Source organism: uncultured Ruegeria sp. (assembly GCF_947504215.1).
In the GTDB taxonomy this organism is placed as follows: domain Bacteria; phylum Pseudomonadota; class Alphaproteobacteria; order Rhodobacterales; family Rhodobacteraceae; genus Ruegeria.
Genome location: NZ_CANNGO010000004.1, coordinates 55564 through 111883 on the forward strand (window position 1 = coordinate 55564; position 56320 = coordinate 111883).

At 57.1% G+C, this 56320-nt stretch carries 55 protein-coding genes (2 of these 55 running past the window's edge); 34 read left to right on the forward strand and 21 right to left on the reverse strand.

Going from position 1 to position 56320, the window contains the following annotated elements; all coding sequences use genetic code 11:
• Window positions 1-523, forward strand: partial view of a L,D-transpeptidase gene (locus Q1B21_RS09220; RefSeq protein ID WP_299888669.1) — the 3' portion only. Its footprint begins 35 nt before the window's first position; the window shows 523 of its 558 coding nt (coding positions 36-558); its start codon lies beyond the left edge, outside the window; the stop codon is at window positions 521-523.
• 8 nt (window positions 524-531) lie between these two features.
• Here Q1B21_RS09220 and Q1B21_RS09225 read toward each other — a convergent pair whose 3' ends face one another.
• Both Q1B21_RS09225 and Q1B21_RS09230 read right to left on the reverse strand, forming a co-directional pair.
• The gene (locus Q1B21_RS09225; protein WP_299888672.1) at window positions 532-1146 is read right to left on the reverse strand and encodes an SOS response-associated peptidase; all 615 of its coding nucleotides are present in this window, start codon (window positions 1144-1146) and stop codon (window positions 532-534) included.
• Between the two features lie 3 nt (window positions 1147-1149).
• Window positions 1150-1776, reverse strand: a complete 627-nt coding sequence (locus Q1B21_RS09230) for an arylesterase (protein WP_299888675.1) — start codon at window positions 1774-1776, stop codon at window positions 1150-1152.
• Between the two features lie 65 nt (window positions 1777-1841).
• Here Q1B21_RS09230 and Q1B21_RS09235 point away from each other — a divergent pair, with 65 nt between their 5' ends.
• Window positions 1842-2537: an ABC transporter ATP-binding protein gene (locus tag Q1B21_RS09235; RefSeq protein ID WP_299888678.1), complete on the forward strand. Its 696-nt coding sequence runs from the start codon at window positions 1842-1844 to the stop codon at window positions 2535-2537.
• Entirely contained in the window at window positions 2534-5062 is a 2529-nt protein-coding gene (locus tag Q1B21_RS09240; protein ID WP_299888681.1) for an FtsX-like permease family protein, read from the forward strand. The genes Q1B21_RS09235 and Q1B21_RS09240 overlap by 4 nt, the downstream gene beginning before the upstream one ends.
• Before the next feature lie 2 nt (window positions 5063-5064).
• Here the strand turns inward: Q1B21_RS09240 and Q1B21_RS09245 are convergent, their stop codons facing one another.
• Window positions 5065-5511 carry an Rrf2 family transcriptional regulator gene (locus Q1B21_RS09245; protein ID WP_299888684.1) on the reverse strand — a complete coding sequence of 149 codons (447 nt, stop codon included), beginning with the start codon at window positions 5509-5511 and terminating at the stop codon, window positions 5065-5067.
• 93 nt (window positions 5512-5604) lie between these two features.
• On the opposite strand from Q1B21_RS09245, the gene Q1B21_RS09250 reads away from it, so the two are divergent.
• Entirely contained in the window at window positions 5605-6174 is a 570-nt protein-coding gene (locus Q1B21_RS09250) for a gamma-glutamylcyclotransferase family protein (protein WP_299888687.1), read from the forward strand.
• A 61-nt stretch (window positions 6175-6235) separates the two neighbouring features.
• Here Q1B21_RS09250 and gltX read toward each other — a convergent pair whose 3' ends face one another.
• A complete protein-coding gene (gltX, locus tag Q1B21_RS09255; RefSeq protein WP_299888690.1) occupies window positions 6236-7561 on the reverse strand; it encodes a glutamate--tRNA ligase in 1326 nt (441 codons plus the stop codon).
• A gap of 60 nt (window positions 7562-7621) precedes the next feature.
• Window positions 7622-8032, reverse strand: a complete 411-nt coding sequence (locus Q1B21_RS09260; protein WP_299888692.1) for a DUF1801 domain-containing protein — start codon at window positions 8030-8032, stop codon at window positions 7622-7624.
• Between the two features lie 141 nt (window positions 8033-8173).
• Between Q1B21_RS09260 and Q1B21_RS09265 the strand changes: the two genes are divergently transcribed.
• The gene (locus Q1B21_RS09265) at window positions 8174-9106 is read left to right on the forward strand and encodes an MBL fold metallo-hydrolase (RefSeq protein ID WP_299888695.1); all 933 of its coding nucleotides are present in this window, start codon (window positions 8174-8176) and stop codon (window positions 9104-9106) included.
• Between the two features lie 195 nt (window positions 9107-9301).
• On the opposite strand, the gene Q1B21_RS09270 is transcribed toward Q1B21_RS09265, so the two are convergent.
• Entirely contained in the window at window positions 9302-9526 is a 225-nt protein-coding gene (locus Q1B21_RS09270) for a hypothetical protein (protein ID WP_298935255.1), read from the reverse strand.
• Between the two features lie 323 nt (window positions 9527-9849).
• The gene (locus Q1B21_RS09275) at window positions 9850-11508 is read right to left on the reverse strand and encodes an NAD+ synthase (RefSeq protein ID WP_299888698.1); all 1659 of its coding nucleotides are present in this window, start codon (window positions 11506-11508) and stop codon (window positions 9850-9852) included.
• Between the two features lie 155 nt (window positions 11509-11663).
• Here Q1B21_RS09275 and Q1B21_RS09280 point away from each other — a divergent pair, with 155 nt between their 5' ends.
• Window positions 11664-13142: a 2-isopropylmalate synthase gene (locus Q1B21_RS09280; RefSeq protein ID WP_299888701.1), complete on the forward strand. Its 1479-nt coding sequence runs from the start codon at window positions 11664-11666 to the stop codon at window positions 13140-13142.
• 4 nt (window positions 13143-13146) lie between these two features.
• Here the strand turns inward: Q1B21_RS09280 and Q1B21_RS09285 are convergent, their stop codons facing one another.
• Window positions 13147-13812 (reverse strand): SDR family NAD(P)-dependent oxidoreductase, encoded by a 666-nt coding sequence (locus Q1B21_RS09285; RefSeq protein ID WP_299888704.1) that lies wholly within the window; start codon window positions 13810-13812, stop codon window positions 13147-13149.
• Window positions 13813-14099: 287 nt separating this feature from the next.
• Here Q1B21_RS09285 and Q1B21_RS09290 point away from each other — a divergent pair, with 287 nt between their 5' ends.
• Entirely contained in the window at window positions 14100-15668 is a 1569-nt protein-coding gene (locus Q1B21_RS09290; RefSeq protein WP_299888706.1) for a 2-isopropylmalate synthase, read from the forward strand.
• A gap of 168 nt (window positions 15669-15836) precedes the next feature.
• Here Q1B21_RS09290 and Q1B21_RS09295 read toward each other — a convergent pair whose 3' ends face one another.
• Complete coding sequence (locus Q1B21_RS09295) at window positions 15837-16622, reverse strand: 23S rRNA (adenine(2030)-N(6))-methyltransferase RlmJ (protein WP_299888709.1); 786 nt, start codon at window positions 16620-16622, stop codon at window positions 15837-15839.
• A gap of 157 nt (window positions 16623-16779) precedes the next feature.
• On the opposite strand from Q1B21_RS09295, the gene Q1B21_RS09300 reads away from it, so the two are divergent.
• The 6 genes from Q1B21_RS09300 to Q1B21_RS09325 all read left to right on the forward strand — a co-directional run bounded on the left by Q1B21_RS09300 (window position 16780) and on the right by Q1B21_RS09325 (window position 23349).
• Window positions 16780-17826, forward strand: a complete 1047-nt coding sequence (locus Q1B21_RS09300; RefSeq protein ID WP_005978801.1) for a rod shape-determining protein — start codon at window positions 16780-16782, stop codon at window positions 17824-17826.
• A gap of 61 nt (window positions 17827-17887) precedes the next feature.
• Window positions 17888-18790, forward strand: a complete 903-nt coding sequence (gene mreC / locus Q1B21_RS09305) for a rod shape-determining protein MreC (protein ID WP_299888712.1) — start codon at window positions 17888-17890, stop codon at window positions 18788-18790.
• A complete protein-coding gene (locus Q1B21_RS09310; protein ID WP_299888715.1) occupies window positions 18783-19319 on the forward strand; it encodes a rod shape-determining protein MreD in 537 nt (178 codons plus the stop codon). The genes mreC and Q1B21_RS09310 overlap by 8 nt, the downstream gene beginning before the upstream one ends.
• Window positions 19316-21265 (forward strand): penicillin-binding protein 2, encoded by a 1950-nt coding sequence (gene mrdA / locus Q1B21_RS09315; protein ID WP_298935264.1) that lies wholly within the window; start codon window positions 19316-19318, stop codon window positions 21263-21265. Before Q1B21_RS09310 ends, mrdA begins: the two co-directional genes overlap by 4 nt.
• Complete coding sequence (rodA, locus tag Q1B21_RS09320) at window positions 21262-22401, forward strand: rod shape-determining protein RodA (RefSeq protein ID WP_298935265.1); 1140 nt, start codon at window positions 21262-21264, stop codon at window positions 22399-22401. The genes mrdA and rodA overlap by 4 nt, the downstream gene beginning before the upstream one ends.
• 15 nt (window positions 22402-22416) lie before the next feature.
• Window positions 22417-23349 (forward strand): glyoxylate/hydroxypyruvate reductase A, encoded by a 933-nt coding sequence (locus tag Q1B21_RS09325; RefSeq protein ID WP_299888719.1) that lies wholly within the window; start codon window positions 22417-22419, stop codon window positions 23347-23349.
• Window positions 23350-23362: 13 nt separating this feature from the next.
• Here the strand turns inward: Q1B21_RS09325 and Q1B21_RS09330 are convergent, their stop codons facing one another.
• From Q1B21_RS09330 to Q1B21_RS09355, 6 genes are all read right to left on the reverse strand, one after another.
• The gene (locus Q1B21_RS09330) at window positions 23363-25378 is read right to left on the reverse strand and encodes a M3 family metallopeptidase (protein WP_299888722.1); all 2016 of its coding nucleotides are present in this window, start codon (window positions 25376-25378) and stop codon (window positions 23363-23365) included.
• A gap of 62 nt (window positions 25379-25440) precedes the next feature.
• On the reverse strand, window positions 25441-26490 hold the full coding sequence (locus Q1B21_RS09335) for a molybdopterin-synthase adenylyltransferase MoeB (protein ID WP_299888725.1): 1050 nt from the start codon (window positions 26488-26490) through the stop codon (window positions 25441-25443).
• Complete coding sequence (gene dut, locus Q1B21_RS09340) at window positions 26490-26945, reverse strand: dUTP diphosphatase (RefSeq protein ID WP_299888728.1); 456 nt, start codon at window positions 26943-26945, stop codon at window positions 26490-26492. Before dut ends, Q1B21_RS09335 begins: the two co-directional genes overlap by 1 nt.
• 31 nt (window positions 26946-26976) lie before the next feature.
• Window positions 26977-28173, reverse strand: a complete 1197-nt coding sequence (gene coaBC, locus Q1B21_RS09345; protein WP_299888730.1) for a bifunctional phosphopantothenoylcysteine decarboxylase/phosphopantothenate--cysteine ligase CoaBC — start codon at window positions 28171-28173, stop codon at window positions 26977-26979.
• 63 nt (window positions 28174-28236) lie between these two features.
• Window positions 28237-29061, reverse strand: a complete 825-nt coding sequence (locus Q1B21_RS09350; RefSeq protein WP_299888733.1) for a ChaN family lipoprotein — start codon at window positions 29059-29061, stop codon at window positions 28237-28239.
• Window positions 29058-29936: an RNA polymerase factor sigma-32 gene (locus Q1B21_RS09355; RefSeq protein WP_298935273.1), complete on the reverse strand. Its 879-nt coding sequence runs from the start codon at window positions 29934-29936 to the stop codon at window positions 29058-29060. Before Q1B21_RS09355 ends, Q1B21_RS09350 begins: the two co-directional genes overlap by 4 nt.
• Before the next feature lie 100 nt (window positions 29937-30036).
• Between Q1B21_RS09355 and cobU the strand changes: the two genes are divergently transcribed.
• From cobU to Q1B21_RS09375, 4 genes are read left to right on the forward strand one after another with little or no spacing between them, the layout of a single operon-like run.
• The gene (gene cobU / locus Q1B21_RS09360; protein WP_299080810.1) at window positions 30037-30558 is read left to right on the forward strand and encodes a bifunctional adenosylcobinamide kinase/adenosylcobinamide-phosphate guanylyltransferase; all 522 of its coding nucleotides are present in this window, start codon (window positions 30037-30039) and stop codon (window positions 30556-30558) included.
• Complete coding sequence (locus Q1B21_RS09365) at window positions 30555-31133, forward strand: histidine phosphatase family protein (RefSeq protein ID WP_299888737.1); 579 nt, start codon at window positions 30555-30557, stop codon at window positions 31131-31133. Before cobU ends, Q1B21_RS09365 begins: the two co-directional genes overlap by 4 nt.
• A 58-nt stretch (window positions 31134-31191) precedes the next feature.
• Entirely contained in the window at window positions 31192-32076 is an 885-nt protein-coding gene (locus tag Q1B21_RS09370) for a glutathione S-transferase (protein WP_299888740.1), read from the forward strand.
• A 47-nt stretch (window positions 32077-32123) separates the two neighbouring features.
• Entirely contained in the window at window positions 32124-33638 is a 1515-nt protein-coding gene (locus Q1B21_RS09375; RefSeq protein WP_299888743.1) for a YifB family Mg chelatase-like AAA ATPase, read from the forward strand.
• On the opposite strand, the gene gshB is transcribed toward Q1B21_RS09375, so the two are convergent.
• The 3 genes from gshB to rsmI all read right to left on the reverse strand — a co-directional run bounded on the left by gshB (window position 33635) and on the right by rsmI (window position 35859).
• Window positions 33635-34567, reverse strand: a complete 933-nt coding sequence (gene gshB, locus Q1B21_RS09380; protein WP_299888746.1) for a glutathione synthase — start codon at window positions 34565-34567, stop codon at window positions 33635-33637. The genes Q1B21_RS09375 and gshB overlap by 4 nt on opposite strands.
• A gap of 61 nt (window positions 34568-34628) precedes the next feature.
• Entirely contained in the window at window positions 34629-35000 is a 372-nt protein-coding gene (locus Q1B21_RS09385) for a YraN family protein (RefSeq protein WP_299888749.1), read from the reverse strand.
• A 1-nt stretch (window position 35001) separates the two neighbouring features.
• Window positions 35002-35859, reverse strand: a complete 858-nt coding sequence (rsmI, locus tag Q1B21_RS09390) for a 16S rRNA (cytidine(1402)-2'-O)-methyltransferase (RefSeq protein WP_299888752.1) — start codon at window positions 35857-35859, stop codon at window positions 35002-35004.
• Between the two features lie 88 nt (window positions 35860-35947).
• Here rsmI and Q1B21_RS09395 point away from each other — a divergent pair, with 88 nt between their 5' ends.
• The 3 genes from Q1B21_RS09395 to murJ are packed head-to-tail and all read left to right on the forward strand — an operon-like array spanning window position 35948 to window position 41425.
• The gene (locus Q1B21_RS09395) at window positions 35948-37108 is read left to right on the forward strand and encodes a penicillin-binding protein activator (protein ID WP_299888755.1); all 1161 of its coding nucleotides are present in this window, start codon (window positions 35948-35950) and stop codon (window positions 37106-37108) included.
• A 13-nt stretch (window positions 37109-37121) separates the two neighbouring features.
• Window positions 37122-39887: a [protein-PII] uridylyltransferase gene (locus tag Q1B21_RS09400; RefSeq protein ID WP_299888758.1), complete on the forward strand. Its 2766-nt coding sequence runs from the start codon at window positions 37122-37124 to the stop codon at window positions 39885-39887.
• The gene (gene murJ, locus Q1B21_RS09405) at window positions 39884-41425 is read left to right on the forward strand and encodes a murein biosynthesis integral membrane protein MurJ (RefSeq protein WP_299888761.1); all 1542 of its coding nucleotides are present in this window, start codon (window positions 39884-39886) and stop codon (window positions 41423-41425) included. Before Q1B21_RS09400 ends, murJ begins: the two co-directional genes overlap by 4 nt.
• Window positions 41426-41429: 4 nt before the next feature.
• On the opposite strand, the gene Q1B21_RS09410 is transcribed toward murJ, so the two are convergent.
• On the reverse strand, window positions 41430-42116 hold the full coding sequence (locus Q1B21_RS09410) for a rhomboid family intramembrane serine protease (protein WP_299888764.1): 687 nt from the start codon (window positions 42114-42116) through the stop codon (window positions 41430-41432).
• Between the two features lie 86 nt (window positions 42117-42202).
• Here Q1B21_RS09410 and trpS point away from each other — a divergent pair, with 86 nt between their 5' ends.
• The 14 genes from trpS (at window position 42203) to Q1B21_RS09480 (ending at window position 54177) form a co-directional block, all read left to right on the forward strand.
• On the forward strand, window positions 42203-43231 hold the full coding sequence (gene trpS / locus Q1B21_RS09415) for a tryptophan--tRNA ligase (protein WP_299888767.1): 1029 nt from the start codon (window positions 42203-42205) through the stop codon (window positions 43229-43231).
• Window positions 43232-43301: 70 nt separating this feature from the next.
• On the forward strand, window positions 43302-44165 hold the full coding sequence (locus Q1B21_RS09420; RefSeq protein ID WP_299888770.1) for a branched-chain amino acid aminotransferase: 864 nt from the start codon (window positions 43302-43304) through the stop codon (window positions 44163-44165).
• Window positions 44166-44241: 76 nt separating this feature from the next.
• On the forward strand, window positions 44242-44697 hold the full coding sequence (locus tag Q1B21_RS09425; protein WP_299888773.1) for a universal stress protein: 456 nt from the start codon (window positions 44242-44244) through the stop codon (window positions 44695-44697).
• Window positions 44698-44706: 9 nt separating this feature from the next.
• Entirely contained in the window at window positions 44707-45300 is a 594-nt protein-coding gene (locus Q1B21_RS09430) for a 2-hydroxychromene-2-carboxylate isomerase (protein WP_299888776.1), read from the forward strand.
• Between the two features lie 69 nt (window positions 45301-45369).
• Complete coding sequence (locus Q1B21_RS09435; RefSeq protein WP_298935288.1) at window positions 45370-45933, forward strand: NifU family protein; 564 nt, start codon at window positions 45370-45372, stop codon at window positions 45931-45933.
• Between the two features lie 46 nt (window positions 45934-45979).
• On the forward strand, window positions 45980-46360 hold the full coding sequence (locus Q1B21_RS09440) for a GFA family protein (RefSeq protein ID WP_299888780.1): 381 nt from the start codon (window positions 45980-45982) through the stop codon (window positions 46358-46360).
• A gap of 2 nt (window positions 46361-46362) precedes the next feature.
• Entirely contained in the window at window positions 46363-46965 is a 603-nt protein-coding gene (tsaB, locus tag Q1B21_RS09445) for a tRNA (adenosine(37)-N6)-threonylcarbamoyltransferase complex dimerization subunit type 1 TsaB (RefSeq protein ID WP_299888785.1), read from the forward strand.
• Window positions 46962-47381: an N-acetyltransferase gene (locus Q1B21_RS09450; protein ID WP_299888788.1), complete on the forward strand. Its 420-nt coding sequence runs from the start codon at window positions 46962-46964 to the stop codon at window positions 47379-47381. The genes tsaB and Q1B21_RS09450 overlap by 4 nt, the downstream gene beginning before the upstream one ends.
• Before the next feature lie 150 nt (window positions 47382-47531).
• Window positions 47532-48530, forward strand: a complete 999-nt coding sequence (locus Q1B21_RS09455) for a BMP family ABC transporter substrate-binding protein (RefSeq protein ID WP_299080771.1) — start codon at window positions 47532-47534, stop codon at window positions 48528-48530.
• Window positions 48531-48635: 105 nt separating this feature from the next.
• Window positions 48636-50165, forward strand: coding sequence for an ABC transporter ATP-binding protein (locus tag Q1B21_RS09460; RefSeq protein WP_298935294.1), 1530 nt, complete (start codon window positions 48636-48638; stop codon window positions 50163-50165).
• A gap of 1 nt (window position 50166) precedes the next feature.
• Window positions 50167-51261: an ABC transporter permease gene (locus Q1B21_RS09465; RefSeq protein ID WP_299080768.1), complete on the forward strand. Its 1095-nt coding sequence runs from the start codon at window positions 50167-50169 to the stop codon at window positions 51259-51261.
• Window positions 51261-52229, forward strand: a complete 969-nt coding sequence (locus Q1B21_RS09470; protein WP_299080765.1) for an ABC transporter permease — start codon at window positions 51261-51263, stop codon at window positions 52227-52229. The genes Q1B21_RS09465 and Q1B21_RS09470 overlap by 1 nt, the downstream gene beginning before the upstream one ends.
• Before the next feature lie 257 nt (window positions 52230-52486).
• The gene (locus Q1B21_RS09475; protein WP_299080762.1) at window positions 52487-53407 is read left to right on the forward strand and encodes a sulfite exporter TauE/SafE family protein; all 921 of its coding nucleotides are present in this window, start codon (window positions 52487-52489) and stop codon (window positions 53405-53407) included.
• A 2-nt stretch (window positions 53408-53409) separates the two neighbouring features.
• The gene (locus Q1B21_RS09480; protein WP_299889182.1) at window positions 53410-54177 is read left to right on the forward strand and encodes a TIGR02186 family protein; all 768 of its coding nucleotides are present in this window, start codon (window positions 53410-53412) and stop codon (window positions 54175-54177) included.
• 3 nt (window positions 54178-54180) lie between these two features.
• On the opposite strand, the gene Q1B21_RS09485 is transcribed toward Q1B21_RS09480, so the two are convergent.
• Window positions 54181-54909 carry an SDR family oxidoreductase gene (locus Q1B21_RS09485; protein WP_299888794.1) on the reverse strand — a complete coding sequence of 243 codons (729 nt, stop codon included), beginning with the start codon at window positions 54907-54909 and terminating at the stop codon, window positions 54181-54183.
• A protein-coding gene (locus tag Q1B21_RS09490) for an ATP-dependent RecD-like DNA helicase (protein WP_299888797.1) crosses the window boundary here: on the reverse strand, window positions 54906-56320 show its 3' portion. 118 nt of this gene lie beyond the right edge of the window; 1415 of the gene's 1533 nt are visible here — the last part of the coding sequence; the start codon falls outside the window, past its right edge; the stop codon is at window positions 54906-54908. Before Q1B21_RS09490 ends, Q1B21_RS09485 begins: the two co-directional genes overlap by 4 nt.

The window sequence follows — 56320 nt, forward strand, 5'->3', positions numbered from 1 at the left end:
CGCCGCCAGCTTAATACCTGGCCTCGCTGCGGCGAAAAAAGCGGTGGAATATGACCCGGCACCGCAATTTGTCCGGGTCAAAAAGCAGTTCCTGCCAGGTCAGCTACTGGTCGTTCCGCGCTCGTTTTATCTTTATTTCGTTACAGAACCCCGTAAGGCGATCCGTTATGGGTGCGGCGTCGGCAAAGCCGGGCTGGAATTCACCGGCACAGCGACAATCGATGTAAAAAAAGAATGGCCGACCTGGCGACCTACGAATGAAATGATCGAACGCGACCCGGTCGCTTACGCGAAATTCAAGGACAACGACTATGTTCAGCCCGGAGGCAATGGCAACCCTTTGGGCGCCCGGGCATTGTATTTGTTCCAAAACGGGGTCGATACCTATTTTCGCATTCACGGAACAACTCAGCCGCAGACAATCGGACGGGCTGCGTCCAACGGATGCATTCGGATGCTGAACGAGCATGTCGTCGATCTATACAACAGGGTTCCCATCGGAACGGTTGTCACTGTCGTCTGACCGCATCGTCAGGGTGCGGTCCAATCCACATCTGTTGCCTGCTCGATGTGCAGCAATCCATTTGGCCAGGGTTGCGCCAATTCCTTAGCTTGCTCTTCGGGCGCGGTGAGCCATAGCTGCACCCCTGCCAAATCCAGTAACACGCCCATTCGGTGGTGGATCGGCTCTAAATCGGCATTTGGTTCGCATGTCACCGCCGCGAACTGGTCAACATGCAGGCCACCGGGCGCCTGCCACCGATCAGTGATCGCGGCAAAAAACAACGGTGCCCCATCCTTTGAAGCAATGCGCCACGCCGTTTTTCGGCGCTTTTCTCCGGTCCACTCATACCAGCCATCCACCGGGACAACTGCCCGACCGACCCCTTCGAACGCGGCTTTGTCAAATACAGTTTCTGACCGCGCGTTGATGATGGTTTCCATGACTGGTCGTCCGCGAGCATTGACACGCCCCACCGGGATCATGCCCCACCGCATGGACACCAACCCGCGGGTGGTCAGCACAACCATTTCCTGCCCCGGCTGAATGTTACTACGGGCTGACTGGCCCGGGGCTGTATTCGAAACACCCAGAACCGTCGCGATCTCGGTCATTGGCCGTGTCAGAAAATACCGCCCGGGCATTGCTCACTCCTGTTCGGCAACCTCGTTGGCAAGATCCAATACGAAGGGCCCAAGCGTTTCGACAATCTGAGAGACCCCTTTGGCATTGGGGTGAATGCCGTCCGCCTGCATGAACTGACCAACCGCGCTCGGATCTCCGTCCGCGGCCAAGCCGTCAAAAAAGCTGTTCGCGTATTGGGTTTGATATGCCTGCGCCAACTCCGGATACATGGCATCAAAACTTTGCTTGTACTCGGCACCGTAGTTTCCTGGCGCCTGCATCCCAACCAGCAAAACTCCAACATCCTCAGCCTGCGCCACCTTCAGAATGGTTTCGAGATTGCCTCGTGACACCTCTGGGTCGATGCCCCGCAACAGATCATTGCCACCCAGCGCGACGATCATCCCGTCCACATCGGGTGTCAGTGTCCATTCAACACGCGACGCGCCCCCCGCCGTCGTGTCGCCCGATACGCCAGCGTTGATCACACGGATCTCTGCGCCCTGCTCTTGCAGCCAACGTTCGAGTTGAGGGACAAATCCATCCTCCTCAATCAGCCCATAGCCTTGCGTCAGGGAATCTCCTAAAGCGGCGATCACAACAGGCTCGGCTGTGGCCATAAAACCGCAGCACATAAACAGCCCGGACATCAAAGCCTTGCGCAATTCTATAACTGCTCCATATCCCAAATAATTGCTCCCCTTTGGAAAGACCCATGGCAACATCAGCTCTTGAACTCCAAAATGCCGCATTGTCGCTGGAAGGCAATGCCGGTCGCGTGAATATTCTGCATGACGTTAGCTTGTCTGTTGTACAGGGCGAAACACTTGGATTAGTCGGACCATCCGGTTCCGGCAAATCCTCGTTGCTGATGCTGATGGGCGGATTAGAACAAGCCACCGGCGGCAGCGTGATTGCTTTGGGTAAAGATCTGACTGGCATGGACGAAGATACATTGGCCCGGTTTCGGCGCGACTCCATGGGTGTTGTGTTCCAAAACTTCCACCTGATCCCTACGATGACGGCTCTGGAAAATGTGGCTACCCCGCTGGAACTGGCGGGCCACAGCGATGCATTCGCCCGCGCCGAGGCCGAGTTGGAAGCCGTAGGACTGTCGCATCGGCGCGATCACTACCCCGCCCAACTTTCGGGTGGCGAGCAGCAGCGCGTTGCATTGGCGCGGGCATCCGCCCCGCGTCCACAAATCCTTTTGGCCGATGAACCCACTGGAAACCTAGACGAAACAAATGGTGCTGCCATCGTCGATCTCCTGTTCGGGCTGCGCGACAAACATGGGGCCACCTTGGTGCTGGTTACACATAGCCATACGCTTGCCGAAAGATGTGACCGCGTTGTTCGATTGAGAGACGGCAGAGTCGAAGAGAAGGCCAAGCAAGAGGCAGCAGAATGAGCATGCGGCTGGCCGGGCGACTAGCCCGACGCGAGCTACGAGGCGGCCTGCGTGGTTTTCGCATCTTTCTGGCCTGTCTGGCCCTCGGTGTTGCTGCGATTGCGGCCGTCGGTTCGGTTCGACACGCAATTCAGGCGGGTCTGACGCAAGAAGGGGCGGCACTGCTCGGCGGCGATGCCCAGCTGGAATTCACCTACCGTTTTGCCAACGACGAAGAACGCGCCTGGATGGACCAGTCTGCACAAGAGGTTTCCGAGGTTGTCGATTTCCGTTCCATGGCGGTGGCACCACGCGATGCAGGACCTGAGCGAGCGCTGACACAGGTAAAATCCGTAGATGATGCCTATCCTTTGCTGGGATCTGTGTTGTTAAAGCCTGACATCCCGTTGGCAACAGCATTGGATGGCTCCGCTAAGCTACCGGGCGCAGTCATGGATCCGGCACTGATAGATCGCCTCGGCCTTTCGGTCGGGGACCTTTTCGCGTTGGGCACGCAGGATTTTGTGCTCATGGCCTCGTTAGAGACGGAACCGGACGGTGCAGCAGATGGCTTTGGATTGGGTCCAAGAACATTGGTGCGCACTGAAGACCTGCGTACCTCGGGCCTGCTAGAGCCCGGCACTTTGTTTTCGACAAAATACCGACTGGATCTGCCGTCTGATATCGCCTTGGCGGATCTCTCAATCGAAGCTGACCAGACCTTTGACGGCACTGGTATGCGATGGACCGATGCGCGCAACGGTGCGCCGGGCATTTCCGAATTCGTCGCGCGGCTCAGTTCGTTTCTGGTGTTGGTCGGATTGTCAGGGCTGGCCGTTGGCGGCATCGGCGTTTCTGCAGCTGTCCGGGCCTATCTGTCCCAGAAGACCGAAACAATCGCCACTTTGCGCACATTGGGGGCCGACCGGGCAACTATTTTCCAAACCTACATGATCCAGATCGGTTTGTTGTCTGGGATCGGCATCGTGATTGGTGTGTCTCTGGGCGGGTTGGTACCCATGTTGATGGCGCCTGTTATCGAAAGCCGCCTGCCCATTCCCGCCGTCTTTTCACTTTATCCGCAACCCCTGGCCGAAGCTGCCTTGTATGGGTTCTTAACGGCATTTTTGTTCACACTCTGGCCCCTCGCCCGCACCGAAGAAGTGCGAGCCGCCACGCTGTTTCGCGATGCTTTGACATCCGCCAACCGTGTTCCGCGGGCGATCTACGTGCTGGCAACTGCGCTGGGTCTCGCCTTGCTGATCGCCTCTGCGTCCTGGTTTAGCGGGTCCACATGGCTCACACTTTGGACCAGCGGCGGTCTGGTAGGCGCTCTGCTGTTACTGTCTCTGTCCGCGTTCGCGATCCGCTGGATAGCGCGCACCGGGGCGCCCTTGGCGCGTGGTCGGCCGGCCCTTCGCTGGGCGTTGTCCGCGATTTCCGACCCGCGAGAAGGCGCAGGTTCCGTTGTTCTGTCGCTGGGTCTCGGGCTATCAGTTCTCGCTGCGGTGGGGCAAATCGATGGCACCTTACGCAATGCCATTTCGGGAAACCTCCCGGATGTCGCGCCCTCGTATTTCTTCGTCGACATCCAAAAGGATCAAATGCCAGGATTTAACGAGCGCCTTGAAAACGACCCGGATGTTAGCCGGATCGAAAGTGCGCCAATGCTGCGCGGCATCCTTTCACAGATCAACGGACGCCCTGCACGAGAAGTGGCCGGAGATCACTGGGTGGTAGAGGGCGATCGTGGTCTCACCTATTCCATTCAACCACCCGAGAACGCACGGATCACCGCCGGCGAATGGTGGTCCGAAGACTATTCCGGCACGCCGCAAGTCAGCTTTGCCGCTGAAGAAGGTGAAGAAATGGGATTGAAGCTTGGGGACGAACTGACAATCAACATTCTGGGGCGCGATATCGTAGCCGAATTGACCTCGTTCCGCGAGGTTGATTTTTCGACCGCAGGTATGGGGTTCATCATGTCGATGAATCCGTCCGCACTGGCAGGCGCACCCCACAGCTTCATTGCGACGGTGTATGCCGAGGAACAGGCTGAAGCCGCAATATTGCGAGACCTGGCGGACCAATACCCCAACATCACAGCCATTCGGGTCCGGGATGCGATTGATCGCGTGTCCGGTCTGTTGGCCGGGCTGGCCGCTGCGACCTCGTACGGAGCTGGTGTTTCATTGCTTACAGGTTTCCTGGTTCTGATCGGAGCCGCAGCAGCAGGGGAGCCCGCGCGAAGATATGAAGCCGCTGTTCTGAAAACGCTTGGTGCTGACCGGCCCAGGATTCTGTTTAGCTTTGCCCTGCGCGCCATCCTCCTAGGGGCTGCGGCCGGCTGCGTCGCCTTACTCACTGGCATCCTAGGTGGCTGGGCCGTTGCCACTTACATTTTCGACACAAGTTTCTCGATCATTTGGTCATCGGCTTTGGGCATCGTGTTCGCGGGGATTATCGTCACTCTGGGCGCAGGTCTTGCGTTTGCGCTGCGTCCCCTCTCCGTGCGGCCCGCTCGCATCCTACGTGCCAGCGATTGATGTCAGCGTCCGCAAGCAACGGGCTGCAGAATTCTCAGCAAGGGGTCATTGTTACACACCAACGCGTCCAACGTGATATCATCTAACGAAGCATAAAACACCTCTGCAGCATCCTGCAGCGCCACGCGCAGACGACAAGCCTCGGTCAATGGGCAGGAGTTGTCCGCATCGGCAAAGCACTCGACAATCGGCAAAGATCCTTCAACGTCCCGAAAAACCGCACCGATACGGATCTCGTCCGCTGGGCGCGCCAGTGACATTCCGCCTTTGCGACCGCGTTGCGTGCTCAGATAGTCCAGTTGGCTCAATTGATTGATCACCTGTGCCAGATGATTTTCCGAGATGTTGCACGCTTCGGCAATCTCAGCTTTCGTCACCAGCCGGTCCAGATGCGCTGCACAATACATCAGCAGACGTACAGCTATATTCGTCCGTTTGGTAATCCGCATATTGGCCTCCCTACATTCTTGATGCAGCAACATTGCATGTTCGGTCAAAAAGCGGTTTGACATACATCAATCTTGTAAAAGGACACCGCCCAAATGGCTGACCCCTATTTCTTTGGCTATGGCAGCCTCGTGAACCTGGCCACGCATGATTTTCCGGATCCCCGGCCTGCAACACTGAAGGGTTGGCGTCGTGTATGGCGCCACACTGACATGCGTCCAGTGGCTTTCCTGACCGCGATCCCGGATGCGGCTTCCGAGATCGAGGGCATGATTGCCCATGTCCCGGACGATGACTGGGCGGCTTTGGATGAACGCGAATGGGCTTATAACCGTGTTCCGGCAACGCAGTCCATATCGCACCCGCTGACACGCGATGTTGACATCGCTGTCTACGCGGTACCAAAAGATCGTGAAAACGATGCACCAAACCATCATCCGCTGTTGCTGAGCTATATTGACGTCGTCGTACAAGGATATTTGCGCGCTTTTGGTTCGGACGGCGCTGACCGGTTCTTTGCCACGACGGACGGATGGGAAGCCCCGGTCTTGAACGACCGTGCCGAGCCACGCTACCCGCGCCATCAACAGCTGAAACGCGTCGAAACCGATTTTGTAGACAGCCGACTACAGCGCGTTTCCGCAAAGATTGTGCAACCCGCATAAACCGAAAAAGACCGGGCTTTGCAGCCCGGCTTAATGTTCAATTCTACGGTTTAATCTAAGCTTACCCGCGCGCCCGGATCACCTGCAGCAACGGTAACAAAGTCGCCATCTCTGGGCCTCGTTCCATGCCGGTCAACGCTTTGCGCAGCGGCATGAACAAGCCCTTGCCTTTGCGCCCAGTCGCTTCTTTCACCGCTTGGGTCCAAACAGCCCAGGTGTCACCATCGAAAGGCCCTTCGGGCAAAAGCGCTATGGCTTCGGCGATAAAGTCGCTGTCCTCATCAGCGATCATAGGTTCTGCACCGTCCCGGCACAATTCCCACCAGCCCTTGAGGTCGCTCAGAGTGGTGATATTCTCGCGTGCCATTGCCCAAAACGGCTCGGCCAGATCCGCAGGAACACCAGCGCCGGCAACTGCGTCCTTGACGTCAGACAACGGTAGCGACTGCAGGTGCTTTGCGGTCAGCGGGAAAAGGTCTTGAACGTCGAATTTGGTTGGTGCCGATCCAAATCGTGCGACGTCGAACCCGTCGATCAATTCAGCCATATCGGACCGCAGCTCGACTGGATCGGACGAGCCCAGACGCGCCATCAGACTCAACAAAGCCATCGGCTGCACACCTTGTTCGCGCAGGTCACGCAAAGCCAGCGTGCCTAGCCGTTTCGACAACGCCTCACCCTGCGGACCGGTCAGCAGCGAGTGGTGGGCAAAGCGCGGGCAATGTCCGCCAAGTGCCTTGATGATCTGAATCTGTGTCGCGGTGTTGGTCACATGGTCCGAGCCGCGCACCACATCCGTCACGCCCATTTCGGTATCATCCACCACCGAAGCAATCGTATAGAGAACCTGACCGTCCCCGCGGATCAGAACCGGATCGGACACCGACGCGGCATCGATCGAGATGTCGCCCAGAATGCCGTCATTCCATTCAATCCGTTCGTGATCCAGTTTGAAGCGCCACACGCCGTTGCCCCGCTCGGCCCGCAGCGACTCTTTTTGGGCATCCGACAGGTTCAGAGCGGCGCGATCATAAACCGGCGGCTTACCCATGTTCAGCTGCTTCTTGCGCTTCAGGTCCAGTTCGGTGGGCGTCTCAAACGCCTCGTAGAAGCGACCCATCTGGCGCAGCTTGTCAGCGGCTTCTGCATAACGGTCCAGACGTTCCGACTGACGCTCGACCCGATCCCAGTGCAAGCCCAACCATTCCATGTCCTGCTTGATGGCATCGACATATTCTTCTTTCGACCGCTCTGGATCGGTGTCGTCGATGCGCAGGATGAATGTACCACCTGCCTTTCGGGCGATCAGGTAATTCATCAGGGCGGTGCGCAGGTTGCCCACATGGATGTAACCGGTGGGTGACGGGGCAAAACGGGTGGTGGTCATCGGAGTCTCCTGTTGGCGCGGCTCTTGTCACATGGACATGGTTTTGTCCAGCCGAAGCCGTCAGGTCGGCTCAACCGACCACTTCTGCGCCAAATCCTCCAACCCGGCCCGGATCAGCTCGGACAGGACGTCAAGATCGATATCTGCCAGTTTGTTTACATACAGGCATGACTTGCCGTGTTTGTGCTTTCCCAACCTCGACAGGATATGACTGAAGTCGGCATAGCCCGGCATGATATAGATGGAATGCGCAGCCTTGCGCGGAGAGAACCCAGTGGCGAGATGCACCCCCTCGCGCCCGGATTTGTATCTATAGTGATATCGGCCATACCCAACGATTGACGGGCCCCACAAGACCGGCTCAAACCCGGTCGTTTTGCGGAACAGCGCATCCAGTACTTGCGCATCCTCGGCTTTGGCTTGTGGTTGAACGGCCGACAGAAAGCTGTCGACACTTTGATCCGTTGGCATTGTCTTGTTCGGAGATTGTACCATGAACAAAATTTAACACGTAATGTTCATCCAGACAGCCCATGTAATGCGGGTATAATGTGGTCAGGGTCTTACGCTGACCTAATTCTTTCCATGGTGCTCAGACAGGGAGAAGTAGAAATGACTATAAATTTGACACGCCGAGCGGCGTTGGGAGCCGCAGCAGCCTTACCATTTGCATCAGCAGCGGCACCTGTTTTCGCCGCAGGATCCGACAACAAAGCAAACTCAACAATCGCAAAGTCCTTCCAAATGGGCGATTTCACCGTCACGACACTTTTGGATGGTAGCCTCCCACGCGACGGTGCCCAGGAGATTTTCGGTGGTGGCGCGTCGGATGAAGACTTTGCCAAAGTGTCGGCGGACAATTTCATCTCGCCTGACGTGGCTCAGTTCTTCTTTACACCGACACTGGTCAACACCGGCGCCGAGATGGTTTTGTTCGACACCGGACTTGGACAGGGTGGCATACAAGCTGCGCTGGCGGATGCAGGTGTCACCCCGGATCAGATCGACATTGTAGTCCTGACACATATGCATCCCGACCATATCGGCGGCATGACCACTGATGACGCGCCGACCTTCCCAAACGCTCGTTACATCACCGCAGCATCCGAATATGATTTCTGGGCCGCTCAGGAGGCAGGCAACCGTGTAGGCGATCTGGTTGCAGCAAAGGTGACTCCGCTGGCTGAAAAGATGACGTTCATCGAAGATGGCGGCGATGTGGTTTCTGGTGTCACCGCAATGGCCGCGTTTGGACACACACCGGGTCACATGGTGTATCATCTGGAAAGCAACGGTCAGCGCCTTATCCTGACCGCGGATTTGGCCAACCACTACGTCTGGTCTTTTGCCCATCCGGAGTGGGAGGTCCGTTTTGATATGGACAAAGCGGCAGCCACAGGGTCACGGCGCAATGTTCTAGGCCTGCTGGCAGCCGACAAGGTGCCAATGATCGGCTATCACATGCCATTCCCAGCTGCTGGTTATGTAGAAAGCCGCGGCAACGGGTTCCGCTTCGTGCCCGTCAGTTATCAGATGATGGGCTAATGCCCGCTGAAACGCTAGGCCAGACCCGGTTCTAAAGTCGTGATCGGTCGGATTTCAGTCAAATGGATCCCTGCGCAAATAAGCGCAGGGATATTTCTCCTCGGTCAAACGGCCAGAACCAAACAATGCTTATGGTGATTGAAACTCTTTGATCGCCGCAATACGGCGACTGGTACCAGTATCAGTCAGCGCTTTTTACGCAGCGCCAGACAGCTCAGCCCACTTCTGACGTAGCGTCCCAGACAACCCGGTTGCCTTCTCGGCGTCGTGCGCCGCTACATCTTCCTGCGGTATGAGAGAGGGAAATTCCGGACGAACCAGGGTTTCAGACTTCTCTTCGTCGGACATTTGCGCGCCAATAAGGTCAGCGATGTCCGCGTCCAGCTTGTCCTCATCCAGCTCTTGAGCCGGAGATTCCATCGTCCGCCATCTCAAAGGCGAGTGAAGAGACTGATCATATTCCTCGTACATTTTACCACCAAACCATTAACTCAGACAACCAACACCGGATGCGTCACACTCGAACAAAAACCGTTTGTCAGAACCCTGAGAACTCAACAGGAATGCGTCGCATCCGCCCTACATTGGGCAAATTTCAAGCACAAATGTGGCAGAAACGTGTCGGCAAAACAAGCCTTACGAGTCCTCGGACCCTGTTTATCGGCATAATTTCAGGCACTTATCGATACAGTTGGATGATTGATCGGTGAACTGTCTTCAAATTCGAAACAAACAAAAGTGCCTCAATTGCGATCACGCCAGCGATTCACGATCGGATAGCGTCGGTCCAACCAAAACGCGCGACTGGTCAGTCGCGTGCCGGGTGCTGACTGAAACCGCTTGTACTCACTGATGTAGATCAGATGTTCAACGCGACGGGCATCGGTTTTGTCAAAACCTGCGGCAACGCAATCGGCGATCGAGCCATCTTGATCAACAAGGATTTCGAGAATTCCATCAAGAACCGGATAGTCCGGCAGGCTGTCGCTGTCTTTTTGGTCTTCACGCAGCTCCGCACTTGGCGGCTTGTCGATAACCGACGGACGAATGACCTCACCCTCGGGTCCCCTCATCCAGTTACGGTGATGGGCGTTGCGCCAGCGACAGGTTTCGAACACACGGGTCTTGTACAGGTCCTTGATCGGATTGTAGCCACCATTCATATCGCCATAGATTGTGGCATACCCAACCGCAACCTCGGATTTATTCCCGGTGGTCAGCAACATTTCGCCAAACTTGTTCGAGATCGCCATCAACGTCAAACCGCGCAAGCGCGACTGGATGTTTTCCTCAGTAATATCTGCGTCATGGCCGGCGAACAAAGGCGCCAGAGTTTCGGTCACAGCTGCGCGACTGTTCGAGATCGGCACAAAGTCATACTGCACGCCCAGCGCCTTGGCGACGGCCTCGGCATCGTCCAGCGACGCCTGGCTTGTGTACTCGGATGGCAACATCACACAGCGAACGTTTTCAGCCCCGATAGCATCCACTGCAATTGCAGCGACCAAGGCGGAATCGACACCACCCGAAAGGCCCAGCAATGCCTTTTTGAACCCGGTCTTACCCATGTAGTCCCGCAGCGACTGCACCATCGCGCGGTAGTCTTGCTCCCACGCGTCCGGTTGCGGCACAATATCGGACGGCACGATCCGCCAGCCCTCTTCACTGCGTTCAAGATCTACTTCTGTTATGGCTTCGTCAAAGACCGGCATCCGGAAGGCAAGCGCACCACCCGGGTTTATCCCAAATGTCGCCCCATCAAAGACCTGATCGTCCTGCCCACCCACCATATTCAGGTAGATAACCGGCAATCCCGTCTCGACCACACGCGCAACCATATGATTTAGCCGCACATCATACTTGTCCCGAAAATAGGGCGAACCATTGGGAATCAACAGAAACTCGGCCCCGGTCTCTTCCAAGGTTTCTGCTACATCTGGATGCCAACCATCTTCGCAGATTGGGCTGCCAATTCGGGAATTCCCCACAGAATATGGCCCACCAAGTGGACCGGCATCATAGAGCCGCACCTCGTCGAACACAGTTTCATTCGGCAGATGATGCTTCAACACCTTGCTGGCAATCCGCCCGCCCTTGAGGATCAGATAGGCATTGTACAGGCTGTCATCTTCAACCCACGGCCCACCAATCGCCATCGCCGGCCCATCGGCACAGCGCTTGGCCAACGCTTCAATCGCGTCCATCGCCGCCCGGTGAAACACCGGCTTCATAATCAGATCCTGGGTGTTGTACCCGGTGACGAACATCTCGGGCAGCGCCACAAGATCGGCACCCGCCGCGCGCGCCTGTTCCCATGCCAAGAATGCCTTGGCCGCGTTGCCCTCAATATCCCCTACAACAGGGTTGAGCTGCGCCAGAGTGATGCGGAAACGGTCGGCCATCCTGCCCTCTTGTCCTCGTCAGTCCTATTGCCATTTAGCAGATCGCACCGCGAGTGAAAGGCCAATGCGGCAAAAGCCGTTGCTCTGCCCTCGGAGGTACCCTAGTTTTGCGCAAAAGGAAGCACACAGTGATGACTGGGCAGGCAGGAACAAAAATGAAACTGATCCGCAACTCGATTGCCGCTGGGATTTTGACTTTGGCGGCGACCACTGCTGTCGCTCAAGACGGCACAGTCATCGTTAAGGATGACGAGGTCGGCGGCGTCTATGAAGGTACATTCCAGAATGGCCTGCGCCACGGAACCGGAACCTATCGCCTGCCCAGCGGATTCGAATACACCGGCCAGTGGGTCGAGGGCGAAATTCAGGGGCAAGGTGTCACGCGCTATCCGGATGGCTCGGTCTACGAAGGAACGTTCGCCAAGGGACAGCCCGAAGGGCAAGGCAAGATCATCTATGCCGATGGCAGCACTTATGAGGGCGAATGGGCCAACGGTGCCATCAATGGCTCTGGCGTTGCCCAATATGCGAACGGGATGCGGTATGAAGGCGGCTTTCAAAATGCGCGCCATCATGGACAGGGGGTGCTGACCAGTTCCGATGGTCACGCCTATGACGGTGATTGGGTCGACGGTATCAAACAGGGCAAGGGCAAGATCACTTACCCCGAAGGCGGCGTTTACGAAGGCGACGTCGCGGCAGGGCAACGTGTCGGTCAGGGTACGCTGACGATGCCTGATGGCATGGCGTATACCGGCGCCTGGCAGCAGGACAGGATCAACGGCACCGGACGCCTGACCCAGCCAAATGGTGACGTATACGAAGGCGAATTGGTCAACGGCCGGAGGCAAGGCAAAGGCAAGACAACCTATTCCGACGGGGATGTGTATGAAGGCGATTTCGAAGACGACCTGCGCCACGGCAAAGGAACCTTCACCGGAACGGACGGCTTCATCTACACTGGTGACTGGAACCAGGGCCAGATCGAAGGCCTGGGAGAGGTCAGCTATCCTGACGGGTCTGTCTATGTCGGTGATTTCAGGGCAGATCTGGCCGAAGGAAACGGTCGTATAACCTATCCCGATGGATCAACCTATGATGGCGACTGGATCGCCGGGGTTATTGAAGGCCAAGGCACAGCGACCTATTCCAATGGTGTGATCTACAAAGGCCAGTTCAAAAATGCCCAAAGCCACGGCAAGGGGATTATGACCCGAGCGAATGGGTCGACCTATGACGGGGATTGGATCGAAGGCACGCGTCAGGGCAAAGGTAAGGCGACCTATTCTGACGGCACAGTCTATACCGGGGACTTCTTGAACGGTCAGAGACACGGTCAGGGCGAAATTGTTACCCCTGACGGTTTCAAATATACCGGCGACTGGTCCGAAGGTAAAATAACCGGTGCCGGAACAGCCACCTATTCGAACGGCGACGTGTACGAAGGCAACTTTGTCGACAACAAGCGACAGGGTAGCGGAACGATGCGTTACGCCAATGGGCAAGAAGAAACCGGCGTTTGGGAAAACGGAGTCCTCCCGACCCAATCTTCAGCAGAACCCAACACCCCTGCAACCGAGCCGGAAGCTGCGTCAGAAGACGATCGTGACGCGGCAACCCCTTCTGACGGTTAGATCATCACCAGGGAACGCGTTTCCCGGCCCAATCGAAGAAGCCGCCAGTATCCGCAGGCGTCAGTGTGTCGATCACGCCCAAAAGGTTTCGCGCAGCGTCTTCCGCTTCGACCGCCGGATGTCGTCCAAGATATTTCTGCGTAAAGACCGTTTTCACAGTCCCGGGATGCAACGCCACACAGATAGCTTGCTGATGTGTCCGCGCCAGCTCAATAGCAGCGGTGTGGACGATTTGGTTCACAGCAGCTTTGGCTGCCCGATAGCTGACCCATCCCCCGATTTGATTGTCGCCAATCGATCCGACCCGGGCTGAAAGCACTGCAAAGACCGAGCGCTCATCGCGTGGCAGCAAACGCTGCGCCCGGCTGAGCACCAAGGCAGGCCCAACTGCGTTCAGTGCGAATTGATCCATCATTGCCTGCGCCGAAACCGCCCGCATGGATTTCTCAGGCACAGCGCCGTTGATCTCCAGCGCTCCCGACGCAACCAGGACCAAATCGAAAGGTCCTGTCAGCTGATCCAACATCTTCACCGCCGTGTCTGGATTTGTCAGGTCAAACCCGTCGCAAGACCGCGACAAGCGGGTCACCGCAGTGCCTTGCGCCTCAAGCTGGTGACAAATGGCCGTGCCAATGCCGCCGGACGCGCCGATGATAAGTGCAGATTTCATACCAGCCCAATTAGCAGTCAACACCGGCCAATCAATGCCATTGCAAAAGAAAGCACTTCCAAAGTGTTCAGTTGTAATTTGGTTCTTTTCATTCTCGGCGGGCTCTGTATACATTCTGCCCCATGATCAACCGCGCAGATATCCCTTTTGCCGACGCCGCGTTTTGCGGTGCCGACCTGCGTGGCCTACTGATCCTAATCCGCCTCTGAGCGTGCCATCCGGCGCGCCCGCTCAGAGGAGGACGCCCGCGCGCCATAGGCATTAGGACAGAATAGAAAGTGACCCCCATGACAAACGTGACCGACCAAGACCGCGTCTTGATCTTTGACACCACTTTGCGCGACGGCGAGCAAAGCCCGGGCGCAACGATGACCCATGACGAAAAGCTTGAGATTGCCGAGCTGCTGGATGAAATGGGCGTCGACATTATCGAAGCTGGGTTTCCCATCGCCTCCGAAGGTGACTTCAAGGCCGTTTCAGAGATTGCCGAGCGGTCGAAGAACAGCCGCATCTGCGGCCTTGCCCGCGCCAACTTCGCCGATATCGAACGTTGCTGGGACGCGGTAAAACACGCCGAGAAGAACCGTATTCATACGTTCATCGGAACCTCTCCGCTGCACCGCGCCATTCCGAATCTGACACAGGACGAAATGGCCCAGAAGATCCACGACACGGTCAGCCACGCCCGCAACCTGTGCGAAAACGTGCAGTGGTCGCCAATGGACGCGACACGAACCGAGTGGGATTACCTGTGCCGAGTCATCGAGATCGCGATCAAAGCAGGTGCCACAACGATCAATATTCCTGACACAGTGGGCTATACAGCCCCGATGGAGTCGGCCGATTTGATCAAGCGCCTGATCGAAACGGTTCCTGGCGCTGATGAGGTTGTGTTTGCCACTCATTGCCACAATGACCTTGGCATGGCGACTGCCAACTCGCTGGCAGCAGTGGCCGGTGGCGCGCGCCAGATCGAATGCACGATCAACGGTCTGGGCGAACGTGCCGGCAACACTGCGTTGGAGGAGGTGGTAATGGCACTGCGCACCCGCAACGACATCATGCCGTGGAACACCGGCATCGATACCACCAAGATCATGCACATCTCGCGCCGCGTGGCGACCGTGTCGGGCTTCAACGTGCAGTTCAACAAAGCGATCGTGGGCAAGAACGCCTTTGCCCATGAAAGCGGCATTCATCAGGACGGGATGCTTAAGAACCGCGAGAATTTTGAGATCATGCGCCCTGAAGATATCGGCCTGTCAGGCACATCTCTGCCTTTGGGCAAGCACTCGGGTCGGGCCGCATTACGCGACAAGCTGAATACGCTGGGCTTTGATCTTGGGGATAACCAGCTCAAGGATATCTTTGTCCGGTTTAAGGATCTGGCCGACCGCAAGAAAGAAGTGTTCGACGACGATCTGATCGCGTTGATGACCCTTGACGAGGCTGATGACTACCTTCAGCTGGTGTCGATGAAAGTCACTTGTGGCACCGGTGGACAGGCTGAATCCACCGTCGAGTTAGAGATGGTCGGCAAGGATGTCATCGCGACCGAGCATGGCGACGGCCCGGTGGATGCGACCTTCAAAGCCATTCAGGCAATCTATCCGAACGAGGCTCATCTGCAGCTCTATCAAGTGCATGCGGTGACCGAAGGAACGGATGCGCAGGCGACTGTTTCGGTGCGTTTGGAAGAAGATGGCATGATCGCCACCGGCCAATCTGCTGACACGGATACCGTTGTGGCCTCGGCCAAAGCGTATATACATGCGTTGAACCGCCTCATCATGCGGCGTGAGAAGTCGGGCCCAGGCACTGACGCGCGCGAAATCAGCTACAAAGACCTGACCTGACAAAACGGCGGGCAACGCTCCCGCACCCGCAGTAGTTCGGCTGCGCCGAACCGCTTATCGGCTTTAGGCCCGGCACCGCGCAATAGCGCGGTGCCGGGCCTAACTCGGTTAACGGCATGTGTGATGCGGGCGATCGAGGAGGGAGGTCCTTGGAAACCCGCGTTTGGTTCAGAGGTTCTCAAACAGTTGTGACAAACGGGTCGCTTCTTCGTCCAACCCGAACGGAGCATTGACCACAAACATCCCGGACCCGATCATACCGTGCCCCTGCCGCGCTGCTGAGAACATTACTTCGTGCTGCAAAATTCTGGGCAAGTGCATTTTTTTCAGTTCAGCACTCATTTGCAAATGCCGGTTGTCGGTCAAAATCGGATACCACAGAGCAATTACGCCAACATTCCATTTACGGTGAAGCTTACTGATGATGCCTGGCAATTGGGCATACTCCGACTTCATCTCATAGCTGGGGTCAATTAAAACCATCCCTCGACGGGGCGTAGGTGGCAGCAGGGACTGGGCGAGTTCATACCCGTCTTGTTTGTAAACCTTCGCATTTCCTGATGTCAGAGCCCGCGCCAGGGCCGCATGCTCTTGCGGATGCAACTCTGCAACGTGCAAACTGTCTTGCGGCCTCAGCAGATTGGCCGCGATCACAGGAGAGCCTGGATAATAGGCCTCGCCAAATCGGGCCTGCGTGGTAGAGATGGCGCGGGCTAGCGGATGGTTCGCTTCGAACCAGTCTTCGCGCTGAACCCTTTCGATACCCGCCGCAGCCTCGCCGGTCTTCAGCGCCTCGTCAGAATCCAAACGATACAGGCCGCGCCCGGCATGTGTTTCAACATAGCTCAGCGGTTTGTCCTTTTGCGTCAGGTAGGACAGTGCCCATGCCAGTAATGTGTGCTTTTGGACATCGGCCAGATTTCCAGCGTGGTAAATGTGTTGATATGAGAGCATGTTGCCTTCTAAAGTCCCTACCAATGAGGCGAAAAGGTGCTGATTACCGCAGAATCAGCCCTTTTACCGGGCGAGTTGGCACCCTATAAGTCATCCGTCCCGGAACCGTCGAGTCGCGGGCAGTAGAAAACATCTGACAGACAGGATCAGGGGAAACATGGGGATCTTTGACAATCTGGGCGGCCTGTTTACAGCGGACATGGCAATCGACCTCGGCACGGCCAACACTCTGGTATATGTCAAAGGGCGCGGTGTGATCCTTTCTGAACCTTCTGTAGTTGCATATCATGTCAAGGATGGTGTGAAGAAAGTTCTGGCCGTAGGCGAAGACGCCAAGTTGATGCTGGGCCGCACACCTGGCTCGATCGAGGCCATCCGCCCGATGCGTGAAGGGGTCATTGCCGACTTTGACACCGCCGAGGAAATGATCAAGCACTTCATCCGCAAAGTGCACAAGCGGTCTACATTCTCGAAACCCAAGATCATTGTTTGCGTCCCCCATGGCGCAACGCCTGTTGAAAAACGCGCAATCCGTCAGTCGGTTCTGTCCGCTGGTGCCCGCCGCGCGGGATTGATCGCTGAGCCCATCGCTGCTGCGATTGGCGCAGGCATGCCCATCACAGATCCGACCGGGAACATGGTCGTCGATATCGGTGGCGGTACAACCGAAGTTGCGGTCCTGTCGCTGGGCGATATCGTGTACGCCCGCTCGGTTCGCGTTGGGGGCGACCGGATGGACGAGGCCATCATCTCGTATCTGCGTCGCCAGCAGAACCTACTGGTGGGTGAATCCACCGCAGAACGGATCAAAACCACCATCGGAACCGCCCGCATGCCCGACGATGGGCGCGGTCAGTCCATGCACATTCGTGGCCGTGACTTATTGAACGGCGTGCCGAAGGAAATCGAGATCAGCCAGGCTCAGGTCGCAGAAGCGCTATCCGAACCTGTCCAGCAGATTTGCGAAGCCGTGATGACCGCCTTGGAGACTACGCCGCCCGATCTGGCCGCAGATATCGTGGACCGTGGCGTCATGCTAACAGGCGGCGGTGCCTTGCTGGGCGATTTGGATCTGGCTCTGCGCGAGCAGACCGGTCTGGCGGTTTCGATTGCCGATGAAAGCCTGAATTGTGTGGCTTTGGGCACCGGTAAGGCACTAGAATACGAAAAACAGCTGCGCCACGCGATTGACTACGAAAGCTAAGGCGCGCACCCTCTGAGACGAGGGTAGAATATCGGGCGCGAGCAACACGGGAAGGAGTCGTGTGGCAAAAGACCGATCACAGCGCGATGACTACACGACCCCCTTGCGCCGCTTGTTCCTGGGGATCGTTGTGCTGTGCCTGCTGGGAATCTTTGTCGTTTGGCGTATCGACAGCCCGCGTGTCGAACGCTTCCGCGCGCAAGTGGTGGATACCGTTGTCCCTTCGATGGAATGGGCAATGGTGCCGGTCACAGCCACCGTCAATCTGGTACGCGACTTCCAAAGCTATCAGCGTTTAAGCGAGCAGAACCAGGAATTGCGCAGCGAGCTGCGCCTGATGCGCGCATGGAAAGAGGCCGCGCTGCAGTTGGAGCAAGAGAATGCCAGACTGCTGGATCTGAACAACGTGCGTCTGGATCCACGCCTGACCTATATCACCGGTGTTGTGATGGCAGACAGCGGATCGCCCTTCCGGCAATCTGTAGTGCTCAATGTAGGTGAGCGGGACGGGATCGTAGATGGATGGGCCACGATGGACGGAATCGGGCTGGTAGGTCGCATTTCAGGAGTCGGTTCGGATACCTCTCGGGTCATTTTAGTGACGGATGCGTCCAGCGCCATTCCCGCCACTATTCAACCTTCGGGACAAACGGCACTGATAGCAGGGGACAACACGCCTGCTCCGGCCGTTGAGTTTCTGGAGAACCGCGAACTTGTCCGCCCCGGCGACCGTGTGATCACGTCGGGCGATGGCGGTGTTTTTCCGGCAGGTTTGCTAATTGGTCAGATTTCTGTCGACCCCGGCGGACGGTTGCGCGTGCGCCTTTCGGCTGATTTTGAACGGTTAGAGTTTTTACGCGTGCTACGATACCATGCGGCGCCTTTAATCCGTGACCCCGGGGGCATAGTCGGGCCGGAACGTCCCGAAGCAGCCCTCGCCCCAGAGGAGGCAGGCGATGGATAAAGCCGTCTCACATCTTTGGAGCATGCGCGCACTTTACGTGCTACTTGCGGTTTTCATCCTGTTTTTGCACCTACTACCTCTAGATACGCAGCCGGATCGTTGGCCGTTCCCCGATGTTCTGATTGCGATCACCTTTGCCTGGGTAGTGCGGCGCCCCGATTATGTTCCGACCCTTCTGGTAGCGGCAGTCATGCTTTTGGCGGATTTGTTGTTACAGCGCCCACCAGGTTTATTGGCCGCGCTGGTTGTGCTTGGCCTGTCTTATATGCGTTCAGCAGCACCCGGCATGCGGGACGCGGGCTTCGTCGGGGAATGGATATCGGTTGGTGTGGTAATCACTGCGGTATTCCTTGCGAACCGGATTACTCTGTCTCTCTTCTCGGTTGAACAATCTGCTGTGGGACCTGTCGCCATCCAATTGGTGCTTACGGTTATTGCATACCCAGCGATTGTATTACTCAGCCAAAGCATGTTTGGTGTGCGGCGCGTTTCCGCAGCCGATGCCAGTACGGTAGGATCCCGGGCATGAAGAACCGTCAAACCAAACCCAAGGGCCTCGCCCACAAGCGTCTGCCGCGTCGCGCGCTGATATTAGGCGGGTTGCAAGCTGCTTTCATTGGTGGGTTGGCCGCGCGCATGCGGTTCATGCAGGTGGATCAGGCCGACCAATATCGTCTTCTGGCAGAAGAAAACCGTATCAACATTCGTCTGATCCCTCCAACGCGCGGACGGATTTATGACCGGAACGGGCAGGTCATAGGTCAAAACACGCCATCCTATCGCATCGTTATCGTGCGCGAAGATGCCGGCGACTTGGATAAAGTGATTGCAAAGCTATCTGAGTTGATACCTTTGAATGACGATGAGATCGACCGTGCGCGGACCGAGATGCGCCGATCAGCCCCCTTCCTGCCGGTCACTCTGGCTGATCAGGTGACCTGGGAAGATATCTCAAAGGTCGCCGTCAATACACCAGCCTTGCCGGGTGTCACACCCGAGGTCGGCCTGACGCGACAATACCCCAGCTACGAAGATTTCGCCCACATCGTAGGGTACGTCGGCCCAGTCAGCGATTATGATCTGAGCCAGATCAACGACCCCGAGCCGGTGCTTCATATTCCCCGTTTCCAAATTGGCAAGGTCGGACTGGAAGCCAAACAGGAAACCGCATTGCGTGGTAAAGCCGGTGCAAAACGGGTGGAGGTCAACGCCACGGGCCGCGTGATGCGCGAACTGGACCGACAAGAAGGTCAACCGGGTGCTGACCTCCAATTGTCGATTGATGCCGACCTTCAGGAATACGCACAGGCCAGGCTGGCTGGCGAAAGCGCAGCGGCTGTTGTTCTGGATTGCGAAACAGGTGATATCCGGGCCATCAGTTCGGCCCCCAGCTTTGATCCGAACCTTTTTGTTCGGGGGATCTCGGTCGCAGATTATCAGACGCTGACGCAAGACAAGTACCGCCCGCTGGCCAACAAAACCGTGCAGGGCACCTACCCGCCAGGATCGACCTTCAAGATGGTCACCGCGTTGGCCGCACTTGAGGCAGGTGTGGTTGGTCCCAGCAACACGGTCTATTGCCCCGGTTATCTGAAAGTCGGTAGCCGACGGTTCCACTGTTGGAAACGCGGCGGACACGGCACGGTCGATCTGGAACTTTCGCTGAAACGCAGTTGCGATGTCTACTACTATGACGTTGCTCTGCGCGTTGGGATCGACAAGATATCCGAAATGGCACGCAAGCTTGGTCTGGGTGTGAAACATGACATCCCCATGTCCGCAGTGGCAGCGGGTTTGGCCCCAAATCAGGAATGGAAACGGCGGGTTCACGGTGAAGATTGGCTGGTCGGCGACACCGCAAATGCCTCAATCGGTCAGGGCTTCATGTTAGCTTCACCGTTGCAACTGGCTGTCATGACGGCTCGCATCGCAACCGGACGGGCAGTATCGCCCCGTTTGGTGCGTTCGGTCGATGGGATTGAACAACCATCCGGCGCGGGTGAGCCACTGGAAATCAACCGGTTCAACCTCGATCAGGTGCGCAAGGCAATGTTCTCGGTTTCTAATAGCCGCCGGGGCACGGCCTATCGCAGCCGCATCATCGCTGATGAATTCCGAATGGCGGGCAAAACCGGCACCAGCCAGGTGCGCAACATCACGAAAGCCGAACGCGCCGCAGGCGTGATCCGTAACGAAGATTTGCCATGGGAACGTCGCGACCACGCACTGTTCGTCAGTTTCGCGCCCTATGACAACCCTAAATACGCAGTTGCTGTGGTTGTTGAACATGGCGGCGGTGGCTCCAAAGCGGCCGCCCCTGTTGCGCGGGATATCATGTTGCAGGCGCTTTACGAAGGAACACCTCCGCTCGAAGCCTATCCAGCAGGTGACCGAGAACGCATCAAGGAACAACAAAAACGGTTGGAGGGTGATCGTCGCCCCAAAGCGCGACCTGACGACAAGGACCGCGCATGAGCTATCTTGAATATGCGGTCAAGTCCACACCATCCGGGTTTCGCAAATTCCTGTACATGAACTGGCCGCTGACGCTGCTATTGATCAGTGCGGCCTGCGCCGGGTTCCTGATGCTGTATTCAGTAGCTGGCGGATCATGGTTGCCATGGGCCGAACCGCAAATGGAACGGTTTGGTCTTGGACTGGCGGTGATGTTCATCATCGCATTGGTACCGATCTGGTTCTGGCGGAACATGTCTGTATTGGCCTATCTCGGCGCGATCGCGTTGCTGGTTTTTGTCGAGCTGTTCGGGACCGTCGGGATGGGCGCTCAGCGCTGGATTGACCTTGGATTCATGCGCCTACAACCGTCCGAGGTGATGAAAATCACGCTGGTCATGCTGCTGGCGGCCTATTACGACTGGCTGCCGTCTTACAAAACATCGCGACCGCTGTGGGTGATCATTCCAGTTATCCTCATCCTGGTCCCAACCTTCATGGTTTTGCGTCAGCCAGACCTTGGCACTTCGATCCTGTTGTTGGCCGCAGGCGGAGGGCTGATGTTCCTGGCCGGCGTCCATTGGGCCTATTTCGCCGCTGTCATTGCCGCCGTCGTCGGCTTGATTGCAACCGTGTTCAACAGTCGGGGCACCGAATGGCAATTGCTCAAAGACTACCAGTTTCGGCGCATCGACACGTTTCTGGACCCGTCCACAGATCCATTGGGCGCGGGCTATCACATTACGCAATCTAAAATCGCTTTGGGATCAGGTGGCTGGAACGGGCGTGGGTTCATGCAAGGCACGCAATCGCGCCTCAACTTCTTGCCCGAAAAGCACACCGACTTCATCTTCACAACGCTAGCCGAAGAGTTTGGATTTGTCGGCGGGATTACTCTGTTGGTGCTCTACACGCTGATCCTGGTTTTCTGTCTGGTGACGGCCTTGTCGACCCGGGACCGGTTCTCGTCTCTGGTGACATTGGGCATTTCGCTAAACTTCTTCCTGTTCTTCGCCGTCAACATGTCGATGGTTATGGGGCTAGCCCCGGTCGTCGGCGTCCCACTGCCCATGGTCAGCTATGGCGGGTCGGCGATGCTGGTTCTGATGGCGGCCTTCGGCATTGTGCAAAGCGCCCATATTCACCGCCCTCGTTGATCTGAAAGGCCCTCAATGCCCGTGAACGTTCTGTTTTCCGCGCGCCCAGCCCTTTGGCCCGTGTACGAACCGCTGTTGACCAAAGGTCTGAATGATGCCGGACTGGACTTTGAACTGTCGACCGAGTTTGAGCCGGATCAGGTGGATTATGTTGTCTATGCCCCGAACGGCGGTCTACAGGATTTCACACCGCTGACGCGCCTCAAGGCGGTACTCAGCCTTTGGGCGGGAGTCGAGGCCATTGCTGGTAATGAAACGCTGACCGTTCCTTTGGCGCGCATGGTGGATCACGGGTTGACCCAGGGCATGACCGAGTGGGTCGTTGGCCATGTTCTACGCTACCACCTTGGGATGGACAGTCACATCACCGTTCAGGATGGTACCTGGACCCCGGACGCGCCACCTTTGGCCACCGAACGCTGTGTTTGCGTGCTGGGTTTGGGTGCATTGGGCCAGGCTGCCGTCCAATCCCTGGCCGCCTTGAACTTTCAGGTCATCGGGTGGAGCCGAACCCCCAAGGACATTCCCGGCGTGACATGCCTGCATGGAGCAGACGGGCTGAAATACGCACTGTCTCAAGCCGAAATTGTCGTGCTTTTGCTACCTGACACACCAGCGACGGAAAACACGATGAATGCTGAAACCTTGGCTTTACTTCCCGAGGGCGCACAGATCATCAACCCGGGGCGCGGCCCGCTTATCGATGATGACGCCCTGCTCATGGCTTTGAACTCGGGTCAGATTGGCCATGTGACGCTGGATGTGTTCCGGGTAGAACCGTTACCGCCCGAGCACCCGTATTGGGCACATCCCAACGTGACCGTCACGCCTCATATCGCGTCGGAAACGCGTCCTTTCACCGCCGCACAGGTGATTTGCGAGAACATTCGCAGGGGTGAATCAGGCGAGCCGTTTCTGCATCTGGTGGACCGCCAGTTGGGATACTGACGGCCTGGTTTGCTTACGCCGCGATCAGCCCGCGCCCTTTGAGCAGTGCCTCTACGCCGGGCAACCGGCCACGGAATGCGAGATACAGGTCTTCTGCCTCACGCGATCCGCCCGTCGAGAGAATGTTGTCCTCAAGCGCCTTGGCACGTTCCGGATCAAAGGCGCCTCCGGCCTCTTCAAACGCCGCGAAAGCATCCGCATCCATAACTTCGGACCACATATAGCTATAGTACCCTGAACTATAGCCATCACCTGCAAAGACATGGGCGAAATGCGGCGTCGCATGGCGCATACCGATCGCCTGCGGCATCCCGATTTCAGCAAGAACCTCAGTTTGCTTCGCCATTGGGTCCGGTGGCGCGTCGCCCTCGTGAAACGCCAGATCAACCAAGGCCGAAGCAACGTATTCCACAGTCTGGAATCCTTGATCGAAATTCGCGGCTTTCAGAACCTTATCCAGCATCTCTTGCGGCATCGGCTCGCCGGTTTCCGCATGGGTTGCGAATTCGGCCAGAACTTCAGGCACTTCAAGCCAGTGCTCGTAAAGCTGGCTGGGCAGTTCAACAAAATCGCGCGCAACACTTGTGCCCGAGATGCTTTCATAGGTCACGTTGGACAGCATCTGGTGTAAGGCGTGGCCGAATTCGTGAAACAGCGTGCGCGCATCATCATAAGACAGCAGCGCAGGGTCGCCCTTGGCGAAGTTGCAGACGTTGATGACGACGGGGCCCTGTTCCTTTGGAAACTTCGCTTGTGCCCGCATCGCACTGCACCAAGCACCAGACCGCTTTGAGCTACGCGCAAAGTAATCCCCAATGAACACCGCAACATGACGCCCGTTCCGCGTCACCTCCCACGCGCGGCAATCCGAGTGGTAGAGTGGCACATCCAGCGGTGCGAACTCCAAACCAAACAAGCGGTTAGCGCAGGCAAACGAGGCGTCGATCATCCGATCGAGTTGCAGGTAGGGTTTCAAAACCGCTTCATCCAAATCGTGCTCGGCCTTCCGGCGTTTCTCTGCATAGTATCGCCAGTCCCATGCTTCGAGCGGGCCATTGATGCCGTCATCCTGCATCATCTGTGTCAAAAGAGCTGCATCCGCATCTGCACGGGATTTGGCAGGCCCCCACACCTGCATCAACAGATCATGGACCCGATCAGGCGAGCGGGCCATTTCAGTTTCAAGCTTGTATTCGGCAAAACTCTCGTACCCCAACAGCTTCGCCCGTTCCTGACGCAATGCCAGGATTTCCGCAGCAATGGCGCGGTTGTCTGTCTCTCCACCATTTGCACCGCGCGCAGCCCAGGCGCGATAGGCCTTTTCCCGCAGGTCACGACGTGGTGAAAATTGCAGGAAAGGCACAATCAACGACCGAGAAAGCGTAACGATTGCCCCGTCCGCCCCTTTTTCCTGACCCGCAGACCGTGCCGCGTCGGTGACGAAATCCGGTAAGCCCTGCAGATCATCTTCGGACAAATCCATGTACCAATCACGCTCATCCGCCAACAGGTTTTGCGTGAAGGACGTACCCAGCGACGCAAGGCGCGACTTTATATCTTGCATCCTGGCATCGTCATCTCCTTGCAATGCGGCACCCGCGCGGACAAATCCCCGGTGGGTCAACATCAGGACGCGGGTCTGCTCATCGCTCAACTCTAATTCATCCCGCTGGTCCCACAAATCCGCAACCCGCTGAAACAGCGCTTTGTTCGAAGAAATGCCTGAAAAATGCGCCGACAGTTTCGGTGAAAACGCGCGCTGCAATTCTTCGCGCTTCGCGTTGCTGTCTGCACCGGCGATGGTGAAAAAGACCGACAGAACCTTGTCCAATTGCTCGCCGGCGGCCTCAAGCGCTTCGACGGTATTGGCGAAGGTGGGCGGCTGCGGGTTCTCAGCAATCGTATCGATCTGCGCGTTATGCGCCTGCATCGCCTGATCCAGTGCAGGGGCGAAATCATCATCCGAAATGTCGGCAAATGGGGCAATTTCGAAGGGCGTGGTCCAGTCGGACAGGATCGGGTTGGTCATTCGGATCTCCTTTGACCCTATAGCTATGCAGGCTTGATCCGATGATCCAGTGTGATCCGCAGTTATTCCGCCCCGGTGCCACAAATTGGGCAATCGGCGCGGCGCGACAACGTGATCTTTCGGCTTTCACCGTATAGCGCATCATAGATAAGCATCTCACCCCGCAAGGCCATACCTGCGCCCGTGATCACCTTGATCGCCTCAACCGCCATCATCGACCCCACCACACCGGGCAGCGGTCCAATCACGCCCGCCTCGGCGCAGGAGGGTGCTAGACCTTCGGCGGGGGCTTCTGGAAAGATGCACTGATAACAAGGGGCACCGTTAGCCGGATCAAAGACACTCAGTTGCCCTTCCCATTGCGACAACGCCCCTGAGATCAGAGGCTTTCCCGCTCCCACCGCAGTTCTGTTCGCCAGATAGCGCGTTTCGAAATTGTCGGTGCCGTCGAGGATCAGATCAAAGTCAGCAAATAGATCCGCCGCGATCTCTTCCCCAAGACGGCGATGATACGGCAAGACCACGACATTCGGGTTTTGTGATTCCATTGCCTGCTGCGCGGAAAACACCTTGGGCATTCCGATATTGCGATCGCGATGGATCACCTGCCGCTGCAGATTGGCATTTTCGACCACGTCATCGTCAATCACCCCAATCGTACCGACACCGGCAGCTGCAAGGTATTGCAGCGCCGGTGCCCCCAGCCCGCCCGCTCCGATCACCAGAACCCGCGCTTTTTTGAGTTTTTTCTGACCCGGCCCACCCAATTCGCGAAGCACGATGTGACGGGCATAGCGGTTCAATTCGGTTTCGGTAAAGCGGTCAGACGGTGGGTCTGGTTTCTGGGTCGAAGTCTGATCGGCACGCTTCCGCAGCGCCTTCAATCCACGACTGTACAACACAACCAAAACTACAAACCCTGCCAGTATCAGCCACAAGGCGGCAGACCCACCTGTTGCTTCACGCAAGGGATGCCCGTCCGGCAGGATCAACTGGGCCAAAATGACCCCGCCCAACAGAACGGCAACCGACAACATGCGAGCAGCGCGAGACACACCAGCGATATACCCGATGCCCCACAATCCGGCCGCAAGGATCAGAACCAGAAGCATCAGCCGCGACCGGTGGAGCCGAAACCACCTGCTCCGCGCTCGGTCTCACCCAAGGTGTCAGCCAACTCGAACGCCGCCTGCACGACCGGGGCCACCACAAGCTGAGCGATGCGTTCGCCATGGGTCACTTCAAATCGATCCTCGCCCGCATTCATCAGTATGACCCCCAATGGCCCGCGATAATCGCTGTCGATGGTGCCCGGAGTATTCGGCAGTGTGATGCCATGTTTCAGCGCCAGGCCCGAGCGTGGCCGGATCTGAACTTCGTACCCCAAGGGGATCTCGATCCGCAGACCGGTGGGCACCAAAGCGCGCTGACCGGGCTCCAACACAAGTGATACGCCATTTGGCAAGTTGGCACGCACATCTGCACCGGCCGCTCCGGGCGTTTCATACGCGGGCAAAGCCACCCTTACGTCAGCGCCCTCTTCGCGGATCACACGAATTGCGACCATATCTCTACCTCTTCTTTCAGGGCTTACAACTTCACCCGGCCAGAGCCTCGGCAATTTTCTGTGCCAGGCGGTCAGCCACGGCGTCTTTGCCCATGCGCGGCCATTCTTCGGCGCCAGAGCTGGAAATCAGGACAACAGCATTCTCGGACCCGCCCATGATACCAGTCGCAGGGCTGACATCGTTGGCTACGATCCAATCGCACCCTTTCCGATCCCGTTTGGCTGTTGCATTTTCGAGTACGTCGTTTGTCTCGGCGGCAAATCCGACCACAAGCGCCGGACGCCCTTGTTCCATATGCGAGACGCGTTTCAGGATGTCAGGGTTTTCGGAAAACGCTAGCGATGGCAGCCCATCCCGACTTTTCTTCAGTTTGCGATCCGACGCACCGGCCACATGCCAATCCGCGACGGCTGCTGCAAAAACACCCGCATCGACCGGCAATGCTGCATCGACGGCATTCGACATTTGTTGCGCAGTTTCGACATGTACAACCTGAACGCCTTGGGGCGGCGGCACATCGGCCGGGCCAGTGACGAACACCACCTCGGCGCCCAATGCAGACAGCGCACGGGCCAATGCTGTACCCTGTGCCCCTGATGATCGATTGGCAATATAGCGCACCGGATCGATCGGTTCGTGTGTCGGACCGGACGTGACGAGAATTCGTTTTCCCTTTAGCGGACCATCCGCAAGCTGCGCTTCGATCGCGGCAACAATCTCCAATGGTTCCGACATTCGACCCGGGCCATACTCGCCACAGGCCATATCACCCTCATTGGGGCCGACAAACCGCACGCCATCTTCCTGCAACTGTTCCAGATTGCGCTGAGTCGCCGGATGATCCCACATGCGCACATTCATCGCCGGAGCACATAAAACAGGCGTGTCCGTTGCCATCAGCAAGGTTGAGGCCAGATCATTCGCCAGCCCACCGGCCATCTTGCCCATCATGTCTGCAGTAGCCGGGGCAACGACGATCAGATCAGCGGAGCGAGACAATTGGATATGCCCCATCTCGGCCTCGTCGGTCAGATCAAAAAGAGCGCGATAAACCTTTTCGCCCGCTAGCGCCGACGCTGAGAGCGGCGTCACAAATTCCTCGGCAGCGCGAGTTAGAACCGGGGTAACTGTCGCCCCGCGCTCCTTGATCCGCCGGATCAGATCCAGCGACTTGTAGGCCGCAATCCCACCGCCAATGATCAGCAGAATACGTTTGGATGCCAGCATGCTTAGCCCTTCCCGTCCCGGTCGGCCCCGACATTAGGCAACGCCACCGCGTAGTTCCAGCGGTTAATTCTGTGCCTCGAAGGCTTTGCAGGGGTCTTCGCGATCCACGCCAGGGCTGTCGATCACTGCGTCAAATGCGCCATCCACGACGCCATCCTCGGATTGACCTAGTGCAAAAACCTTCAGACCCGGCTGCAGACGCGACAGGAATGTCGGAATTCCGCGATCCTTGCGGGCGTGACCATTGCCTGTGATCACGGCAACCGGACCGTCAGTTTCATCCATCGCCCGTAAGATTGCACGCGCCAAAACGGCGTCTCGCAACCGCTGAATGGCGACCATCTGCGGCAGTGATTCGACCGGTATGGCGTTGCAATGGGCAGCTAGTTGATCGGCTTCGCGTGCTGCCTGATCCTCCGGTGATAAGGAAACGGTCAGCCCATAGCGTGCTGCGTCAGCGCCCAGCGCGGTAGCTGCACCACGCTGCATCGCTGCCCGGGCCGCGCTGCGCGGCACCATGGCGCCATAGACTGGGGCGTTCGACGCCTGAAACACGGGATAATACATGCTTAGCGGTGGCCAACCCGTTTCAGCCCAACGCAGAATACGGCCCAGTTCTTCCGGATTGGACGCAGCCGTTTGTGCAAGGCGCTGAGCGCCTTCTTCCGTCACCATTTCCCAGACAACAGCCGAGGGCGCAATGGCGTCGATCGCCTCGGTTTGTACCAGATGATGCTGGGGGTTGTCATGAACCTCGCCCAAGATGACCACGTCAGCGGATTGCATCGACGCAAGTGTATCTTCGGGGATCAAGTCTTGGGTCAGGCCCGGGCGCGCCATCGCTACCGTAACCGCAACTGAACACACCAGAATCGCAATTTGTTTCATGCGATGAAGTGTTGCACCTCACGCGATTGCGCTTCAAGGTTCTTACGCATTTTTCCAAAGGCCGCGGCCTCTAACTGACGCACGCGCTCCTTGGACAACCCTAGCTCATTTCCCAGGCTCTCAAGGGTTCGTGCGGGTTCGCGCAGCTTGCGTTCGCGCACGATAAATCTTTCGCGGTCGTTGAGCGATTTCATCGCCGTCAGAAGCCATTCGCGCAGTTGTTCCGTGTCGTGATTAAACTCGACCTCTTCGGCGGCCTGCGTGCGTTCGTCTTCAAGCGCATCTATCCACTCGCGCCCGTCCTCATCCGACGATTGCACTGCATTTAGTGAGAAGTCTGAGCCAGACAGACGCCCTTCCATCATTTCGACATCGCGCAAGGGCACCCCAATCTCGGTCGCGATCATCTGATGCAACTGATGGCGATCCAGTTCCTGACCTTCGGTTGCTGCCTCGCGCTCCAGACGAGCCTGCACGCGGCGCATATTGAAAAACAAAGATTTTTGCGACGATGTCGATCCGGTCCGCACCATCGACCAGTTGCGCATGACGTAGTCTTGAATACTGGCTTTAATCCACCATACCGCATATGTCGAAAACCGCACACCGCGATCCGGGTCAAACTTGTCGGCCGCTTTCATCAACCCGAGACCAGCCTCCTGGATCAGGTCGTTCATGGGCGCGCCATATCGCTTGAATTTGGCCGCCATAGAAATAGCCAACCGCATGTAAGCCGTGATCAGACGATGCAAGGCCTGCTCATCCCGATCATCGCGCCAGGCATAAGCCAGCCGTAGCTCGGTCTCTGCATCCAGCAGCTCGGCCTTCATCGCTTGCCGCGACATCGAAAAATCGGACGCGTAGTCAAGTGCCATGAAACTCTCCCCTTTTCGCAGGCGCGGGCCGGGCTTGCCTTGCCGACCTATGGTCGATACGCAGAGCAAAACCAGGTGGATCACCCGAAAGGTAAGAATTATGAATCCCGATTTAACCTTTGTGCTTGGGGGGGCCGCATCCGGTAAGTCGGCTTTTGCCGAGCAACTGGTTGTTTCATCTGGAAAAAACCGCGTTTATCTTGCCACTTCACAAGTGTTTGATGACGAGATGCAAACGAAGATCGAGCGCCATGTGTCGCAGCGCGGCGCTGGCTGGCACACGGTCGAAGCGCCCTTTGATCTCGCACCGGTTCTGGCTGATCTAGACCCTGACCAGATTTGCCTGATCGACTGCGCCACCATGTGGCTTAGCAATCACCTGTTGGCCAAGCGCGATCTAAATCAGGAACAATCCGCACTGCTTGCGGCGTTGCGAACGTGCCGGGCGCAAGCCGTTATCGTCTCAAATGAAGTGGGCTATGGGATTGTTCCGGAAAACGCGCTCGCCCGGCAGTTCCGCGAGGCGCAGGGGCGGTTGAACATTGCACTGGCAGCGCAGGCCAATCTGGTCGTTCAGGTGACCGCTGGCTTGCCCCTGGTTTTGAAGGGCACCTTGCCATGACGCGCTTGCATCTGGTCCGACACGGTCCAACCCATGCCAAGACCATGGTGGGTTGGTCCGACCTTCCGGCTGATCTGAGCGATCATGCCGCCCTTGCAAGGCTGCAAAGCCACCTGCCGGAGGACGCTATCGTTGTATCTTCGGACCTGTCGCGAGCGATTGATACAGCAACAGCGATACAAGGGACACGCCACCGCCTACCGAACGACCCGGATCTACGTGAAATCAACTTTGGCAGTTGGGAGTTGCGCGGGTTCGCCGAAATCGAGGAAGAAGACTCCGACCGCGCTTTTGCCTATTGGGACAATCCCGGTGATGTGCGCCCACCGCAGGGCGAAAGCTGGAACGAAGTCCGCGCACGGGTTGACGCCGCGGTAGACGCATTGATGGCCCGCTACGCTGGCGCCGATCTGGTGGTCGTTGCCCATTTCGGAGTGATCCTGACTCAGGTTCAGCGCGCCATGAATCTTGAGGCGCAGCAAGCATTCTCTCATCGGATCGACAACCTTTCGGTCACCGATATTGCGTATGACGGTATCATGTGGACCATGGGCACAATCAATCATCTGCCGTGATGATGCAGCGCACAAATCACTGATTTACTGATATGTGAGCATACGCCATCGTCGGCTCATGACTTACGACTTATTTATTGGCGACCGATTGTTTTCCAGTTGGTCCTTGCGCGGCTGGTTGATGCTGAAAAAGTTCAACCTGCCCCATCGCACGCATATGGTTGGCTTGTATTCTGGGACCATGGCAAAAGAAATGGAGCCGCTTGCACCGGCCCGGTTGGTTCCGGCGTTGCGTTTACCAGAAGGCGCGGTCGTAGGCGAAAGCCTTGCCATGGCCGAGACCTTGGCCGAACGCCACCCCGAAGCGGGGTTGTGGCCGAAAGACCCCATTGCCCGTGCAACTGCGCGATGGCTATGTGCCGAGATGGTCGCCGGGTTCAACGCCCTACGCGGCGAGTGCCCCATGCAACTGCTTCACGCGTGGCAAGGCTTCACTCCCTCTGCAGAGAATTTGGCTGATGTGTCCCGCATCGAGGCGCTATGGGCCCATGCACGACAGGTATCTGGCGCGACCTCGGGTCCACTTTTCGGAACTTATTCATTGGCGGATGTGTTTTATACGCCGGTGGCCGCGCGCATTATCGGTTATGGCCTGCCTGTTTCCGCCCCCAACCATGCGTATTGTTTGGAGCTGCTGTCCGACATCCCGGTCAGGCAATGGCGTGCGATGGGCATCACAATCCAATACGATCCGTTTCCCTATCCACAAAACCTGACCTCTGACGTCTGGCCTGTTGGAGGCACTTCCACTGCTAACCCAATCGATAATGGCCCATCAATAAATACGGCATGCCCATATTCAGGCGATCCGGTGACTGACTTTCTGGAAATGGACGGTCAGTGCTGGGGTTTCTGCAACGCGTTTTGCCGCGACAAAACCGTGGCGGATCCAGAAGCCTGGCCAAAATTCACCGCCATGATCGACGCCGTTAACGATTCTTAAACTGCAGCCATGGCAGCAACGTCCTGTTAACCAAGAACAGGATTGCCATGGTTGCCCGCGCCCATACTGTTGCCTTCCAAGGGGTTGATGCCCGACCGGTCGAGGTGCAATGCGCCGTGTCACCCGGCCTGCCTGCATTTTCCATTGTAGGCCTGCCTGACAAGGCAGTGTCCGAAGCGCGCGACCGTGTCCGAAGCGCACTCAGCGCGATGGCGATTGCGTTGCCGTCTAAACGGATCACGATCAACCTGTCGCCAGCTGACCTGCCCAAAGAGGGCAGTCATTTCGACTTGCCAATCGCTGTGGCCCTGTTGTCAGCCCTCGAGATCATTCCGGCCGATGCCGCAGAAGGTGCAGTTGCATTGGGAGAGTTGTCGCTTGACGGATCTCTTGTGCCTGTGGTCGGTGCTTTGCCTGCGGCCATGACGGCGGCCTCAGACGACCGGACGTTACTTTGCCCGCGCGCGTCCAGTGCCGAGGCGGCCTGGGTCGACGCGACGCAAGTGATCGGGGCAGACTCGTTGGGAGATGTCGTGCGCCATTTCTCGGGCCAATCGCCACTGCCAGCAGCCCAACCTGGCGAGGTCAACCTGACACCCAGCGCCCGCGATTTGCGCGACGTGAAAGGTCAGGAACGTGCGAAACGGGCTTTGGAAATCGCGGCGGCCGGGCGACATCACCTGATCATGATCGGCACACCCGGGTCTGGTAAGTCCATGTTGGCGGCTCGTCTATCGGGGATTTTGCCGCCACTAACAGCGGTAGAAGCCCTTGAAACCTCGATGATTCAATCGCTTTGTGGCTTGTTGGACGAAGGTGGCATCAACCGCGCGCGTCCCTTCCGGGAACCCCACCATACCGCATCTATGGCCGCAATCGTCGGGGGCGGGAAAGGGGCAAAACCGGGTGAGATTTCGCTGGCCCATAATGGCGTTCTCTTCATGGACGAATTCCCCGAGTTTCCACGAACGGTTCTGGAAACCCTAAGACAACCTGTCGAAACTGGCGAAGTCATGGTGGCCCGCGCAAATGCGCATGTAAAATATCCTTGTCGTTTCATGCTGGTCGCTGCGGCCAACCCCTGCAAATGCGGATATCTGACCGACCCGTCACGGGCGTGTTCGCGCGCACCAGGATGTGGTGAGGATTATTTGAATCGCATTTCGGGCCCACTTATGGACCGGTTCGATATTCGGATTGAAGTGCCACCCGTCGGGTTTACCGACCTCGACCTGCCGCCGTCGGGCGACAGTTCCGCCACCGTTGCCGCACGTGTAGAGCAGGCCCGTTCAATTCAGGCCATCCGATTCAGTGACACACCATCGATCCGCCAAAACGCGGATATCGAGGGTGCGTTGTTGGAAGAGATTGCCTCGCCAGACACCGAAGGAAAGGAACTGCTTTTGAAAGCGGCTGACCGGTTTGGCCTGTCGGCGCGCGCTTTTCACCGGATTTTGCGCGTCGCCCGCACCATTGCCGATCTGGAGGGCGCCCCGGACGTATTGAGACCGCATGTGGCCGAGGCGCTAAGCTTTCGCATCAGCGCCAAGGTTATGGCTTAAAGCTTGGCCTCTATGGCTTGCCAGATTCTCTCGGCAATGTTGTCACCGTTAAACCGTTCAAGCTCCTGAATGCCCGTGGGGGATGTCACGTTAATTTCGGTCAGGTAGTCACCGATTACATCGATACCGACAAACACCTGCCCTTTTTCTTTCAGAAGCGGGCCAATGGCCGCGCAAATCTCCATATCGCGATCCGTCAGACCGATCTTTTCCGGGCGCCCGCCAACATGCATGTTCGAGCGTGTCTCACCTTCCGCAGGGACACGGTTAATCGCGCCAACCGGTTCTCCATCAACAAGAATGACGCGTTTGTCACCATTGCGAACATCCGGCAGGAATTTTTGCACGATCAAAGGCTCACGCGAGAATCCGGTGAACAGTTCATGCAACGAGGTCAGATTGCGATCATTTGCATCCAATCTGAACACCCCTGCCCCGCCATTGCCATACAGCGGCTTGAGGATGACATCGCCGTGTTCTTCTTTGAACGCTTTGATTGTCTGCAGATCACGGGCAATCGTCGTTGGCGGCGTTAACTCCGGGAACTCAAGAACCAACAGTTTTTCGGGGTAGTTTCGCACCCAAAACGGGTCATTCACCACCAACGCCTGCCCCGTAAGCCGGTCCAGCAAATGCGTTGAAGTGATGTAGTGCATGTCGAAAGGTGGATCCTGTCGCAGCCAAACAACATCGAAATCGGCCAGATCCACTTCACGCTCGGGGCCCAGCACTGCAGGATCACCCACTACGCGCTGAACTGTCATGTCATGACCACGTGCCGTAATGCGCCCTTGTTGATAGGCCAGTTGGTCAGGCCCATAAAAAAACAAGCTGTGTCCGCGCAGCTGCGCCTCTTCCGCCAATCGGAAAGAGCTGTCGGCGTTGATATCCACGGCCCCGATCGGGTCCATTTGAAAGGCGATTTTCATGACGTGTCCTTCAGCTTCACGCCCGATACATGGCCCAGCACGTCGGGTGGTTCAATGGTGTTTACGCATAGCCAAAGGCGTTTTCGAGAATTTGAATTCCGCCAGACGCATCCACAAGCGCCGCATCGAAGCGGACATTCGTCAATTGTCCAGCCGGTTCATTCTCAAGAAACTGCGCTGCCGAGGTGCAGATACGTTTTGTCTGACGGGCGGTGATCCGAGCGGCCGCCATTTCGAAGCTTGCGCTTTTCTTGACCTCTACGAAAACCAAAACTTCCGCGCCACGCGCGATCAGGTCAATTTCACCGCCTGCCCCACGCCAACGGTGATGCGCGATTGTATAGCCGCGCCGCTCATAGTCAGTTGCGACCTGAAGTTCAGCGGATTGCCCGGAATGGAAGGATACCGAACCGCGAACTGATCGCTTGACCATGTCATCCCTTTCCCAGTTTCAGCGCTTTTTGATAAATCGGACGCCGCGGCAAGTTGTACATTTCTGAAATCAAATCCGCTGCATCCCTGACCGAATGCGTTTCCAACGCTTTTTGCAAAGCCTCTTCTACATCAGACTCGTTAACGCTTTGCGAATGGCTGCGGTCCACCAGCAGCACAACTTCTCCTTTGACGGTCTTGCCTTTGTAACCCTCCGCCAATTGGCCAAGTGTGGCCCGCCGAACTTCTTCGAATTTCTTAGTCAGTTCGCGGCACAGCGCGGCTTGACGGTCTGCGCCTAAAACATCTGCCAGATCGGACAAACTGCCTGCGATGCGCTTTGGCGATTCGTAAAACACAAGCGTCCCGGGGATATCACGCAGTGCCTCAATCCGAGCACGCCGTGCACCGGACGCGTTTGGCAGAAAGCCCGCAAAAAAGAACGCATCTGTCGGCAGGCCTGCCAGCGTCAAGGCAGCCAAAACGGCGGACGGACCGGGGGCACATGTCACCAGGTGACCGGCTTCCGCCGCCTGCTTGCCAAGATCGTATCCCGGATCAGCGATCAGTGGCATTCCGGCCTCGGACGCGTAAGCCACCGAGTGGCCCTGCGCCAGCGCTTCCATGATCTTGCCGCGCGCGCCAGTTCCGCTGTGATCGTGGTACGCCTGGATCCGCCGCCCTTCCAGCGGCACACCATGGATTTCCATCAGGCGGCGCAAGCTGCGTGTATCCTCGGCGGCGATCACGTCGGCAGATGCCAGCGTGTCCAGCGCCCTGAGCGTAATATCGCGCGCAGTCCCGATCGGAGTGGCAACAAAGTACAGGCCCGCAGCCAATCTTACCTTTTGGAAATTCAAAGCTGGACCCTCACAGCGTGACGTTTATTATCGCGGCTCGATAGAACAGCAGCGCCCATAGCCGCCGGATCAGGGAGTTTTCATTTAGATGTTTACCGTTTGCAAGCCCGTACGCAAGCTGGCGAAGGCTGGCGCCGCCCTGGCCATCGCAGCTTTTCTGGCCGCATGTGAACCGGGTGCCATTGGCGGTGGACCGTCGATTAACACCTCCAAACCTGTTCCCGTCGCACTGCTGGTTCCCCGATCCGGCGATGCCGCATTGGCGCAAAGCCTGGAAAACGCAGCGCGGCTGGCGATGTCGGATTTGCAGAACGTACAGATCGACCTGAGGGTTTATGACACGGCGGGCAACGCAGGCACCGCCTCGACGGTGGCGCAACAGGCGGTTGCGGATGGCGCCAAGATCATCATCGGTCCGGTTTACGCTCAGGCCGCAAATGCAGCTGGCCTGGCAGTCCTGAGCAGCAAGGTCAACGTGTTGTCCTTCTCGAATAACACCAGCATCGCTGGCGGTAATGTCTTTGTTCTGGGACCTACCTTTCAGAACACGGCCAATCGCCTGGTCAACTACGCCGGCAGCCAAGGCAAGACCGGGACAGTCATCGTACACAGCAATGATGCTGCCGGTCAGCAGGGTCGCGCGGCAATCGCCACGGCTCTGGGGGGCAGCCGGGTCAACAATGCCGGAACAGTCGGATACGACCGCTCACAGCAGGGCGTGATCAATTCGGTGCCGAACATCAAGGCGACCGTCGATTCAAGCGGCGCGGATTCGATTTTCCTGACCGCGACAACCGCTGGTGCGCTTCCACTTTATTCTCAGTTGCTGCCAGAGGCGGGCGTTTCGCCGTCGACCACGCAATTCATCGGCCTGACCCGATGGGATATCCCGCCACAAACGCTGGAACTGCCCGGCGTTCAGGGCGGTTGGTTCGCTCTGCCTGACCCGTCCAAAGCGCAAAGCTATCGCCAGCGGTACAACGCGACATATGGCGAGGCCCCTCATCCTATCAGCGGCCTGGCCTATGACGGAATCGCAGCCATCGGCGCTTTGGTCAGCCAAGGCAAATCTGATGCGCTGACCGGAGCAGCGCTGACGCAAAATGCCGGTTTCCAAGGAGTTGGTGGCATCTTCCGCCTGCGCCCGAATGGCACCAATGAACGCGGTCTGGCCGTCGCCACGATCCAGAACAAACAGGTGGTTGTGATTGACCCTGCCCCACAAAGCTTCTCTGGCGCCGGTTTCTGATCGGCCCAACAGAATGATTCCGCCCAGCGGAGATCTGATCTGTTCGACCGAAGACATTTTTGACAGCATGAATGTCAACACACGGTTGGCCGAGGCTTTTGAGAACGTTTCAGACAATTCAGCAATGCGCGCAGAAACTGTGCGCATTCTTCGGGATGCGCAAAAGATCGGCCGCAAGGTGATCGCTGATGCGTTTGCGGCCCAACCATTTGAGGCACGCTGCCTTACACGATCATACACCTACCTGACAGACTGTCTTGTCTGCACTGCCATGCAAGTCTCGAGCGAGCGGTTGCACCCCCTTGCCACGCCGACACAGGGCGAGAAAATCGCCGTGCTTGCTGTTGGCGGATATGGACGCGGGGAAATGGCGCCGTCATCAGATGTCGATCTGCTTTTCCTGACCCCATACAAGATTACGGCCTGGGCCGAGAGTGTGATCGAATCCATGCTCTACATCCTTTGGGACTTGCGGTTGAAGGTCGGTCATTCATCGCGAACAATCAAAGATTGCCTGCGTCTGGGCGCAGATGATTTCACGATCCGAACAGCCATGCTGGAACAACGTTATTTGGCCGGGGACAAGGCGTTGGCCGCCGAACTGGATCAGCGGCTTAAGACCGATTTGTTTAAAGGCAGCGAGCGCGAGTTCATCGAGGCCAAGCTGCGCGAACGCGAAGAGCGTCACCACAAACAAGGTGAACGCTATGTGGTCGAACCCAACGTCAAAGAAGGCAAGGGCGGTCTGCGCGATTTGCAATCGCTCTACTGGATCGCAAAATACGTCTACGGTGTTCAGGATGTGGCCGAGCTTGTGCCTTTGGGACTGTTTACGTCCGAAGAATTCAAAACTTTTGTCGAAGCCGAGAATTTCCTTTGGGCCGTCCGCTCTCACCTGCATCTGGTGACCGGTCGCGCGACGGAACAGCTGACGTTTGACATGCAGGTCGAAGTCGCCGCCAGAATGGGATACGAGGATCGCGCCGGGCGCCGCGCGGTTGAAGTGTTCATGCAACGCTATTTCCGCGAAGCCACCCGAGTGGGAGAGCTTACACGGATTTTCCTGACAAAACTGGAAGCGCAACACATGAAAGGCGCTCCTCTGCTGGAGCGCATTTTCCGACGCCGCCCACGCGTCAAACCAGGCTATAGCGTTGTGCATGGCCGCCTTGATGTCGCCGATCCAGACAAGTTTCTGTCTGACAAACTCAATCTATTGCGTTTGTTCGAAGAGGGCCTGCGCACGGGTATGTTGATCCATCCCGACGCAATGCGGCTGGTGACGGCACACCTGAACCTGATCGATGATGACATGCGTAACGACAAAGAGGCGCGGCGCATCTTCCTTGATCTAATGCTGAAACACGGAAATCCCGAACGCGCGTTGCGACGAATGAACGAGTTGGGTGTTCTGTCGGCTTTCCTGCCCGAATTCGAGCACATCGTCGCGATGATGCAGTTCAACATGTATCACAGCTATACGGTGGACGAACACACGATCCAGTGCATCGTCAACCTGGCGCAAATCGAACGTGGCGAGTTGATCGAAGCGTTGCCACTGGCCTCGTCGATCTTGAAAGGCGGCGTGAACCGCAAAGTGCTGTATGTGGCGCTGCTGTTGCACGACATCGCCAAAGGCCGCCCCGAAGACCATTCGATTCTAGGGGCGCAAATTGCACGAAAAGTGGCCCCACGATTGGGGTTGAACAAATCAGACTCTGAGACTGTGGAATGGTTGGTTCGCTATCACCTGCTCATGTCCGATATGGCGCAAAAACGTGATATTTCTGACCCGCGCACAGTGCGGGATTTTGCCAAGGCGGTTAAGACGGTCAAGCAGCTGGATCTGCTGACAGTTCTGACAGTCTGCGACATTCGCGGCGTCGGACCAACGACGTGGAACAACTGGAAAGCCACGCTGCTGCGCGCCTTGCATGCGGAAACCAAGCGCGCGCTTGAGACCGGCATGGAAGACCTGAACCGCGCCAATCGCGGAACCGAGGCCAAGAAAGCACTACGGGCAGCATTGGGGGCGTGGGCCAAAGCTGACCTTAAGTTGGAAACAGGGCGTCACTATGCGCCCTATTGGCAGGGTCTGAACCTGGCGACACACGTAGAGTTTGCCGAAATGTTGCAAGCGCTGGAACACAGCGGAGATCCCGGAGCCATGGAAATCCGGCTGCACCCTGATGAAGATCGCGATGCCACACGCGCCTGCTTTGCCATGGGGGATCATCCCGGTATCTTCGCGCGTATTGCTGGCGCTCTGGCCCTGGTTGGGGCAAACGTGGTTGACGCGCGCAGCTACACCACCAAGGACGGCTATGTGACGGATGCGTTCTGGATTCAGGATGCCGAAGGCCATCCGTTCGAAGCCTCGCGCCTGCCGCGCCTGACCCAGATGATCCACAAGACCCTTAAGGGCGAGGTCGTGGCGCGTGATGCCTTGAAATCCCGCGACAAGATCAAGAAACGCGAACGTGCCTTCAATGTGCCAACCCATATTACTTTCGATAATGACGGGTCCGAAATCTACACGATCATCGAGGTTGATACCCGCGACCGGCCCGGTCTGCTGTATGATCTGACCCGAACGCTGGCAGCGGCCAATGTGTACATCGCCAATGCGGTCATCGCGACCTATGGTGAACAGGTGGTCGATACGTTCTACGTCAAGGACATGTTTGGTCTGAAATATCATTCCGAAAGCAAGCAACGTGGATTGGAAGCTAAGTTGCGCACGGCGATAACCGAAGGTGCGGAGCGCGCGGCCTCATGAAACAGATCCGGCTGTTTTCGGGCCTGTTCACGGTCGGATTCTGGACCTTGGCCAGCCGCATCCTTGGATTTTTGCGAGAAATCCTGCTGACCGCCTATATAGGGCCGGGGCCGGTGATGGACGCGTTTGTTGCGGCATTCCGCCTGCCCAACATGTTCCGCCGTTTCTTCGCCGAAGGGGCCTTTAACGCGGCCTTTGTTCCGATGTTTTCGAAACGGCTGGAAGCGGACGAAAACGCGCAAGGTTTCGCTCAGGATGCTTTTAACCTGCTGGCTGCTGCAGTGCTTGCATTGGTCGGTTTGGCGATGGTCTTCATGCCAGGTCTGGTCTGGCTGACGGCCGAAGGGTTTTACGGTGATGAGCGCTTCGATTTGGCGGTCGATTATGGCTATGTCGTCTTTCCCTATATTCTATTCATGTCTCTTGCGGCACTGTTCTCAGGGGTTTTAAACGCGACTGGCCGATTTGCTGCCGCTGCTGCTGCGCCCGTATTACTGAACATATTTGCCTGCACAGCCCTGATCGCCGGAGCGGTCTCTGGCGGCGAAATCATCAGGTGGTTGATCGCAGTCATCCCGATTGCTGGCGTTGCACAATTGGCGTTGGTATGGGTGGCGACTGAACGCGCAGGCATCCGCATCCGGCCAAGTATGCCGCGCATTAGCCCTGAAATGCGCCGTATGGTTCGCATCGCTGTTCCGGCAGCACTGGCGATGGGGGTAACCCAAGTAAACCTGGTTGTCGGGCAGTTGGTGGCGTCAAAAACCGAAAAGGCGGTCAGTTGGCTGTTTGCCGCGGACAGGTTGTATCAACTGCCACTGGGCGTTGTTGGCATAGCCGTTGGAATTGTGCTGCTACCCGATTTGTCGCGCAGGTTGCGCGCGGCTGACAAGACCGGTGCCAGAAACGCGTTTTCGCGCGCGGGTGAATTTACTTTGCTGATGACACTGCCCTCGACCGTTGCATTTTTGATCATTCCAAATCCGCTGGTCTCGGTCCTATTCGAACGCGGGCAATTCAGCGCCGAAGATACCGCAGCGACCGCGTTGGCGGTTGCCATATACGGCATCGGATTGCCCGCGTTCATGCTACAGAAACTGCTCCAACCGCTGTATTTTGCGCGCGAAGACACAAGATCACCGTTTCGCTATGCCGTGGCCGCCATGGTCATCAATGCAGGGCTTGCCTTTGGCCTGTACCCGCTTGTGGGTTGGATTGCTCCAGCCATCGCAGCGTCGGTCGCCGGATGGGCGATGGTGGCCTTATTGGCGATCGGTGCGCGGCGCATGGGGGACGAGGCGCGTTTTGACGACCGATTAAAACATCGGGCATGGCGGATCGTTGCAGCCTCGTTAGGGATGGGGGCAGTTCTTTATGCAGCAATCCATCTGTTTGGCTGGACACTTGAAGTGCCGGGCTGGCGGTATGTCGCCCTACTGGTTTTGATCAAAGTTGCGGCCGCCGCGTATTTCTTTCTGGGTCACGTCTTCGGAGCGTTTGAGATTTCGGATTTCAAACGCGCCCTGCGCCGTTCGTAGTAGGCTATTCTCGACGGATGCGGCCAACCATCCGCGCCCATCCGCCGGGTGCCAGAAAAAATGACAAAAGGAATCCAGTGGCAAAACCGCCCAGATCAGCAACCCAATCCGACGTGCCGCCAAAGATCAGGCCAAACAGCAATTGAATGCCCATCAGGACAGCAATCAATTGGAATGCTCGTGCCTGGTTTTCGCCCACCAACGAAAGCTTGCGCCACAGCAACCAGGTAAAGGCTCCGATCAGACCGTATACTGGCGGGAATCCCCCGATCAGCGGATAGCGCGGATCCAGCACCAACGCATAAACCAATGCGCCCCCTGCCCCTGACAGCACGAAAATCAGCAGCATCGGAAAGCCGCCGAACACTTCACCAACCATTTTGCCCATGGCCAGCACGAAGACACAGACAAAGACAGACTGCGTGAAGCTGCCCGAGACAAACGGATAGGTGACAAACCGGATCACTTGTTCGAACGGCCAACGACCATTCTGAACCATCCAGTCGAATATCTCTGGAGAAAAGGAATAGCTTTTGATCGCGTGCAGCCGCCACCCTACGGCTTCTGGTCCACCGACCAGTCCCCGCGCGCCCAAGGTAAACGCCAGTTCGATCCCAATAATAAATAGAACCAGTGCCACAACAACAGGCGGCAGGGGGTTTACTGCGGGTGTATTATGCTCACTGCTCATTGGGCTGGCCTTTCGCGGCTGTTGACGTCCCTTAACCTCATGGGTAAGCGACGGGGGCTGATTTTTCCAGACGGGAGTTCCGTTCGATGACTGAGACCCAATTCACACCGCGCGTTTTTTCCGGTGCACAGCCTTCAGGCAATCTGCATCTTGGTAATTACCTGGGTGCGTTGCGGAATTGGGTCCGGATGCAGGGATCGGACTATGAAACGATCTACTGCATGGTAGATTTGCATGCGATCACTGTCTGGCAGGATCCAAAGGAATTGCAACACGCAACGCGCGAGCTGTGCGCGGGGTACATTGCGTCCGGGCTAGACCCGGAAAAGTCGATCCTGTTCAACCAAAGCCAAGTTCCTGAACACGCGCAACTTGCGTGGATCTTCAACTGTGTCGCGCGTCTTGGCTGGATGCAGCGGATGACTCAGTTCAAGGACAAGGCCGGAAAGAACGCGCAAAACGCCTCACTGGGACTGTTCGCATACCCGGCTTTAATGGCCGCAGACATACTTGTATATCACGCAACCCACGTGCCTGTTGGTGATGACCAGAAACAGCATCTGGAATTGACCCGGGATATCGCGACCAAGTTCAATCATGATTTTGGCGTTGATTTCTTTCCGTTGACTGAACCGGTCATCGAAGGGGCTGCGACTCGTGTCATGAGCCTGCGTGAGGGATCAAAAAAGATGTCCAAGTCCGATCCATCGGATATGAGCCGCATCAACATGACTGACGATGCCGACATCATTGCTAAGAAGATCCGTAAGGCCAAGACGGACCCGGACGCGCTGCCTTCGGAAACCGATGGCCTTGCAGATCGGCCAGAGGCGCGAAATTTGGTCAACATCTACGCAGCTCTCAGCGATCAAACCGTTGAACAGGTTCTGGCCGAAGTTGGAGGCAAACAATTCGGTGAATTCAAGCCAATGCTAGCTGATCTCGCGGTTTCCAAACTAGCGCCCATCTCGTCGGAAATGACCCGCTTGATGGGTGAAGAGACCGAGATTGACCGAATTTTGGCCCGCGGTGCAGAAAAGGCGCGTGCTATCGCCGCGCCCGTTCTGCAACAGACCTACGAGATCGTTGGAATGGTCGGCGCGAAACAGGTTTAAACCGGACGACAATCCGCTGGACCCGGCGCCGCCTCCCTCCTAGTGTCTGCCTAAAGCAGAGGAGGGCGTCATGGCAGTCGGCAAGAATATCCGGACCTATTTCGACGGCAAGTGGCATGATGGGGACGCGCCCATAATGCGGGCGGCAGACCATGGTGCGTGGCTCGGGTCTTCGGTCTTTGATGGAGCGCGGTATTTTGAAGGGATGGCACCGGATCTGTTCGCGCATTGCGCCCGGGTGAACCGGTCCGCCGAAGCATTGATGCTGACGCCGACAACGACCGCGGAACAGATGGTTGATCTTATCCGCGAAGGTTTGCAGGCCTACAGCACCGAAACCGCCGTTTATATTCGCCCTATGTATTGGGGGATCGACGGTGATCCAACGGCGATTGTGCCGCAAGAAAACAGCACCGGTTTCGCAATCTGCCTGGAAGAAATCCCCATGGCGCCCGAGACCGCATCGGCCACGTTGGGCACAACGCGATTCCGCCGCCCTGTTCTGGAATCTGCCGTCGTCAACGCCAAGGCCGGGTGCCTGTACCCCAACAACGCGCGCATGCTGCAAGAGGTTCGCGCCAAAGGGTTTTCGAACGCACTTGTTGCGGACGCTTTAGGTAGTGTGGCCGAAACTGCAACGGCCAACATCTTTATGGTCCGGGACGGCGAAGTGTTCACGCCGATCCCAAACGGAACGTTTCTGGCCGGAATCACCCGCGCCCGACATATCAAGAACTTGCGGGCAGACGGTGTTACAGTGCACGAGGCTGTTTTGAGTTTTGAGGATTTCCACACGGCCGATGAGGTGTTCATGACCGGCAACATGAGCAAGGTCACCCCCATCACCGCCTTGGAGGACACGCAATTTCAGGTCGGTCCGATCGCCAGACGCGCCCGTTCGTTGTATTGGGATTGGGCTGCAAGCAACCGCTAGCCATGCGCCTCGGGGTGCCCCGAGTTGCCAGCACGTATCACGTCGGGCATGATCCCGGAAACCAAAGAGGAAACTCATGCGCAAGTTCCTAGTCGTTCTTGATGACAGCCGCGAATGCCTGAATGCCATGCGTTTCGCGGCCATGCGGGCCGCCCACACCGGTGGTGGCGTTACGGTTCTGTCGGTTATCCCGCCGGACGAATTCAACCATTGGATTGGCGTGGCCGAAGTGATGCGCGAAGAAGCGCGTGAACGTATCCACGCCCATTTCGAAGTCTTCGCTAAATGGATGCGCGACAAACAAGGCGTGGAACCTGAACTTGCCATCCGTGAAGGTGAGCCGGTACCTCAGATCATTGAACACGTTCGGGCTGACCCGGAAATCGGTGTTCTGGTTCTGGGTGCCGGGACGGACAAGAAAGGTCCTGGCCCGCTGGTGACGCAGCTAACAAAGAATTCTGGAAGTCTGCCAATTCCAATCACGATCGTCCCCGGCGATCTGAGTAAGGAAAAGTTGGAAGAAATCACTTAGGGTGTCGATATGGGTCCCGTGGTTCAGTTCTGGTTCGAATTTGCGTCGACCTATTCCTATCTGAGCGCGATGCGCATCGACCGGCTGGCGTCTGCGAAAGGCGTTACTGTCGAATGGCAGCCTTTTCTGCTGGGTCCTATCTTTGCGGACCAAGGTTGGAACACATCGCCTTTCAACCTATACCCTGCCAAAGGACGTTACATGTGGCGTGATATGCAAAGGTTATGCGCAACGCGGAATTTGCCGCTGTCCCGACCCGACCCATTTCCCCAGAACTCTATTAAAGCGGCACGCCTGGCGTTGGCCATTGAATCTATGGATCAAAGGGCCGAGTTCGTTCGTGCGGTGTATCGCTCTGAATTTGGCGATGGTCGGGACATTTCGGATGCGGACGTTCTGCATGAGTGTCTCAAAACGGCGAAATTGCCCGCGGATACTTTGGATCGGACCCAAGATCCGGACATCAAAAACGCATTGTTCGAACAATCCGCTCGCGCCAAGGAATACGGCCTGTTTGGCGCCCCAAGTTTTCTGGCGAGAGAAGAGTTGTTTTGGGGCGATGATCGCCTTGAGGACGCATTAAATCACGCCACATCACTTTAGAACCGTTCCAAATCTTGACTTCCAAGCCCCCTGCCCGCATATCAGGAACATCTTAAACGGAGCTGTCCCATGTTCATCCAGACCGAATCCACCCCAAACCCGGCCACTTTGAAATTCCTGCCCGGTCAAACGGTGCTTGAGGCTGGAACGGCTGATTTTCCAACAGCTGAAGCAGGTGAAAAGTCGCCACTAGCAAAACGCATTTTCTCGGTGAGTGGCGTAACCGGCGTGTTTTTCGGCAATGATTTTGTCACAGTTACCAAGGCCGAAGACGTGCAGTGGGACCACATCAAGCCTGCGATCCTTGGCGCCGTGATGGAGCACTATCAGTCGGGTCAGCCTGTGATGGGCGCAGACGCCGCTGCCGCCTCTGGCCATGCAGAACATACCGGCGAGGACGCAGAAGTCGTTAACCAGATCAAGGATCTGCTGGACAGCCGCGTGCGCCCGGCGGTGGCCCAGGATGGTGGGGACATAACCTTCCACGGATTTGATCGCGGCGTGGTCTACCTGCACATGCAAGGTGCCTGTGCTGGATGTCCATCATCAACGTTGACTTTGAAGATGGGTATCGAAAACCTGCTGCGTCACTACATTCCCGAAGTGACCGAGGTTCGTCCAGTTGCCGTCTGACGCAATCTACAGCGGCCGTTGCTATTGCGGCGCCGTCAGATTGCGTATGAGTTCGGCCCCGCAAGTTGTGGCCTATTGCCATTGCACGGACTGCCGCCGCTGGACGGGCGGCCCGGTGGGCGCATTTGCAGGATTTGCCGCAGGCGATCTGGTGGCCACCCCTGAGTTGGGCCCGTCGTTTTCTTGCGTCACCGGCGTGTACCGGTGGTCCTGTCAGACCTGTAGCTCGCCTTTGGCGGCGACTTTTGATTATCTAACGGGGCAAATCTATGTGCCGTTGGGCGTACTGGATCAGGCCGCAGATTTGAAACCGCAAATTCACTGCCATGAAGATGCCCGTCTGCCATGGCTGAAGATCACTGACGAATTGCCGTGTGCATCCGGATCAGGACGCGAGGCTCTCAGGTCCACGCCTTCGAACGAATAGACATGCCTACCCAAAAACACACAGAACCAAAAATCCTCGCATTCGACACTTCGGCGGCGCATTGCGCTGCGTCCCTGCTGTGTGGTGGGCAGATCGTAGCGTCCTGTGACGAAGCCATGTCTCGTGGACAAGCGGAAAGGTTGATGCCGCTGCTAGAGGAGGTTTTGAAGCAGGCAAACCTCGGCTGGACGGATCTGGATGCTATTGGCGTTGGTATCGGGCCCGGCAATTTTACCGGAATCCGCATCTCGGTTTCTGCAGCCCGCGGGCTTGCATTGGGCCTTGCTATTCCAGCAGTCGGTGTATCGGGGTTTGACGCCTTGGCACGCATTGCACCGGCAGGTCAGATGCCTGCGATTCCGGCGACTCGCGATCAGGTATATGTGCAGGCCGCCGCAAGTACACCGCGCTTGGTACCCCGCGCCGAAGCAGAATCAGTAGGCACATTGTTCTTCTGTACGAAAGCAGCCTCACACGTAGAAGCGATTGCGCGGGTTGCTTCAGAACGCTGGTATGTGGACCAACCCAACCCGGCCCCGCTTTACGTCCGACCCGCAGACGCGGCGCCTTCCCGCGACCTGCCGCCGGTTCTGTTAGACGGATGACACCGAAAGACATGGCATCAATCCATGCAGCTGCGTTCACCCAATCGCGGCCGTGGCGTGCAAATGAGTTTTCAGACCTGCTGGAAAACCCTTTCACACACTTTATAGGTACCCCTGAATCGTTTGCTGTTTTTCAAGTCATCGCGGATGAAGCAGAGCTGCTGACCATCGCGACTCACCCTGTTTATCAAAGACAAGGCCTGGGACTCAGTTGCATGGAAAACTGGCATGCCGAGGCAGTCGAATTGGGTGCGACTCGAGCGTTTCTGGACGTGGCTTCGGATAATTTGGCGGCGATCACGTTGTATACTCGCTGCGGATATCGCCCCTGTGGCAAGCGCCAACGCTACTACACAGCCAAAAACGGCGTCAAACGCGACGCAATCGTCATGGAATGTAGTTTACCCCGACAATAAGTCGTCTTTTTCGACCATTTGGTCAAAAACCTGTTGACCCTAGCTGTTGCAAACGTCCTTAATTCCCGCCATCACAACGGTTATGCTCGCTCTGAGTGGGTAAACGGGGCTATCTTAGCTTCGGACCGATAAAACCAACGGGAGTAAAAAATGACCCTGATGAAATCCTTGCTGGGCGCGGCCGCTGCGGTAGCACTGACAGCTGGCGCTGCCTTGGCCGAACCGGCCCTGATCTTTGACCTGGGCGGTAAATTCGACAAATCATTCAACGAAGCGGCACATAACGGTGCCTCACGCTGGGCGGAAGAAACCGGCGGCAGCTATCGCGAGATTGAGATGCAATCCGAAGCGCAGCGCGAACAAGCTCTGCGCCGTTTCGCCGAAGCGGGCTCGAACCCGATCATCACCATGGGCTTCGCAATGGCTGATCCACTCAGCGCCGTTGCTTCCGATTATCCGGACACAACCTTTGTTGTTATCGACGTGACTTGGCTGGATGCACCGAACGTGCGTCAGGTTGGCTTTGCCGAGCATGAAGGCTCTTATCTTGTTGGCATGATGGCAGCGATGGCGTCGGAGACCGGCACGGTCGGCTTCGTGGGTGGCATGGATGTTCCGCTGATCCGTCACTTTGGCTGTGGTTATGCGCAAGGCGCCAAGGCTGTGAACCCGGACATCAACGTGGTCGCCAACATGACCGGTACAACTCCGGCGGCGTGGAACGACCCGGTGAAAGGATCGGAACTAACCAAGGCGCAAATCAGCCAGGGTGCTGATGTGGTCTATGCCGCCGCCGGTGGCACCGGTGTTGGCGTTCTGCAAACTGCGGCCGACGAAGGCATCCTTTCGATCGGCGTGGACAGCAACCAGAACCACCTACACCCCGGAAAGGTTCTGACCTCGATGCTGAAACGTGTGGACGTGGCTGTATATGATGCCATGAGCGCTGGCGACAGCGTCGAAACAGGCGTGTTCACCATGGGCTTGGCCGAAGAAGGCGTTGGCGTTGCCATGGATGACAACAACGCTGCCCTCGTGTCGGATGACATGAAAGCTGCCGTAGACAAAGCCCGTCAGGACATTATCGACGGCAACATCGCGGTTGTCAGCTATTATGAGAATGACAGCTGCCCTGCACTGCAGTTCTGATATCGCTTGGGACGGGGAATTCTCCGTCCCACATCCGTTCTACCGCTTATTGGGCAATGAAATGACTTTGCCAAAGCGGGCCCCTTCGGCAATTGAGGACAAGACATGACAGTCCCCGCCATTGAGCTCAAAGGGATTTCCAAAGCCTTTGGTCCAGTTCAGGCAAACAAAGACATTTCCATCAGCGTCGCACCCGGCACGATCCACGGGATCATTGGCGAAAACGGTGCGGGCAAGTCCACGTTGATGAGCATTCTCTACGGCTTTTACAAAGCTGATAAGGGCGAGATCTGGATTAATGGTCAAAGGACCGAGATCCCGGACAGCCAGGCCGCGATTGCGGCGGGAATCGGGATGGTATTCCAACACTTCAAGCTGGTCGAGAATTTCACCGTTCTGGAAAACATCGTTCTTGGCGCTGAAGATGGCGGCCTTCTGGCACCATCACTCGCCAAGGCACGGAAGGAACTGAAAGAGCTTGAAGAAGAGTACGAGCTGTTCGTCGACCCGGACAAGCGTATTGATGAGATCGGTGTTGGCGCACAACAACGCGTCGAGATCCTGAAAGCATTGTATCGCAGGGCTGAGATTCTGATTCTGGACGAACCGACGGGCGTACTGACACCCGCCGAAGCGGATCAACTGTTTCGCATCCTCGACCGTTTGCGGGCCGAAGGTAAGACGATCATCCTGATCACTCACAAACTGCGTGAGATCATGGAGGCGACCGATACCGTTTCCGTCATGCGGCGCGGGCAGATGACGGCAACCGTCAAAACCGCCGAGACCAACCCACAGGAACTGGCCGAGCTTATGGTCGGCCGCAAAGTTCTGCTGCAAGTCGACAAAGTACCTGCACAGCCCGGCAAACCGATCCTCGAAATCGAGAACCTGAGCGTTACGGACGAAGCAGGCGTTGAGCGGGTTAAAGGTATCGATCTGACGGTTCGCGCTGGCGAAATCGTTGGCATTGCGGGCGTGGCCGGCAACGGGCAATCCGAATTGCTTGAAGTTCTGGGTGGCATGCGTCCCGGTCGGGGGTCGATCAAACTGAATGGAACGCCTCTGGCGCTCAGCGGTCCCGGATCGGACGGTCAGGCGCGGCGCGCGCAGCATATTGCGCATGTGCCTGAAGACCGTCAGCGCGAAGGGTTGGTCATGGATTTCCATGCCTGGGAAAACGTGGCTTTCGGCTATCACCGCGACCCCGCTTACCAGCGCGGCATCTTCATGGATAATGCTGCCCTGCGTGCTGATACCGAACGCAAGATCGAAAAATTCGATGTCCGCCCGCCGGATGGCTGGCTGGCCGCCAAGAACTTCTCGGGCGGAAACCAACAGAAAATCGTCGTCGCACGCGAGATCGAGCGGAACCCCGACCTTCTTTTGGTTGGGCAGCCTACGCGCGGCGTTGACATCGGTGCGATCGAATTCATTCACAAGCAAATCGTCGCCCTACGCGATCAGGGCAAGGCAATCCTACTGGTCTCGGTCGAGCTGGAAGAGATCTTCTCGCTGTCGGATCGGATTGCGGTGATGTTTGACGGACATATCATGGGCGAACGATTGCCCCAGGACACTGATGAAAAAGAACTTGGCCTGTTGATGGCCGGTGTTGCGGGGGAGGCCGCGTAACATGGAAAAAATGCCCAAATGGGCCGATGTGGTGCTGATCCCTGTGATCAGTCTGATATTGGCAGCACTTCTTTCGGCGCTGGTTATCCTCGCCATCGGAGAAAACCCGGTCGAGGCCGTAAATCTGATGGTTACCGGCGCGCTGGGATCGACTTATGGCTGGGGCTATACGCTCTACTACGCCACCAATTTCATGTTCACTGGCCTTGCCGTGGCTGTCGCGTTTCACGCCAGGATGTTCAACATCGGTGGGGAAGGCCAAGCCATGCTTGGTGGCCTTGGCGTGGCGATTGTTTGCCTCTATGTGCCGTGGCCGCATTGGAGCATCGCTTTGCTTGCAGCCTGTGCCGCCTCAATGATCTTCGGCGCTGCCTGGGCGGCAATTCCTGCTTATCTGCAGGCCAAGCGAGGCAGCCATATCGTGATCACCACGATCATGTTCAACTTTATTGCAGCGGCGTTCCTCAACTACATGCTGGTCAACGTAATGCGCCCGCAGGGCTCGATGGATCCGGCGACTGCGCGCTTCCCGGAAGCGGTACAGTTGCCAACGTTCCAGTCGATGTTCTCGACGGCCGAGAACGTGGTGTTCCGCGGTGCCCCTGCAAACATTTCGTTTTTTGTGGCGATTGTCGCATGCGTCATCGTGTGGGCTTTGATCTGGCGCACTCGGCTTGGCTATGAAATCCGATCTTACGGTAAAACCGAAACCGGCGCGGTTTATGCTGGCATCTCTCCGGTCCGTATTACCATCATCGCAATGCTGATCTCGGGCGGCCTGGCCGGAATGATGGCGATCAACAACGTGATGGGCGAGGCTGAGCGGCTGGTCCTGAATTCGACCGAAGGCGCCGGATTCATCGGTATCGCAGTCGCTCTGATGGGCCGATCACATCCGTTTGGTGTCTTCCTGGCCGCAATCCTGTTCGGGTTCTTGTATCAGGGCGGTGCGGAACTGGCACTGTGGACCTCGATACCGCGCGAACTGATTGTTGTGATCCAGGCGCTCGTGATCCTGTTTACCGGGGCGCTGGACAACATGGTGCGCATGCCGCTTGAGAAAGTCTTCCTGAGTTTGCGGAAGGGGGCAGAGTGATGGAGTTTTTCGTTACCCTCATCCAAGTCCTCGATTCGACCGTCCGTCTGGCCACGCCGTTGTTGCTGGCCTGTCTGGCAGGGCTGTATTCCGAACGCGCAGGTATTTTCGACATCGGGCTTGAAGGCAAGATGTTGATGGCCGCTTTCTTCTCGGCCGCCGTCGCTGCTGTGACAGGGTCGGTCTGGTTGGGCCTGCTGGCTGGGATCGCGTCGTCGCTGGTTTTGTCCGCGCTGCACGGGCTGGCGTCGATCACGTTTCGGGGCAACCAACTGATCTCAGGTGTGGCTATCAACTTCCTCGCGTCTGGTCTGACGGTGCTTATAGCCCAGAGCTGGTTCAAACAGGGCGGCCGCACACCTTCCCTGTTTGGCGGTGGCCGTTTCGAACCAATTGAGTTCCCGTTTGTCGACGCGATCAGCGGTGTACCTTTCATCGGACCCATTTATTCAGAACTCCTGTCTGGTCACTCCATTCTCGTTTATGTGGCGTTCCTGCTGGTGCCCGCAACGTGGTGGATCCTATTCCGCACGCGGTTCGGTCTTCGCCTGCGCGCAGTGGGCGAAAACCCGGCTGCGGTAGATACCGCTGGTGTCTCGGTGGTTGGTCTGCGTTTTGCCGCTGTAGCGATCTGCGGCGTGCTCTGTGGGATCGCCGGTGCTTATCTCGCCACGGCGCTGCAGGCCGGATTCGTTAAGGAAATGACCGCAGGTCGTGGATTTATAGCGCTCGCCGCGCTGATCTTTGCGAAATGGCGGCCGTGGCACGCCATGGGCGCCTGTTTATTGTTTGGGCTTTTGCAGGCCGTTGCTTTGCGGTTCCAGAACATCGATCTGGGTGGTGTTGTCATACCGGTCCAGGTCATGGATGCCCTGCCGTATATCCTGACTGTGGTGATTCTGGCTGGCTTTGTTGGCAAGGCGATTCCACCGCGCGCGGGCGGCGAACCCTATGTGAAAGAGCGTTGATAGGTCCAGTTCAGGAACAAACTTGAATCCTGTTCGCTGCAGAGCGGCATGCACAGTTGATTTTGCATGCCGCAACCGCTCTAAGAGGGTATGTGTGTGTGTTCTCCGATTGATGAGATTGCGAAATTCGCTGGGCTAGCCCAAAACTCATTCGGGAAACACAACACCCAACGCCTTAAGACCCGACTTTCCAGACACTTCGGTGAATGCAGCATTGTGACGTTGTGCAGCAGAACACCGCACATCCAGAAGAAGCCATGCAGATTTATCTTCCCATAGCCGAAGTTTCCGTGAATGCCTTTTTGCTTCTCGGTTTGGGGGGGATGGTTGGTATCCTGTCCGGAATGTTTGGCGTAGGTGGTGGGTTTCTTATGACCCCGCTGCTGTTTTTCATTGGCATCCCACCCGCTGTGGCTGTTGCAACCGAAGCCAATCAGATCGTTGCATCGTCATTTTCAGGCGTTCTGGCTCATTTCCGGCGAAAAACCGTGGACTTCAGGATGGGCACGGTCCTACTTGTGGGCGGTCTGGTCGGCGCGGCCTTGGGTGTCGTTGTGTTCAACTACCTCAAGAGTCTTGGCCAGGTCGATCTGCTGGTGACGCTTTGTTACGTGGTCTTTCTTGGCGTCATCGGCAGTCTGATGTTCGTTGAAAGCCTCAATGCCCTGCGCAAAGTCAAAAAGGGTGGTGGCGCGCCTGCCAAACGACGGCAGCGCGGTTGGATTCACGCCATGCCGCTCAAGATGCGCTTTCGCACATCGGGCCTGTATATCTCGGTGATCCCGCCAGTTCTGGTGGGGCTGTGTGTTGGGGTGCTGTCGGCCATCATGGGTGTTGGCGGCGGGTTTATCATGGTGCCCGCGATGATTTATCTGCTGGGCATGCCCACAAAGGTCGTTGTTGGTACATCCCTGTTTCAGATCATTTTTGTGACCGCGTTTACCACAATGCTGCACGCGACGACCAACTATACGGTGGATGTCGTACTGGCCGTTTTGCTGCTTGTTGGCGGCGTCATCGGCGCTCAGATCGGCACGGTGATCGGCGCACGCATGCCTGCGGAACAGTTGCGGGTTTTGCTGGCCGCGCTGGTCCTTGTGGTGTGTGGCAAGCTGGCCCTTGATCTTCTGCTCGAACCAAGTGAGCTCTATTCGCTTGGCACAGGCGGAGGGCACTGATGATGCTGCGCGCTCTTATCACCGCCCTTTGCCTGTTATGCTTACCCGCTGCCGCAGCGGAGGAGAAAGTTGTTCTAGGCCTAAGCCAGGACCGCGTCGCAATTACCGCCAATTTCGACGGATCCGAGATCCTGATCTTTGGCGCAATAAAACGCGAAGCACCTATTCCAGATGGTCCACCACTTGAGGTTATCGTGGCGCTCGCCGGCCCCTCAGAACCCGTGACCGTCCGGCGGAAGGAACGCAAGCTGGGAATCTGGGTGAACACGGATAGTGTTCTTGTTGATCTTGCACCCAGCTTTTACGCGGTGGCCACCAGTGGCCCGCTGAAATCCATCCTGTCTGACACGGAGGATCTACGGTATCGGGTCTCGATTGAGCGCGCTATTCGATCCGTCGGTGCAGCAATGAACATCCGCGGCGCACAGGATTTTGCCGATGCTGTGGTGCGCATTCGCGAGAATGAAGACCTCTATTCCATCCGCGAAAACACCGTGGCCGTGGATGAACAGACTCTTTTCCGAACATCAATCGATATGCCGTCAGACCTGACAGAAGGCGAGTATGTTGCACGCATCCTTCTGACCCGAGCGGGAGAGGTCATTTCTCAATACGAAACGGCTATCGACGTTCGCAAAGTCGGGCTTGAGCGTTTCCTGTTCAACATGTCCCGTCAGCAACCTGTCTGGTATGGCCTCATGTCACTGGTCATTGCGATTGCAGCGGGTTGGGGCGCCTCTACCGCGTTCCGTCTGCTGCGCGAGAAGTGAAGCCTACCCCCTGCCGATATAAGGCATGGTCGTAGCCATTACGGTCATGAACTGCACGTTCGCCTCGGGCGGCAGGGTGGCCATATGCAGAACCGAACGCGCGGCGTCGTCAACGGCCATCGTCGGATCTGGCGTATTGCCTTCGGCCTTGGCGGTCTCAACAAGGTTTTGAACCATGGGTGTCCGCGCATTTCCGATATCGATCTGACCGCATGCGATCCCAAACGCACGCCCGTCCAGAGACAGACTGCGGGTCAGCCCGGTGATTGCATGCTTCGTTGCCGAGTAGTGCACCGAATTCGGGCGCGGAGCATGCGCTGCGATCGAGCCATTATTGATGATCCTGCCGCCCCGCGGGCTCTGCCTACGCATAATCCCAAATGCCTGGCGCGCGGACAGAAACATACCGTTCAGGTTCACGTTGACGCTTTGGTACCAATCCTCCAATGCGATCTCGTCAATCGTACCACCTGGCGCAAAGATGCCTGCGTTGTTGAACAAGACATCCAATCTGTTTGCCCGGTTCATGAACAAGCGGAATGCAGTTGATACGGCATCAGGGTTTGTGACATCCGCGACCAGAGGGACCGCATTTTGGTTGGTTCTGGCAATTTCTTCCAGTTTGCCTTCGCTCCGCGCCAACAGGCCCACGGTCCAGCCTTCGGCCAGAAACAACTCGGCCGTCGCCCGCCCAATGCCGGAACTTGCACCCGTAACGATAATGGATCTCATGTCTCTTCCGCCTCCAACGTCAGTGATGGTGCTTGTCCCGCGCGCAGGTCATCCACACGCAACTGATAGGTCGGTTTTGAGAGACGATTGCGCACCACCCAAGCCAGCCGCTGTTGCGCACGTGTAATGGCCACATAGGCCAGACGTTTCCACAAGGGTTGCCCGGCCTCGGTCCGTCCCATACGCGCCGCGGCGTAGAGATCAGGCGCAAAGACCTGCACCGTGTCCCACTGCGATCCTTGCGCCTTGTGAATGGTCACTGCAGCCCCATGCAGGAACGTCGCGCCCATGCGGGCGGCGAATGGAATAAACGGCTCTTCCTCATCCGGCTTTTCAATTTTGACGATTGAGGCCGCACTGACCTGAGGGTCTTCGGCCCCCATCACATGCAACCGCGAAAACCCCGGCTTTCGCCCGGGCCCAAGATAAATGACCTGCGCGCCCTTGATCAGCCCCCTCGCCTCAAGATCCAGCCGTTTCTTGCGGTGTTTAAGCGGCAGCTCGATCCCGTCGCAAATCAGCGGTTCACCTGCCAATAGCTCCGTTTCCGGCGCGCCGTGAACTTGCCGGAACGCCTGGATCAGCCGAATGCGAGTTGCATTGCGCCACACCAGAACCGGGCTGCGGGCCATCAGGTCAACTTCTACTCTTTGCCCCCAAACAACACGATCGTCGCGCCGGGCTGCGTCTTCGATCATCCGTTCGAAATCCTCGAACCCCATTTCGGGATCAGCAAGTGCATGGGCGAGATCTAATATGGGGTTATCCGCGTCCTGCCGATGCACCCGGTGCAAGGTCAGTTTCCGAGGTTCAGGCAATGTGTCGAATACCATACTGCCAGACTGGTTGACGGGGGCCAGCTGCGCCGGGTCACCAAACATCAACAGCGTCGGAAATATCTCTTGCAGGTCTTCGAATTGCCTGTCGTCCAGCATTGAGGCTTCGTCGACAAAGCCGATATCCAACGGTTCGTCACGACGTTTCCAGCCTGTGATGAAGTCTGAACCGCGCAACCCTGCCGCAGCAAGTGCGCCAGGGATGGACTTGTTGTTTTCATAAAACGATGCCGCGCGATCCAGTGCATCGTCGCTTAGGTCCTCGATCTCGGGTCGCTCACCATTGCCCGCAAGCCAATCCGCAATCCGCTCATATTCGGGGTCGTAGACCGGAGTATATAGAATGCGATGAATGGTCGTTGCCGGAACGCCGCGCAACCGCAGAACACTGGCCGCCTTGTTGGTCGGTGCCAATATCGCAAGGCTTCGTTTGTCTTTTGATTTTCGACTTTCATAGTCGCCCGAAACGATCTGAACACCGGTTTCAGCCAGCGCCTTGTAAAGCTCTGCAAGCAAAAGGGTTTTACCGGATCCAGCCTTCCCGATCACGGCCATCACGCCGGACTTTCCGGCCC

Excerpts from the sequence above, each read along its gene's own strand:
- Q1B21_RS09225 (WP_299888672.1), bottom strand. The coding sequence starts at position 1,146 with ATGCCCGGGCGGTATTTTCTGACACGGCCAATGACCGAGATCGCGACG.
- Q1B21_RS09230 (WP_299888675.1), bottom strand. The coding sequence starts at position 1,776 with ATGTCCGGGCTGTTTATGTGCTGCGGTTTTATGGCCACAGCCGAGCCT.
- Q1B21_RS09235 (WP_299888678.1), top strand. The coding sequence starts at position 1,842 with ATGGCAACATCAGCTCTTGAACTCCAAAATGCCGCATTGTCGCTGGAA.
- Q1B21_RS09240 (WP_299888681.1), top strand. The coding sequence starts at position 2,534 with ATGAGCATGCGGCTGGCCGGGCGACTAGCCCGACGCGAGCTACGAGGC.
- Q1B21_RS09245 (WP_299888684.1), bottom strand. The coding sequence starts at position 5,511 with ATGCGGATTACCAAACGGACGAATATAGCTGTACGTCTGCTGATGTAT.
- Q1B21_RS09250 (WP_299888687.1), top strand. The coding sequence starts at position 5,605 with ATGGCTGACCCCTATTTCTTTGGCTATGGCAGCCTCGTGAACCTGGCC.
- gltX (WP_299888690.1), bottom strand. The coding sequence starts at position 7,561 with ATGACCACCACCCGTTTTGCCCCGTCACCCACCGGTTACATCCATGTG.
- Q1B21_RS09260 (WP_299888692.1), bottom strand. The coding sequence starts at position 8,032 with ATGCCAACGGATCAAAGTGTCGACAGCTTTCTGTCGGCCGTTCAACCA.
- Q1B21_RS09265 (WP_299888695.1), top strand. The coding sequence starts at position 8,174 with ATGACTATAAATTTGACACGCCGAGCGGCGTTGGGAGCCGCAGCAGCC.
- Q1B21_RS09270 (WP_298935255.1), bottom strand. The coding sequence starts at position 9,526 with ATGGAATCTCCGGCTCAAGAGCTGGATGAGGACAAGCTGGACGCGGAC.
- Q1B21_RS09275 (WP_299888698.1), bottom strand. The coding sequence starts at position 11,508 with ATGGCCGACCGTTTCCGCATCACTCTGGCGCAGCTCAACCCTGTTGTA.
- Q1B21_RS09280 (WP_299888701.1), top strand. The coding sequence starts at position 11,664 with ATGAAACTGATCCGCAACTCGATTGCCGCTGGGATTTTGACTTTGGCG.
- Q1B21_RS09285 (WP_299888704.1), bottom strand. The coding sequence starts at position 13,812 with ATGAAATCTGCACTTATCATCGGCGCGTCCGGCGGCATTGGCACGGCC.
- Q1B21_RS09290 (WP_299888706.1), top strand. The coding sequence starts at position 14,100 with ATGACAAACGTGACCGACCAAGACCGCGTCTTGATCTTTGACACCACT.
- Q1B21_RS09295 (WP_299888709.1), bottom strand. The coding sequence starts at position 16,622 with ATGCTCTCATATCAACACATTTACCACGCTGGAAATCTGGCCGATGTC.
- Q1B21_RS09300 (WP_005978801.1), top strand. The coding sequence starts at position 16,780 with ATGGGGATCTTTGACAATCTGGGCGGCCTGTTTACAGCGGACATGGCA.
- Q1B21_RS09310 (WP_299888715.1), top strand. The coding sequence starts at position 18,783 with ATGGATAAAGCCGTCTCACATCTTTGGAGCATGCGCGCACTTTACGTG.
- mrdA (WP_298935264.1), top strand. The coding sequence starts at position 19,316 with ATGAAGAACCGTCAAACCAAACCCAAGGGCCTCGCCCACAAGCGTCTG.
- rodA (WP_298935265.1), top strand. The coding sequence starts at position 21,262 with ATGAGCTATCTTGAATATGCGGTCAAGTCCACACCATCCGGGTTTCGC.
- Q1B21_RS09325 (WP_299888719.1), top strand. The coding sequence starts at position 22,417 with ATGCCCGTGAACGTTCTGTTTTCCGCGCGCCCAGCCCTTTGGCCCGTG.
- Q1B21_RS09330 (WP_299888722.1), bottom strand. The coding sequence starts at position 25,378 with ATGACCAACCCGATCCTGTCCGACTGGACCACGCCCTTCGAAATTGCC.
- Q1B21_RS09335 (WP_299888725.1), bottom strand. The coding sequence starts at position 26,490 with ATGCTTCTGGTTCTGATCCTTGCGGCCGGATTGTGGGGCATCGGGTAT.
- dut (WP_299888728.1), bottom strand. The coding sequence starts at position 26,945 with ATGGTCGCAATTCGTGTGATCCGCGAAGAGGGCGCTGACGTAAGGGTG.
- coaBC (WP_299888730.1), bottom strand. The coding sequence starts at position 28,173 with ATGCTGGCATCCAAACGTATTCTGCTGATCATTGGCGGTGGGATTGCG.
- Q1B21_RS09350 (WP_299888733.1), bottom strand. The coding sequence starts at position 29,061 with ATGAAACAAATTGCGATTCTGGTGTGTTCAGTTGCGGTTACGGTAGCG.
- Q1B21_RS09355 (WP_298935273.1), bottom strand. The coding sequence starts at position 29,936 with ATGGCACTTGACTACGCGTCCGATTTTTCGATGTCGCGGCAAGCGATG.
- cobU (WP_299080810.1), top strand. The coding sequence starts at position 30,037 with ATGAATCCCGATTTAACCTTTGTGCTTGGGGGGGCCGCATCCGGTAAG.
- Q1B21_RS09365 (WP_299888737.1), top strand. The coding sequence starts at position 30,555 with ATGACGCGCTTGCATCTGGTCCGACACGGTCCAACCCATGCCAAGACC.
- Q1B21_RS09370 (WP_299888740.1), top strand. The coding sequence starts at position 31,192 with ATGACTTACGACTTATTTATTGGCGACCGATTGTTTTCCAGTTGGTCC.
- Q1B21_RS09375 (WP_299888743.1), top strand. The coding sequence starts at position 32,124 with ATGGTTGCCCGCGCCCATACTGTTGCCTTCCAAGGGGTTGATGCCCGA.
- gshB (WP_299888746.1), bottom strand. The coding sequence starts at position 34,567 with ATGAAAATCGCCTTTCAAATGGACCCGATCGGGGCCGTGGATATCAAC.
- Q1B21_RS09385 (WP_299888749.1), bottom strand. The coding sequence starts at position 35,000 with ATGGTCAAGCGATCAGTTCGCGGTTCGGTATCCTTCCATTCCGGGCAA.
- Q1B21_RS09395 (WP_299888755.1), top strand. The coding sequence starts at position 35,948 with ATGTTTACCGTTTGCAAGCCCGTACGCAAGCTGGCGAAGGCTGGCGCC.
- Q1B21_RS09400 (WP_299888758.1), top strand. The coding sequence starts at position 37,122 with ATGATTCCGCCCAGCGGAGATCTGATCTGTTCGACCGAAGACATTTTT.
- murJ (WP_299888761.1), top strand. The coding sequence starts at position 39,884 with ATGAAACAGATCCGGCTGTTTTCGGGCCTGTTCACGGTCGGATTCTGG.
- Q1B21_RS09410 (WP_299888764.1), bottom strand. The coding sequence starts at position 42,116 with ATGAGCAGTGAGCATAATACACCCGCAGTAAACCCCCTGCCGCCTGTT.
- trpS (WP_299888767.1), top strand. The coding sequence starts at position 42,203 with ATGACTGAGACCCAATTCACACCGCGCGTTTTTTCCGGTGCACAGCCT.
- Q1B21_RS09420 (WP_299888770.1), top strand. The coding sequence starts at position 43,302 with ATGGCAGTCGGCAAGAATATCCGGACCTATTTCGACGGCAAGTGGCAT.
- Q1B21_RS09425 (WP_299888773.1), top strand. The coding sequence starts at position 44,242 with ATGCGCAAGTTCCTAGTCGTTCTTGATGACAGCCGCGAATGCCTGAAT.
- Q1B21_RS09430 (WP_299888776.1), top strand. The coding sequence starts at position 44,707 with ATGGGTCCCGTGGTTCAGTTCTGGTTCGAATTTGCGTCGACCTATTCC.
- Q1B21_RS09435 (WP_298935288.1), top strand. The coding sequence starts at position 45,370 with ATGTTCATCCAGACCGAATCCACCCCAAACCCGGCCACTTTGAAATTC.
- Q1B21_RS09440 (WP_299888780.1), top strand. The coding sequence starts at position 45,980 with ATGAGTTCGGCCCCGCAAGTTGTGGCCTATTGCCATTGCACGGACTGC.
- tsaB (WP_299888785.1), top strand. The coding sequence starts at position 46,363 with ATGCCTACCCAAAAACACACAGAACCAAAAATCCTCGCATTCGACACT.
- Q1B21_RS09450 (WP_299888788.1), top strand. The coding sequence starts at position 46,962 with ATGACACCGAAAGACATGGCATCAATCCATGCAGCTGCGTTCACCCAA.
- Q1B21_RS09455 (WP_299080771.1), top strand. The coding sequence starts at position 47,532 with ATGACCCTGATGAAATCCTTGCTGGGCGCGGCCGCTGCGGTAGCACTG.
- Q1B21_RS09460 (WP_298935294.1), top strand. The coding sequence starts at position 48,636 with ATGACAGTCCCCGCCATTGAGCTCAAAGGGATTTCCAAAGCCTTTGGT.
- Q1B21_RS09465 (WP_299080768.1), top strand. The coding sequence starts at position 50,167 with ATGGAAAAAATGCCCAAATGGGCCGATGTGGTGCTGATCCCTGTGATC.
- Q1B21_RS09470 (WP_299080765.1), top strand. The coding sequence starts at position 51,261 with ATGGAGTTTTTCGTTACCCTCATCCAAGTCCTCGATTCGACCGTCCGT.
- Q1B21_RS09475 (WP_299080762.1), top strand. The coding sequence starts at position 52,487 with ATGCAGATTTATCTTCCCATAGCCGAAGTTTCCGTGAATGCCTTTTTG.
- Q1B21_RS09480 (WP_299889182.1), top strand. The coding sequence starts at position 53,410 with ATGCTGCGCGCTCTTATCACCGCCCTTTGCCTGTTATGCTTACCCGCT.
- Q1B21_RS09485 (WP_299888794.1), bottom strand. The coding sequence starts at position 54,909 with ATGAGATCCATTATCGTTACGGGTGCAAGTTCCGGCATTGGGCGGGCG.